The sequence below is a fragment of the Microbacterium sp. ZW T5_56 genome (assembly GCF_044987425.1).
Classification (GTDB): Bacteria; Actinomycetota; Actinomycetes; order Actinomycetales; family Microbacteriaceae; genus Microbacterium.
The window spans coordinates 1-54,987 of sequence record NZ_JBJDRI010000016.1 but is presented as its reverse complement, the minus strand read 5'-3'; the positions used below and the strand labels follow the sequence as shown (position 1 = coordinate 54,987).

The following is a 54,987-nucleotide window of genomic DNA, read 5'->3' as shown; positions in this document are numbered from 1 at the left end:
ATGGCGAAGGAGAAAGCTCGAGCATTGCGGCCACGGTAGCCGGCCGCCGCGCATGTGGGCCGCATGACCAACCCCGCCGCGCCTTCATCGCCATCTCTCAAGCAGACCGGCGCCCCTGGCAGTGCGTCGCTCGACAACGGGCACAAGAGAATCACCGAACATGGCCTGCACCTCCCACCGTCACCATGCGTCGTGCAGGACGAACGATCACCTTGATCGGAGTGATGCACGCCGGCCCGCAGCAGGCATGGACTCACCCGATGTCCAGCAGCTGCTGGACCGCCTGGAGGCCGGTGGGGCAGTCGTGCACTTCGAGGGAGTGAGTTCCGCCGCTTCAGCGCCATGGCGCACCCGTCGAAAGATGCGGCTCTTCGCCGCGATGTCACGCGGGATGAGTCTGACGTGCGATGCGATTGGGTTCGTGAATCAGCGAGATGCACTCAGCTACCCGCCCCGATGGAAGCACCATGACCTGGGAAGCGCGACGGTGTTTGCTTCGTTCCGATATCTTCAACTTCTGAAGTTTCGGCTCCTCAACGACGCCGTCGTGCTTGACGCACGTAACGTCTACGCGATTCAGGCTGCGCTGCAGGAGGACGGTGACGTTGCCCTACTCTGGGGCGCCGCCCATCTGCCAGGGATGATCCGGCTGCTCGGTGAGGCAGGTTTCGAGCAGAGCGCCCTGGAGAGCGCCGTGATCGCCGATTGGCCCATTCCGGCGCGGAACAAGGTCTTGGTTGGTGGCTTCCCCGGTGTGGGAGATCTCTATCCGGCGGTCGCGCACCCCGGCGTGATTCTGTCCGCGGAGATCGGTCGCCGCATCGCCGCCGTATCGCCGCCGCATACGCTCAGCGGCCTCGCAGGTGAGGTGTTTGGCGGACCACGCGCGCGCGAAGCAGGCATCGTGATGGAGGGGTATTGACGAGCCGCTTGCATTTTGCAAGTGTTCTCCCATGAGCCTTTTTATCACCTGCCCGGTCGAGAGCGTTGAGCGCGCGACGGCCTTCTACACCGCCCTCGGCTGGACTCTCAATACGGAGATGTCCGACCACAATGTGTCCTGCTTCGCGATCGCACCGGAGCAGTACGTCATGCTCGGCAGTCGAGAGATGTACGCCAGTGTCGGCGGCGTGGAGGAGCTTGTCGGCACCGCGGATACGCCCTCGAAGGTGACCGTCTCGTTCGATCTCGACAGTCGCGAGGCTGTCGATGAACTCGTCGAGCGTGCGGCCGCCGCTGGTGGTTGTGTCGGCGACATCGACGACTATCCGTTCATGTACCAGCGCCAGTTCGACGACCCGGACGGCTACCACTATTCGCCGTTCTGGATGAAGCCGGACACCGACGCGAGCGCGTGAGCGACCTCGCCGCAGCGCTCGAGGTCGTCGGCGCACGGTGGGCGCTCCTCATTGTCGAACAACTCCTGGACGGGCCGCAGCGGTACGGTGACTTGCAGCGTGAGCTGGGCGTTCCGACGAACATGCTCGCCACGCGCTTGCGGGAACTCGAGGCGACCGGCGTCCTCTCGCGACTCCCGCTTCGCCACAACACGCGCGCGTATGCGTTGACCGATCGTGGCCGCGAGCTGAGCGACGCCATCGCGGCGCTCGGCCGCTGGGGAGCGAAACGCGAGGCAGAGCCCTGGGTCCACGCCAAGCGCACGATCTGATGGATAGCGTCACGGCTGACCACGCCACCCCGCCTTGGCATTTCGCAGAGTGTTCCGTGGGTGTTCGCTAACGTGAATGGGGGAGGTGGCTGATGCTGCGCAAGAAGTCCGGCGGCAGGATCCGGCGAGCGGCAGGGGAGACGCGAGCGCAGGTTCGCGCGCTCGATCGTGCGGTGTATTCCGCCGTCGCGACGACTCCGAGTCCGGTGCTGGATCGCTGGATGCCCAAGCTCACCAACGCCGCCGATCACTCCGTCCTCTGGTTCGCGATCGCCGGTGGGCTCTACGTCGTCAATCGCGGCCGTACCCGTCGTGCCGCCCTCCGTGGTGTCGTGACTCTCGGCGCGACGAGCCTGATTGCGAACCAGCTCGCCAAGCGCCTGCATCATCGGGAACGGCCATTGCGCTCGCTGATTCCCCTCGGTCGGCTCTCCCGACGGGTGCCGACGTCGTCGTCGTTCCCGAGCGGACATTCCGCGAGTGCGGCGGCGTTCGCCGCGGGAGTGTCGACCGAGCTCCCCGCCCTGGGCCTCCCGCTGCAGGTGCTCGCGGGTCTGGTCGGCTTCTCTCGTACCGCGACCGGAGCGCACTATCCGTCGGATGTGGCTGCGGGGTTCCTCCTCGGCGGCACGGTCGCCGCGATCGGACGTCGACTGGTGCCGCCGGTGCCGTCGCCCACGCGCTCTCAGCCGCAGGAGTTGGACCAGGTCGAGCCCCGCCCCTCCGGCGCCGGCGTGACCCTTGTGGTCAACCCCGCCTCGCACAGCGGGCGCGGCGCCGCGCTGACCCAGAGCCTGCGGCAGCGGTTACCGGACATGCGCATCGTGGAGATCGGACCGGACGACGACGTATCCGCCGTGATGGATGCCGCGGCCTCGCACGCGGAGGTGCTCGCGGTTGCCGGTGGTGACGGAACCGTTCGCGCCGCAGCCCAGACGGCGATCGATCATGACGTCCCGCTCGCGGTGTTCCCGGCCGGCACCTTCAACCACTTCGCCCGGGCTGTGGGAACCCATTCCGCCGTTCGCACGGTGCAGGCGATCCAGCGCGGCACGGTCGGTAAGGTCGACGTGGCGTATGTGAACGACGAGATCTTCCTCAACACCGCCAGTGTCGGCGGGTACACCGACTTCGTACGGATCCGCGAGCGGCTGGAGAAACGAATCGGCAAGCCGCTGGCTGCGTTGGTGGCCGGATGGCGCGTCATGGCGAAGAACCGTTCGGTGGCCGTCACCGTCGATGGTCGGACGCGGGAGTCGAGCCTGCTGTTCCTCGGCAACGGCCAGTACCAGCCGCAGGGCTTCGCGCCGAGCACACGAGACGATCTGCAGGATGGGCTGCTGGACCTCCGGATCCTCGATGTGTCGACGCGTGGATCGCGGATCGTCGTGCTGCTCGCCACCCTCACCGGACAGCTCGGCCGGGTGAAGCAATATCACGAGGTGTCCGCGCCGGAGCTGGAGATCGCGCTCCCGAACGGACCGACTCGCGTCGCGCGTGACGGCGAAGTCGGGGAGCTCGCCGACGTGCTGCACGTGCGATCGGCTCGCCGGGCCCTGACCGTCTATCGCGCCCGCCACGGCCGCTGACCCTCAGCTGATTGACGGAGAAACGACCATGGAGAATCCTGAACCCGGTGGGGAGCTGGAGAGCCGGCTCACCGCGTTGGAGCGAGACCTGCGCCAGGGCGGTTTCGCTCAGGTGCTGTTCAACGCTCGGGGTGTGGGTCTTGCCGACATCGAGGACATGCTGATCGCCGTTCGCGCCCGTCGCGCCCAGGACTACTACGTTCGGGCGATACGACTCGCACTGGACGACAAGAGCGGATATCAGGCGTTTCTTGCGGATTGGCATGGCGCCGATGGTCTTGCTCTGCGCGACAAGCTCCAGCTTCTGAGCATCGAGTACCTCACTGGCGAGCCTTCTCTCATGGCGGAGATCCTCGCGAGGAGAGAAGCGCCGTGATCAGCGTCGCCGTGTGGTCCCGGGGTCGCGTCGCGCTCGGGGGTTGACTCACCACCGTCGAAGGATATGATGACCGTCATATTGCGAACTATGATGACCGTCATAGTTCATGAAGGAGACGCTCATGCCGATGATTGACCTGTATGCGACCGAGGGAACGTTTGCAGATCCGCGGGCGATCGCCCAGCGGCTCGCGGAGATCGTGATGACGGTCGAGGAGGTGCCGAACATCCCGATGTTCCGCAACAACACCGCGGCATTCGTCCACGAGCTGCCCGCGGGACGGATCCAGAACGTCGACGGTGCCAGTGACTACGTCCGAGTCCAGGTGCTGACCAACGCGGGTGCGCTGAGCCGCGAGAAGCAGCTGGCTGTCGCGGCGCAGCTCACCGCGGCTGTCGCCGACGCTGCGGGGGATCCGACACTTGCCGAGCGCACGTGGGTGATGCTGACCGAGGCCGCCGAGGGCGGTTGGGGGCTGTGGGGACATGCGCACACGAACGAGGAGCTCGTTCAGGCCGCGCGTGCGCAGATCGCCGCCATCCAGGGCGCGTAGCCGATGACTGCAACCGCCAAGGCTTCGATGGTCGACATGGCTGTGCGGCTTCTCGCCGAGGAGGGGTATCAGGCGACATCATTCAGTGCGGTGCTTGCGCGTTCTGGAGCACCTCGGGGCTCGATCTATCACCACTTCCCGGGGGGTAAGGACGAACTGATCGAGCTCGCCCTCAATGTTCACGCCGAACGCACCTTTGCACACCTCGCCGAGCTTCGGGGGAGTGATGCCGAGGAGATCGTCCGCGCGTTCACCGCCGCGTGGCGGCAGGGCCTGGTGTACACCGACTTCGCGGTGGGATGTTCGATCTTGGCTGTCACAGCTTCTGCGGGGCCGGGGCGGCTCCGCGACCGAGCGGGGCAACTGTTTCGCGATTGGCGCACGCTGCTGGCGGACCTGCTGGTGGCGGGCGGTGTGGATCAGTCCGAGGCGACGGCGTTCGCAGCCCAGCTTCTCGCGGCCGTCGAGGGGGCGGTAGCGATTTCTCGGGCCGAGCATTCGATCGAGGTGTTCGACGTGGTGACCGCCCAGCTCGTGAGAGGTGCAACGGGCCTGCCTCGTCGCGCTCCATCCTGATCGGTGTGCCGCGCGGTCCGGATCACTCACTCTGCGTGATGAGTTCCCGCAGCGCGTTCGCCGTATCCGCTCGCGCGCGCTCGATCGCGGCGAGAATGCGCTCGCGCCGTGGCGCGGGCAGTGCCGCCAACGCGGCCCCAAAGGCAGGAAGCATGTTCCTGCGACGCACGAACAGGGGATTGAGGAGGTCCGGGACTTCCCGCCAGCGCTGGCCGTGCTCGAGTTCGAGCAGCGCGAGCACGCGGGGGAAGTTGCTCTCGAAGTCGCCTTCGTCCAGCCAGGCACCTGTGACGCTTCCTGATGAGCGGAATGCCTCCGCGGCCGTGATCCAGTCCGCGGGCCAGTCGGCGGGAATGGGGTCTACCGCAGCGGGTTGCGCCGTACCGCCAAGCGCGCTGTGGATGCGCTCCCACGCGGCGTCCTCGCGGAACCAGCGGGAGAGCGCGGGCAGAACCGTGCTGCGCTGCGGGTCGCTCCACGACTGCGCGGTCCCGAGGAAATGGCGTGTCGCGTCCTCCGAGTACGCCACACGCGAGGCCGCGGAGGCGATGGCGTCGTGATCGCCGCGCTCCGCGATCCATCCGGGCAGCACGTGAGCCGTCGCCTTCCCGAGCACCTCCGGATCCACTTGCGACAGGACGCCGTAGGCCGTCTCGTAGATGCCGTAGTCATCGAGCGCGTGGAGCGACAACAGCACGGCCTCGACCTGCGGACCCGTGAGGTCGCCCGCATTCTCCTCCAGCTCATCGAGCATCTCGAGGTAGCGCTGGATGCCCGCCTGCTGATCCTCATCGGCCTCATCGTCCAGCGGCGGAGCCTCGTCCTGGTGGATGCTCCCGCCCAGTCGGATGAGTTGTTCCCGCCAGCTGTCGAAGTCGGCGTGCTCTGCGAGGCTCATGGATCGACGATATCGCCTCGAATCACTGGGACAGAGGAGCGCTCGTGGAGAGGAGTGCCGCGACCCGGATCCGCAGGTCATTCAGCACCTGCATATCGCCGCGCATGAACGCGATGAGCGCGTTGAGGAAGACGCCGTCGAACAGTGCGTACGCTGTTCCACGATCCACAGCCGGGGCTACGCTGCGCAGCTCGGCGTGGCGAAGCACGACCGCCCAGACCATGTCTGCGAGCAGGTCATCGATCGCCACGATGGTGTCTCGGAATCCGTCGTCGAAGAGCGCCTGGTTTCGCAGGTCGTACCAGAGCCGGTGCATGTCCGCCTCATCTTGCAGCGTGTGTGACATCTCCTCGCCGAACCGTTCGGAAAGCTCCTGCGCCGTGGCGGCGGTGGCGACGATGGAGTCGTACCGACGGGCGCACTCCGACTTGTACTGCCAGATGGCCTGCGCGATGAGGTCGTCTTTGTCGGTGAAGTAGTAATGCAGGATGCCGGTGGAGAGGTTCGTGCGTGCCGAGATGTCCCGAAGGCCGGTGCGCGCGAATCCCCGCTCGGCGATGGCGTCGAGGGCTGCTGCCGCCAGCTGCTGACGGCGCTGCTCGAACTTGTTCGTGCCCGCCTGTTCGGCGCGCTGTACCGCGGTGCTCATAACTCGCCCCTCCCGAATTCCTCGATGATACGCGCATTCTGCGGGTGAGATCGATCGATTTGAACGAGTGTCCAAGTTTTCCTTGTCACCTGTCCAATTGTGCGGTGTACTGATCGGACCACTTTCACCGTCGAAAGAACTGGAGCATCCATGACCTCTGATATGGCCGGCACTCGAACGCTCATCACGGGCGCAGCGAACGGCATCGGACTGAGAACGGCCCGCGAGATCGTCGCCCGCGGAGGAGCGGTCGCCATCGCGGACATCGATGAGTCGGCAGGAGTGGCGGCAGCCGCCGAGCTGTCGGAAGGCGGTGGCACCGCGGTCTTCGTGCCCCTGGACGTCACGGATGACGAATCCTGGGCCCGTGCGCTGCCCGCCGCGCTGGAGGGGCTCGGTGGTCTCACCGGGCTGGTCAACAATGCCGGCATCGAGATCTCCGACCTGTTCGTCGACCTGGACCCGGCGTCGATGCGGCGGATCCTCGACGTGAACGTGCTCGGCACCGCGCTGGGCATCAAGCACGCCTTCCGTGCGATGCGACCCGAGGGTGAGGCGGGTGGCGGTGGAGCGGTGGTCAACATCGCCTCGGTCGCGGCGACGATCGCCTTCCCCGGAATCGCGGCATACTCCGCGTCCAAGTCGGCGGTGGAGCGGCTGACCAAGGTCGCCGCCGCCGAATCGGGGCGTCTGGGCTACGGGGTGCGCGTGAACACCGTGTGCCCGGGTCTCGTGCCCAACGCCATGGGCGGCCAGCTGGCCGTGGACATGGAGAGGCTCGGTCTGTTCCCCTCCGTCGATGCTGCTGTCGGCGCCGTGGTGGCGCTGACGCCGTCGGGTCGGCTGGCGACGGAGGACGACATCGCTCGTGGTGTCGTCTTCCTCCTGTCTGAAGAATCGGCCTTCGTCAACGGCGTCACGCTGTCCGTCGACGGCGCTATGGGAATGTGAGGGACCAGCGATGAGCACAACCAAGCCCGTCGTCGTCTACGGCGTCAGTGGATACACCGGCCGCCTGATCTGCGAGTACCTGCGAGAGCTCGGCGTTCCGTTCGTCGCAGCAGGACGGGACGCGGAGCGCGTCCAGGCCGTGGTCGACAAGATTCCCGGGATCGAAACCGCCGACTACGAGGTGATCGGCGTAGAGAACGATGCCGAGGCGCTCGCGGCGGCCTTCGATGGCGCGAAAGTCATCTGCAACACCGCAGGGCCGTTCATCAAGTTCGGTCCCGAGGTCGTGGAAGCGGCGCTGAAGATCGGTGCCCATTACACGGATACGACGGGGGAGCAGGACTGGGTGCTCCACGCCCGCGAGACCTGGGGCTCCGCTTTCGCCGAAGCCGGGCTTCTCCTTTCGCCCGGCATTGCGCACATGTACACGGTGAGCGAGATCGCCGCGAACATCGCCCTCGAGGGCGGCGGCTACGACACGCTGGACATCCTCGTCCTCTGGAAGGGCCTGCCGACGTTCGCGTCGACGCAGACGATCTTCACGATCCTGAAGGCCAACTGGTACTACCTGGAGCAGAACGAGCTCGTCGAATGGGATCACACCTCGCGCTATGACGTGACCGTCCCCGGCTACCACGAGATGGCCATCGCGGTGCCGTGGGGCGGCATGTCCCACCCGATCTGGTTCGAGAACGACCCACGGGTCGGCAACGTCCGCGCGATCGGTGGCGTGCTGAATCGGGCCGTGATGGAAGGCGTCGGTCAGACGGTCCAGATGTTCGAGGATCAGATTCGTCCCCTTGAACCGGCGGCCCAGGAGAAGGCGCTCGGCGACATCGCCGCATCGCTGCAGGCCGATATGCCGCCGCGCGAGAACCCGCGCCTCAACCGGTCAGTGGACTCCGTTCACGCGTCGGGTCCGCTCCGTCGCTCGCACGTGGTGATCCATGGAAACAGCAACTACAAGCAGACCGGACTGCTGCAGGCCTTCGCGGCGTTCTCGCTGATCCAGGAGACACCGCGTCGCGTGGGCTTCGCGTCCGCGTGCCAGGCCTTCGGTCACGAGGAACTCCTCGGACAGCTGCGCGCGTTCGGGCTCGTGGCCGCTCCCGTCATCACCCGTTCCTGATCTCCGCGGTGCCGCCCCATCGGAGGCGGCACCGCGGTCTCCTCTCGGCGTCGAGCGCGCCCGCATCGCGAAGGTTCCTATGCATCTCTCCACTCTCCCCGACGAGCGCGCGGCGACCGCGCCGGAGGCCCCGGCCATCCGTGATGACGCGAGCGAACTCAGCAACCGTGTCCTCCTGGACCGTGTTCGTCGCGCCGCAGGGGCTCTCGCGGCACGCGGCGTCAGCCGCGGCGACGTGGTCGCCATCCTGCTCCCGAACCGGGTCGAACTGATCGTCGCTCTCTTCGCGGCATGGCGCGTCGGCGCCGCGGTGACGCCGATCAACCCTGTGCTGGGCGTCACGGAGGTCCGTCACCAGGTGGCGGATTCTGGCGCGCGAGTCATCGTGTCCGATACGGACCTGGGGCTGGACCTGGACCAGATCGGCCTCGATGACCTTGATGGCGACGCCGACGATGCCTCGGATCCGCGCGACCTCGGCGACGAGCAGCTCGCGCTCCTCATCTACACGAGCGGCACCACGGGCACGCCGAAGGGCGTCATGCTCTCGCATCGGAATCTCGACGCGATGACATCGTCGTTCATCTCCTGGTTCGAGCTTGGCGCCGATGACCACAGTCTTCTCGTACTCCCGCTGTTTCACGCCAACGGCATCGTGCTGGGCACGCTGTCACCCTTGCGCGCCGGAGGCCAGGTCTCGATCACCGGCCGCTTCGCCCGGGATCGCTTCTTCGCGGACGTGGAGCGGCTGCGCCCCACTTACTTCTCGGCTGTCCCCGCCATCTACGCGCTGCTGTCCTCGCTGGACGACTCCGTTCAGCCCGACACCTCCTCCCTCCGATTCGCGGTCTGCGGTGCGGCACCGATGCCTGCCGAGGCGATCACGAGGTTCGAGCAGCGTTTCGGCGTCACGATCGTCGAGGGCTACGGCCTGTCCGAGACGACAACCGCGTCCACGATCAACCCGCTGCGAGGTGTCCGTAAGCCCGGCACGGTGGGGCTGCCGCTGCCGGATCAGCGGGTTGCGATCATGGATGAGCAGGGTGAGCTGTTGCCGCCCGGCGGGGTCGGCGAGATCGTCATCGCCGGGCCGGTCGTCATGACCGGCTACCTCGGCAGGCCGGAGGAGACCGCGCGGACGATCGTCGATGGCTGGCTGCACACCGGCGACATCGGTCGATTTGACGCCGATGGCTACCTGCAGATCGTCGACCGCATCAAGGACATGATCATTCGCGGCGGGGAGAACATCTATCCCCAGGAGATCGAGAACGCGCTTTACGCGCACCCCGACGTCGTCGAGGCCGCCGTCATCGGTGCTCCCGACCCCGTGCTGGGCGAGGTGCCGGTGGCGTACGTCGCGGTTCGCGACGGCGCCGTGGTGTCGCCGGCAGATCTCGCCGAGCGCATGGCTGAGACCCTGGCGGCGTTCAAACGCCCGCAGCGCGTGCTGCTGCTGCCGGAGCTGCCCAAGAACCCGGTCGGCAAGATCGACAAGCCGGCGCTGCGTCGACGGCTGGCGGACGCATCGTGACGACCGTCGTCGCCGGAGTGGGGCTGGTTCCGTTTCGCACCCCGCGGCTGAGCGAGACGTACGACAAGCTGGGGGAGCAGGCGATTCGGGCGGCTCTGGGCGATGCCGGGCTCGACGTCACAGACCTGGATCAGGCGTACGCGGGCTATGTCTATGCGGACTCGGCGGCCGGGCAGACGGCCCTCTACGGTGTCGCGCCGACCGGTATCCCGGTGATCAACACCAACAACTACTGCGCCAGCGGGTCCACGGCGCTCTGGCTCGGGCGGCAGGCGATCGAATCCGGCTCCGCGCAGTGCGTGCTGGTGGTCGGCTTCGAGCAGATGGTGCCGGGCGCGATCGGCAGCGTCTATGCGGATCGCCCCGAGTCGCTGTGGCGGTTCGCGGCATCACGCGACGCGCACCGGCCGCTGTCGGACGCGCCACCCGCAGCGCGCTACTTCGGCGATGCCGGACAGGCGTACCTGGACCGCTACGACGTGGACGTACGGCTGTTCGCGGAGGTGGCTGTCAAAGCGCGGCGCCACGCCGGAGCCAACCCCTTCGCGGTGTTCCGCGACCCGCTCACCGTCGAGGAGGTGCTGGCGTCCCCTCACGTGTACGGGCCGTTGACACGTCTGCAGTGCTGCCCGCCCACCTGCGGTGCGGCGGCGGCGATCTTGTGTACGCCGGAGTTCGCGCGCTCACGCGGACTGGATGACTCCATCGTGATCCGGGCGCAGGCGATGACGAGCGACACGGCGGCCACGTTCTCCGGCGACGCCATCGAGCTGGTCGGCGGCGGCATCGCCCGGCGAGCCGCCGACGCGGTGTACGACGCCGCCGGAATCGATCCGCTCGACATCCCCGTCGTCGAACTCCACGACTGCTTCACCGCGAACGAGGTCATCAGCTACGAGGCGCTGCGGCTCACGGCGGAGGGGACGAGCGACCGATTCGTGTCTGACGGTCAGAACACCTACGGCGGGCGGGTCGTGACCAACCCGTCGGGCGGGCTGCTCTCCAAGGGGCACCCGCTGGGAGCGACGGGTCTCGCGCAGTGCGCGGAGCTGGTGTGGCAGTTGCGCGGCACGGCGGGAGCACGTCAGGTCGACGGTGCGAAACTGGCGCTGCAGCACAACCTCGGCCTGGGCAGTGCCTGTGTCGTCACCCTCTACGAGCGACTGACGCGCAGCTGACGAGGACCGTCGGGCACGCGGGCGGTGAGGGCGCCGAACCGCATCGGGCCTGAGCTGCGGCCCCAGGGTGCGAGGATGGGAAAGCATGTGCTGTTCTCGCATGCCGGAGGGATGAGCGTTGTTGAGCAAGATCGACCGGTACACCGTGGCCACTGACGGAGCCTGTAAGGGAAACCCCGGACCTGCCGGGTGGGCCTGGGTCGGCGAGGACGGGCACTGGTCTGCGGGATCGATCCCCTCCGGAACGAACAACATCGGTGAACTGCTCGCCGTGCTCTACGCGATTCGCGATCACCAGCACGTGCAGCACCTCGTGATCGAGGCTGATTCGATGTACGCCATCGACACCTACACGAAGTGGATGGACGGACACGAGCGGCGCGGCTGGAAGACCTCCTCCAAGCAGCCGACCAAGAACGTCGACATCCTCAAGGCGCTGATGCAGGCGCGTGCGGAGCGCAAAGCCGCGGGCCTCGATGACGTGGAGTTCCAGCACGTCCGCGGTCATGCCGGGCATCGGCTGAACGGCTGGGCAGACAACCGCGCCGTGCGCGCCTCGCACCATGCAGCCGAGGGTAAGGAGCTCGTCTGGACCTCCCATCGCGGGCTGGATCTGGTCGATGTTTCGCGGGATGCACCTGCCGGCGGCGAAGACAAGCCGCGTCGTCGCTGATGACGAAATCACACGCTTGTCATTTCGTGATCGAACTGAGATGATTTTGGAAAAGAACAGCTCGTAGCAGATCGCTCGGATCAGGTCGTAGGGGAAGACGCACCTGACGAAACGGAGAGAGATCGTGGCTACACCACAGGCGCGCGGAGTGATCTACATTCACTCGGCGCCACGCGCGTTGTGCCCACACCTGGAGTGGGCGGTCGGCCGTGCCCTTGGGCGCGCCGTCAACTTCGACTGGAGCGATCAGCCGGTGCTGACCGGTGCCCGTCGTGCCGAGTTTTACTGGGAGGGTCCCGCAGGCAGCGGTGCCGCTCTCGCCACCGCGATCCGCGGGTGGGAGCATCTCCGCTTCGAGGTGTCCGAAGACCCGACACCGCGCAGCGACGGCGGACGTTGGATGCACACGCCCGATCTCGGCATCCACTTCGCACAGACCGACACCGCGGGCAACGTGGTGCTTGGCGAAGACCGCATTCGCTACGCGATGGAGATCGCCGCGGGTGATGCCTTCGAGCTGCAACGAGAACTCGACGTCGCCCTCGGCAGTGCCTGGGATGGCGAACTGGAACCGTTCCGCACCGCGAGCGATGAGTCCCCGGTCATCTGGCTGCACAAGGTCGGATAGGCGCGGGTCGGAGAAGAACCCGGTGCCGGCCGCTCGCTGAGACGATCGGTGAACGGCCGACACCAACAGGATGTGCGAAGGAGGCGCGAGTAACGGGAACCGGTGATCCGCTCCCGGAGCCTGTGAAAACGAATCCTTCGCCCAGTACGACAGAAGCCCCGCCGGCTCGCCGGCGGGGCTTCGTCACATCGATCAGACGTTGCGGAACGCGACGACGGCGTTGTGACCGCCGAAGCCGAACGAGTTGCTGATCGCCAGCTGCGGACCATCACCCAGCGGCTGCGGCTCGCCGGACAGACGGAACGGCACGGCGGGGTCGGGCTCGGTCATGTTGATGGTCGGGGGTGCCACGCGATCGCGCAGCGCGAGGATCGTGAAGATCGCTTCCAGGGCACCCGTGCCACCGAGCAGGTGTCCGGTGGCTGCCTTCGTGGCCGAGACGGGGATCTCGTCAATGCGGTCGCCGAAGACGCGCTTCAGGGCGACGTATTCGTTCGGATCTCCCACCGGAGTGGAGGTGGCGTGCGCGTTGATGTGGGTGACCTCGTCGGCGCTGGCACCGGCCATCGCCAGCGCCTGCTCGACGGCGCGGGCCGCGCCCGCGCCCTCGGGGTCATTGCCGGTGATGTGGTACGAATCCGCGGTGACTCCGCCGCCGACGACGTAGCCGTAGATCTTCGCGCCGCGAGCCTTCGCGTGCTCCTCGGTCTCCATGATGAGAACCGCTGCGCCTTCGCCCATGACGAAGCCGTCACGGTCGATGGCGCCCGGACGCGAGGCGTGCGCGGGATCGTCGTTGCGGCGTGAGAGCGCCTGCGCCGACGAGAACGACGCGACCGTGATCGGGTGGATCGCGGACTCGGCGCCACCGGCGATGACCACGTCGGCCAAGCCTTCCTGCAGGTGCTCGAAGGCGTTGAAGACCGACTCGGTGCTGGAAGCACACGCGCTCACCACGGTGCGGGCGTAGGCGCGAGCCTGGAACTGCAGCGACAGGTTTCCGGCCGCGGCGTTCGGCATGAGCATCGGCACCGTCAGCGGCAGAACGCGGCGGGGTCCCTTCTCGCGCAGCGTGTCCCACGCGTCCAGCAGCGTCCAGAGGCCGCCGATGCCGGTGGCGAAGTCCACACCGAGACGCTCCGGAGCAACCTCGGGGGAGCCGGCGTCTGCCCAGGCCTCACGGGCTGCGATGAGGGCGTAGGCGGAGGACGGGTCCAAGCGCTTGGCCTCGTGACGTGGCAGCACGTCTTCGGGACGGATGACGGCCTCTGCCGCGAAAGTCACGGGAAGCTCGTACTTCTCCACCCACTCGTGCTCGAGTGTGCGGGCGCCGGACACTCCGGCGAGAAGGTTCTTCCAGTTCTCCTCGGCGGTCGCGCCGAGCGCGGAGATGGCACCGATTCCGGTGACGACGATGCGCTTGGACATGCACTCTCCTGGGTGTGTGCGAAAAGCATGGGCGGTCCTGGTGGGACCTGAGTCCGCGAGGGACGTATCAAGGGGCGGCGTGCCGCAGCTCGTTGCTGCGGCACGCCGAAGGAGTTACTCCTGGCCTGCGACGATGAAGTCCACGGCGTTGCCGACGGTCTTCAGGTTCTTGACCTCGTCGTCCGGGATCTTGACGCCGAACTTCTCCTCGGCGTTGACGACGATCGTCATCATGGAGATCGAGTCGATGTCGAGGTCATCGGTGAACGACTTGTCCAGCGCGACCTCGTCGGCCGAGATGCCGGTCTCGTCGGTGACGAGCTCGGCAAGGCCAGCGAGGACCTCGTCCTTCGTGAATGCCATGATTTCTCCTTGTTGTTGGATGGGCGGGAAACAGTTTATGGGGGAGGCGTCAGGGGAGGACGACGACCTGCGCGCCGTACACGAGTCCGGCCCCGAAGCCGATCTGCAGCGCGAGTCCGCCGCTGAGCTCCGGGTGCTCCTCGAGCAGGCGATGTGTGGCCAGCGGCACGGAGGCAGCCGAGGTATTGCCGGTCGTCTCGATGTCGCGGGCGATCGCGACGCTCTCCGGCAGGCCGAGCTGCTTGGCGAACTCGTCAATGATGCGCATGTTGGCCTGGTGGGGGACGAAAGCGGCGAGGTCGGACGCCTGCACGCCGGCGACCTCCAGGGCCTGCTTGGCGACCTTGGCCATGTCCCAGACGGCCCACCGGAAGACGCTGGGGCCTTCCTGACGCAGCGTCGGCCACTTCGCCTCACCGTCGCGGAACTCCACCAGAGTGTGGTCCATGCCGACGGTGTCGGCCCGGGAGCCGTCCGAACCCCACACGGTGGCGGAGATGCCGGGGGTGTCGCTCGGACCGATGACCACGGCACCCGCACCGTCGCCGAGCAGGAACGAGATGGTCCGGTCGGTGGGATCGATCACGTCGGACAGCTTCTCGGCGCCGATCACGACGGCGTACTTGGCTGCGCCGGCGCGAATCAGCGCGTCGGCCTGTGCGACGCCATAGGTGAATCCGGCGCAGGCGGCGTTGCTGTCGTACGCGGCGGCAGGATTCGCGCCGACACGGTCGGCCACGACAGCGGACATCGACGGGGTCTGCTGCACGTTGCTGATCGTGGCGCAGATGACGAGGTCGATCTCCGCCGGGTCGATGCCACTCTTCGCGATCGCCTCGGTAGCGGCCGCGGTGGCAAGGTCGGTGGCACTCGTCGTGGGAACCGCGCGCACGCGCGTGACGACACCGGTGCGCTGGCGGATCCACTCGTCCGAGGAGTTGATCGGCTCGATGATCTCGTCGTTGGTCACGGCGTTCTCGCCACGGGCCGCACCGTAGGAATAGATGCGGGTGAAGGCGGGGCCCTGCCCCTGGGTCAGCGTGACGCTCATGCGTTGTCTCCGTTCAGCATCGCGACGGCCGCTTCCAGGTCGTCCGGGGTTTTGACCGCCACCGTCGGCACGCCCCGCAGGCCGCGCTTGGCGAGGCCGACGAGTGCTCCGGCCGGAGCCAGTTCGATCATGCCGGTGATTCCGGCGTCAGCGAAGGATGTCATGCAGAGGTCCCAGCGCACGGGGGAGGTGACCTGGTGGACGATCAGCTCGAGGGCCCGCGCACCGTCGGAGACGGTGGTGCCGTCGCTGTTCGTCCACAGCGTGCGATCGGGAGCCTGTACGCCGTCTGCCGAGGCCGTCTCCACGGCGTTCTGCAGGGCGGTGCGAGCGGAGGCCATGTAGCGGGTGTGGAAGGCACCGGCCACCTGCAGTGGGATCACCCGGGCTCCGCGCGGGGCGTTCTCACCGAGCGCTGTGATGCCCTCGACGGCACCGGCGGCGACGATCTGCCCTCCGCCGTTGAAGTTGGCGGGCTCAAGACCCGCGCCGGTGATCGCATCGAGGACGTCGTCCTCGACGCCGCCGACCACGGCCGCCATTCCAGTGGCAGCCTCCGCGGCAGCTGTTGCCATCGCGCGGCCGCGCTCGCCGACGAGATGCATCGCGCGCGTGTCCGAGACGATGCCGGTGACAGCCAGCGCTGCGACCTCGCCCACGGAGTGCCCCGCCACACCGGCGGCCCGGCTTGCGGCCTCACCCAGTGCGTGGAACGCCAGAAGGCTGGCCGCCACGATCAGCGGCTGCGCGATGGCGGTGTCGCGGATGGTGTCGGCATCGGACTGCGTGCCGTGCTCGATCAGGTCGACCTGCGCCGCGTCGGAGTAGGCCTCCAGGCGCTCACGAGCACCCGCCAGCTCAAGCCAGGGGGTGAGGAATCCGGGAGTCTGTGAGCCCTGACCAGGGCATGCGAGGACGATCACTGATTCAGTTTGCCAAGGAATCGGGCCAGGCGCTGGCATACTCCTCACAAGAAATCGATCACTGTTTGTGCGAGGTCGACAGGATTTGGCCGTTGCGGCGTGTCGGACGCCGCCGGACGCCCTCCGCGGCACCGATCGAGCCGAGGATGAGCGCGGTCTGCAGGATCAGCGCTTCGCGGGGTCCGGTCGCATCCCACCCGATGATCTCGCTCACGCGCTTGAGTCGGTAGCGGACCGTGTTGGGGTGCACGAAGAGCTCGCGAGCGGTGGCCTCCAGCGAGCGACCGTTATCCAGGTAGCTCCAGAGCGTGGCGACGAGGTCGGCGGAGTGCGCGAGGAGGGGACGGTAGATGCGCTCGACCAGCGTGGTGCGTGCGAGAGGGTCTCCGGCCAGTGCTCGTTCGGGAAGAAGGTCGTCGGCCTCGACCGGGCGCGGTGCATGACGCCAACCGCTTGCGACGGCGAAGCCGGCGAGAGCTGCCCGTGCCGACAGGCTGGCGTCGACGAGTGCGGGCACCGTGGGTCCCAGGACGAGGTGACCGGCACCGAAACAGGGCTCCAAGACCAGAGCGATGTCGAGGAAGGGCTGCCCTTCGGCGGGCTCCGCGTCGGCGGCGGGATCCTGCGCACGACCGATCACCAGCACCAGTCGTGCACCCTGGACGCCCACCAGCACGTCGACGCCCAGCTTGCGGGCGGTCCGGCGCACCTGATCGATATCGAACATCGGGGGAGTCGTGCCCACGAGCACGCTCACCTCGCCATGTCCATGCCACCCCAGTGCGGCGATGCGGCTGGGCAGCTCGTCGTCGGTCTCTCCCGTGAGGATGGAGTCGACGACGAGGGCTTCCAGACGCGCATCCCACAGTCCGCGTGCCTCGGCGGCCCGCGCGTAGACGTCCGCCGCCGTGAAGGCGACATCGCGGGAGTACTCGAGGATCGCCTCATGGACGTGACCGCCGCGCCCGGCCACGCGCTCCTCGGTCACCTCGACGGTGACGCGGATGAGCTGCAGGGTCTGCTGCAGGCTGACGCTGCGCAGCAGCTCGCGCGGCGCAGCGGCGAAGATGTCGGCGGCGATCCAGGGGGTGGAGGTGGGGTCCTCGTACCACTGGATGAAGGAGGTGATGCCGGCCTGGGCGACCAGACCGACGGACGAGCGCCGCGCCGGGGGCATCTCGGCGTACCACGGAAGCCTCTCTTCGAGACGCTTCGTGGTCACCGTCGCCAGGTCACCCGAGATCTTCCGCAACCATGCGAGAGTCTCGGCCTTGTCCTGGGGGATGTCCCCGGCCGGCGCGTTCGCCACCGCTGTCAGCTCTCGCCGCCCGCGTTTCCGCTGGTCCCGGCGTTGACGTTGAACAGGTCGTACTTGTCGATGGCGGCCTTCACGACCGAGCGGTCGATCTTGCCGTCCTCAGCCAGCGACAGGAGCGTGCGCACCACGATCGACGGGCCGTCGATCTTGAAGAAGCGACGCGCTGCCGCGCGGGTGTCCGAGAACCCGAAGCCGTCGGCGCCGAGCGACGCGAAGCGCTGCGGAACCCACTGACGGATCTGGTCCTGCACCGCGTGCATGTAGTCGCTCACTGCGGTGACGGGGCCATCGACCTCGTTCAGACGACGCGTGACGTACGGCACCAGCGGCTCTTCCTCGGGGTGGAGGAAGTTGTGCTCGTCCGCCGCCAGGCCGTCCTTGCGCAGCTCGCCCCAGGAGGTGACCGACCAGACGTCTGCGGACACGCCCCAGTCGTCGGCCAGCAGCTGCTGTGCCTCCAGCGCCCACGGCACACCCACGCCGGAGGCGAGCACCTGCGCGCGGGGTCCGGAGCCGGTGGCCGCGGAGATGCGGTGCATACCGCGGAGGATGCCGTCCACGTCGACCCCCTCGGGCTCGGACGGCTGGACGATCGGCTCGTTGTAGACGGTGATGTAGTACATCACGTCGGGGTCCGGGTGGCTTCCGCCGTACATGCGGTCCAGGCCCGCCTGCACGATGTGCGCCAGCTCGTATCCGTAGGCCGGGTCGTAGGCGATGGTGGCCGGGTTGGTGGAGGCGAGCAGCGGCGAGTGTCCGTCGGCGTGCTGCAGTCCCTCACCGGTGAGCGTGGTGCGACCGGCGGTGGCGCCGATCACGAAACCGCGCGCCATCTGGTCGCCGGCTGCCCAGAAGGCGTCGCCGGTGCGCTGGTGGCCGAACATCGAGTAGAAGATGTAGACCGGGATCAGCGGTTCGCCGTGCGTGGCGTAGGACGTTCCCGTAGTGGTGAACGCGGCGGTGGCACCGGCCTCGTTGATGCCGACGTGCACGATCTGGCCCTGCGGGCTCTCCTTGTACGCCAGCAGCAGCTCGCGGTCGACCGAGACGTAGTTCTGGCCGTGCGGGTTGTAGATCTTGGCGGTGGGGAAGTACGCGTCCATACCGAACGTGCGCGCCTCGTCGGGGATGACGGGGACGATGCGGTGTCCGATGTTCTTGTCGCGCAGCAGGTCCTTCAGCAGTCGAGCGAACGCCATCGTGGTGGCGATCTCCTGCGTGCCGGAGCCCTTCTTGACGAGCTTGTAGGCGTCATCTCCCGGGAGTTCCAGACCAACGTGGGTGGTGCGACGCTCCGGGAGGAATCCGCCGAGGGAACGACGACGCTCCAGCATGTACTGCGTGGTCTCGTCCTGCTCGCCCGGGTTGTAATACGGGGGCAGGTACGGGTTGGCCTCGAGCTGTGCATCGGACACCGGAATGTGCATGGTGTCGCGGAACAGCTTCAGGTCGTCCAGCGTCATCTTCTTCATCTGGTGCGTGGCGTTGCGACCCTCGAAGTGCGGGCCCAGACCGTAGCCCTTGACCGTCTTCGCGATGATGACGGTGGGCTGACCCTTGTGCTCCATCGCGGCCTTGTAGGCGGCGTACACCTTGCGGTAGTCGTGACCACCGCGGCGCAGGCGCCAGATCTGGTCGTCGCTGTAGTCCTCGACCATCTTGAGCGTGCGCGGGTCGCGACCGAAGAAGTTCTCGCGGATGAACGCGCCGGACTCGGCCTTGTAGGTCTGGTAGTCACCGTCGGGGGTGACGTTCATCAGGTTGACGAGCGCGCCGTCCTTGTCGCGGGCGAGCAGATCGTCCCATTCGCGACCCCAGACCACCTTGATGACGTTCCAGCCGGCGCCGCGGAAGAAGCTCTCCAGCTCCTGCACGATCTTGCCGTTGCCGCGCACCGGGCCGTCGAGGCGCTGGAGGTTGGCGTTGATCACGAAGGTGAGGTTGTCCAGGCCCTCGTTGGCGGCAACCTGCAGCTGACCACGCGATTCGACCTCGTCCATCTCGCCGTCGCCCAGGAAGGCCCACACGTGCGAGTCGCTGGCGTCTTTGATGCCGCGGTTGGTGAGGTACTTGTTGGTCATCGCCTGGTAGATGGCGTTGATCGGGCCGAGGCCCATCGAGACCGTCGGGAACTGCCAGTACTCCGGCATGAGACGCGGGTGCGGGTACGAGGGCAGACCGTTGGCGCCCGCCGACTTCTCCTGGCGGAAGCCGTCGAGCTGCGCCTCGGAGAGGCGACCCTCGAGGAACGAGCGGGCGTAGATGCCGGGGGAAGCGTGGCCCTGGATGAAGATCTGGTCGCCACCGCCCGGGTGGCCGTGGCCGCGGAAGAAGTGGTTGAAGCCCACTTCGTAGAGCGTCGCCGCTCCCGCGTACGTGGAGATGTGGCCGCCGACGCCGATGCCGGGGCGCTGAGCGCGGTGCACCATGATGGCGGCGTTCCAGCGGATCCAGGAGCGGTAGCGGCGCTCCAGCTCCTCGTCGCCCGGGAACTCGGGCTCGTTGACGGGGGCGATCGTGTTGATGTAGTCCGTGGTCGGAACCATCGGCACGCCGAGGTGCAGCTCGCGCGAGGTGGAGAGCATGCTGAGCATGATCTCCCGGCCGCGCTGCGGACCCTTGGCATCAACGAGATCGGTGAGGGATTCCTGCCACTCCGCGGTCTCTTCGGGATCGCTGTCGAGAGGTTCTTGGCTGTAGGGATCCTGGTCGTGAACAGTCACCGGGCGACCTTTCGTCGTACTGGCAGATCATGCCAAAGGGGGCGGATCGGCGCACGGGGAGTGTTGTAGACATCACACGGCATGCGCATCACCAGCCTACCCACATTCGGCGAAGCGACGTGCGGCAGGGCGAGCAGGAGTTTGGCGGCGGTCAGCGAATGCGCCGGCAGCGGGTGAGGACGGCTCCTCGTGATCCGTGTCGGCAAGGCCTATGCGCCGGCGTCCTGGCTGGAGCCGTTCACGACATCGGCGCGCTCCTGGCCGGAGAGCGCGGCGATCGCGTCCATCATCCGTTCCGTCGCGATACGACGAGCGGCACCTTGGGGCAGGCCGGTGAGATCGCTGAGATCGAGCGGCCTTCCGAACCGCACCTCGGGCCGCGTGCGCCCGCGGAGCATGCCGAACGGGGTCATCTCGGCGGTGCCGATCACCCCGACAGGAACCACAGCGGCTCCGGTTTCGAGCGCCATCCATCCTGCGCCGCTGCGGCCCTTGTAGAGCCGGCCATCGCGGGACCGTGTGCCCTCAGGGAACACGGCGAAGGCGCTGCCGGCACGCAGAATCCGCGCCCCGGATTCCAGTGCCGCCTGCGCCGCCTGCCCCGCGGTGCGGAGCACAGGTACCCCGCCGATGGAGGTGAAGAACCAGCCGAGGAACCGACCGAGGACGCCCGGCCGTGTGAAGAGGCTCGATTTCGTCAGGAACTGGACGGGTCGTGAGGCCGCTGTCGGGATCAGCACGGTGTCCCAACCCGAGAGGTGATTGGAGACGAGGAGGACAGGTCCCGTTGCGGGTAGATTCTCTCGGCCGCTGGTGCGTGCGCCGTAGACCACCGCGAAGAGGGGGCGCAGCACCGCGCGCCCGAAGTAGTAGACGGCCCCCGGCTTCGGGATCTGGGTTTCGGCATCACTCACCATCCGATCCTAAAGACGCGGACAAAGCCCGGCGGTAGCGTGGTCGCATGCGGATGATTGGCGTGCTCGGCGGAATGAGCTGGGAGTCGTCGTTGGACTGGTATCGGCTGGCCAACGAGAAGGTTCGGCAGGAGCTGGGCGGATTCCACTCGGCGCCGATCCTGCTCGACTCGCTCGACTTCGCCGAGATCGAGGCGATGCAGGCTTCCGGCGACTGGGAAGCGGCGGGAGCGCTCCTCGCTGCCCATGCGCGAGGCCTGGAGGCTGCGGGCGCAGGGCTCATCGTGCTATGCACGAACACGATGCATCTGGTCGCCGACAGGATCACCGACGCGATCAGCGTCCCGTTCCTGCACATCGCAGACACCACCGCGGAGGCGATCCGTGCGGCGGGCCTGACGACGGTCGGTCTGCTCGGCACCGCCTTCACCATGGAGCAGGACTTCTATCGCGATCGCCTCGCGCGGCACGGGATCACCGCGGTCATTCCGAACGCCGAGGACCGCGCGACGGTGCACGGCATCATCTATGAGGAACTCGTGCAGGGCATCGTCACCGAGCAGTCGCGGCAGAAGTACCGCGACGTCATCGGGAACCTCGTTGCCGATGGAGCCGAGGGAATCATCCTCGGCTGCACGGAGATCGAGCTGCTCATCACCCAGGAGGACGCCCCGGTGCCGGTGTTCCCGACGACCGCGCTGCACGTCACGGCTGCTCTGAGAGCCGCCGGCCTCTGACCACATCGGTCCCCATGCGGTCATCCTCCGACGCGGAGACCTGCGCTCGCCGCGGTCAATCCCAGACGAGGAACACCACTCGGTGATGTCCGATCACGGGCGGAATGTCGGTGTAGTCCTCCATCGACGACTCGTCCGATTCGACGATGCCGTCGCTGTGCAGCCACTCGACGTCGAGCATCTCCTCCAGCTCGGCTGCGGGAAGTGTCGTGGACAGCAGCACCGATTCGGCGATGACGTCTCCGGTCGCCTCGTCCAGCTCCGTGTCGTCGTGAAGTCCGATGCGTATCCACGCGATGTCATCGCGTTCGCCGAGCGTCCGCAGCCGGTCAGCGATCTCCGCGAGCGTGGGTCGCCCGAAGCCCCAGCGATTGGGTGCGAGGGAGTCCTCGGCGACGTTGCCATCGAAGAACTCGTCGAGAGTGAGCAGCGGAAGCCGATCACCCGCAACGCGGGCGGCGATCTCGGCGGTCGTGAGCATGGCGGACTCCTGTCTGGATGTGTTCCATTCTGGGCCGCCTCGTACGATGGGCGCATGCAGACGGGGACACGGCCAGCTCTCATCCGTCGGCTGCCTTCTCTGCCGCGATGGGTGCGGGAGCTGGTCCTCGCGCTCCTGGTCGTGCTGGGGCTGTGGTTGACCGTGGCACCACATGACGGCGCAACGCGGGCGATTCAGCTGCTCCTGGCGGCCGCCGCACTCGCGGGCGTGGTGCTGAGCGCACGTGCTCCCGGCTGGGGAACGTTCCTCGCCGCGGCGGCGACTGTGAGCGCATGGGCCGCGGGCGTGACCGCTGATCCCTTCCTGCTCACCGGCTTCGCGCTGTTTCGCTGGGCCAACGTCCGCGGCACGCGTCGCTTCCCGTGGTGGATGCTCGCTGCGGCCACCGGGGTATTGATCGGTGCGGCCGTGCTCGGTGGTGACGCGGTGAGCGGCGGCATCCGCCTCGTGCTGTTGAGCGGGGGTGGTGCTGTCGGCTGCCTGGATGCTCGGGGTGCGCACGCGGGAGGGCGAGCTGGCGGTCGGGGCGCGCTCGCGCACTGAGGAGCGGCTCCGGCTCTCACGCGATGTTCACGATGTGCTGTCGCACTCGCTGGGGTCGATCGGCGTGCGTGCGGGCGTCGCTGCCCACGTCGAATCGCTAGGGGCGACTGAATTGCGCGCCACCCTACGGGACATCGAGAGTGACGCGCGCTCGTCGCTCGGCGATCTGCGCGATCTGCTGCATCGCGAAAGGGCCGGAGACACGGACGCCCCGGTGCCCGTGCTGTCTGTCGCGCTCGCAGACATCGCTCGGGACGCGGAACGCACGGGTGTGACCGTGGCGCTGGGCGTCGATCCTGCCGTGGATGCCCTCCCGGTCGCGGTACGGACCACGGCACAGCGGATCATTCGTGAGGCAGTGACCAACATCATCCGTCACGCTGCCCCCGCGTCGGCCGTCGTGACCGTGCACCTGAACTCCGACCGATTGCAGGTGCGTGTGGCGGACACCGGTAGTCGTGCGCCGGCGGGGATCCGAGCGGGTAATGGTCTGACCGGAATGCGAGAGCGGGCGGAACTGGTCGGCGGAACCGTGGACTGGGTGGCGACGGCGACGGGTGTCACCGTGGTGGCTGATCTCCCATGCGCACCATCTGCGGAGGAGCGATGAGCGAGATCCGAGTGGTCATCACCGACGACGAGCCGGCCGTTCGTGACGCGCTGCGGCTGCTCGTGGACAGCGATCCGGGCCTGGCGGTGGTGGGTGTGGCCGTGGACGGAGACACCGCGATCGAGCTGGTGCGACGCGAACGCCCGGACGTCGTGCTGATGGATGTTCAGATGCCGAGACGGGGCGGCATCGAAGCCACCCGGGTGCTGACGTCCGCTCAGCGAGCACCGCGGGTACTCGTTCTCACCACGTTCGATCTCGATGAGTATGTGTACGGCGCGCTCAGTGCTGGTGCCTCCGGTTTCCTGCTGAAGAACAGCACGCCGGCGGACATCCTCCGTGCGATCCGCGTGGTCCATGAGGGCAACGCCCTGCTCGCCCCGGAGGTCACCCGTCGACTGATCTCGAGGTTCGCTCCGCAGCGTGACGACTCCGTTCTCGCTGCGCTCACTGCGCGCGAACGCGAGACGCTCGTGCTCATCGGGCAGGGAAGCAGCAATGCGGAGATCGCGGCGGCCCTGTTCGTGACGGTCACCACGGTTCGCACCTATGTGAGTCGGATCCTGACGAAGCTGCAGGCCCGCGACCGTGCCGGCCTCGTCGTGATCGCCTACGAGACCGGATTGATCACGCCACCGCTGCGCTGACCGGCGAACTGTCGACTCTCGCAGACAGACACGGCGATCCGGTACCGGCGGTCTCGTCATGGCGACCTGGGCATTGCTGCTCTGCCTTGCCGCCTGGCTCGCTCTGCGCCTTCGCGATGCATGAGGCCCCGGCGCGTGCGTTCTGAGCTAGCTCTCCGACGAATCCAGCAGAGCGCGGAGGTGCTTCTTGTACACCCGGAAGGCGAGTCGGCCCTCGTCGGTGAGACTCACATACGTGACGGGGTTTCGTCCCTCGAGCACCTTCTCGACGATGGCGTAGCCCGAGTCCTCGAGCTTGCGGAGGTGCGTCGCAAGATTTCCCGACGTCGTGCTGAGGAGGGTCTGCAGCCGGGGGAAGGAGAGCGAGTCACCACTCCCGAGGGCATCGAGGATCGTCACGATGCGCAGTCGCGCCTGGACGTGGATGACAGGGTCGAGCTCATCCATGGCTGGCACTCGTGACGGACCCGGTCGTGAGCGCAGGCTTCGCCGTCTCGATGATCGCCAGGACCAGGAATCCCACGCCCCCGACGACGCCCGCCAGAAGGTTGTGCGGCGGCGACACGGCCAGCGAGCCGAGCCCGACGACGAGGATCCAGACGCCGAAGACGAGCTGAGACCGGTCGTTCCACAGCACGGCTCCGGCGACGGAGAGAGCTCCGATCACCAGGCAGGGGCCGGCCATCCAGTAGGAGAGCATGACGTCAACGGGGACTCCTGCGCTGGTCAACCGCCAGCCGAGCAGGCCGATCAGGGCGAAGGCAACGGGGTAGATGTTGCCGAAGATCGCGCCCTGCACCACAGACGGCCCACGCGTGCCGGTGCCGCGTCGGGCCGAGTGGACCGTCGAGATCACGATGGCCGCGGCGACGGCGACGGCCGCGACGGCGAGGCCTGCCGCAAGGGGGAGCGGCTGGCCGCTGTTCGGCGCGAAGGCAAGATAGAGCGCGGCGAAGCTCACGATCCACGCTGCGCCCCACGTGACATAGAGCAGGCGCGCGTTCGGCGCCAGTGCCAGTTTCGCCTTGTCACTGTCATCCGCAATCCCTCGCAAGATGGCTGCCGGATCGGCCGCTTGGTCTTCACCACTCATGACGCACCTCCGTGTTCATCTCCTGCTGCGATCTGCAACACAAGCTACTTTGTAATGACAGCAACTTTGTAGCACAAAGTCAACAGCCATGTGCAAGCGTGCTCTGATCGTCGGTCGCGGGATGTCTTCGGACAGGCCCGCGTTGGGTCCTAGATCCAGCCGCGTTCCCGCGCGATGCGGGCGGCGGTCTGGCGGTCGTCGGCGTGGAGTTTGATGATCGCCGACGAGGCGTGATTGCGGACCGTGCCCGAGGCGAGTCCCAGTTCGCGTGCGATGTGTTTGAGTGGCAGACCCTGGTCGGTGAGTCGGAGCACGTCTGTCTCGCGCGGAGTGAGCGGGCTCTCGTCTTCTGTGAGCGCGGCGGCGGCCAGGCTCGCGTCCACATAGCGTTCGCCCGCCGCGACCCGACGGATGATGTCGGCGAGCTCTCCGGCCGGCGTCGACTTCGGAACGAATCCGCGGACACCGGCGGACAGGGCTCGTCGCAGTGCGCCGGGCCGCGCGTGGCGGGTGACGATCACGACGACCGCATCGGTCTGCGCGATGATCTCCCGAGCCGCGTCGACGCCGTCCATGCCCGGCATCTCGAGATCGAGAAGGGCGATATCCGGTCGATGAGTGAGGGCGGTGCTGACGGCGCTCGCTCCATCCTGAGCTTCGCCCAGAACATCGATATCGGGTTCCAGGGCGAGCAGCGCAGCGAGCGCGCCGCGGATGAGCTGCTCGTCGTCTGCAATCACCAGGCGGATCATCGGTTGACCTCCGAAGGTGTGACATCGGGACGTGGAATGCTCACGATCACCTCGAACCACTCGCCGTCGCGATGCGCGGTGACGCTGCCGCCGAACGGTGCGACCCGATTGCGGAGGCCGCTGAGCCCGGTTCCGCCCGTCTTCGTCGCGCCAGCCCCGTCGTTGCCGACGGTGAGCTCCCATCCGGCGGCGGCGAACTGCAGCCGGATCTTCGCGCGGGTGGCGGAGCTGTGGCGGAGGATGTTCGTGGTCGCTTCGCGCAGGGCCACGGCGAACAAGGTCTCCAGCTGGGGATCGAGCCCCGTGCTCTCCAGCGCCACCTCGCAGTCGATGGCTGCGGAGCGGAGTACGGCCGCGGCGTTTCGAGCTTCAACGGTGAGGGTCACCGAGCGGTAGTCGTTCACCACAGCTCTGGTGTCTTCCAGCGCTTCGCGCGCGATCGCTCGGATCTGCGCGACCTCATCGGCGGCGCGTTCCGGATCCTGTTCGAGCAGGCGCTCAGCCAACTCGCTCTTCAGGGCGATGACCTGGAGGTGGTGACCCTGAATGTCGTGCAGGTCGGTGGCGAACCGCAGCCGCTCCTGAGCGATCGCGAGTTCGGTTGCGACCTGGCGGGCGGTCTCGAGCCTCAGCACCACGCGCAGCGCCCACATCGCGCTCGTGGGGAGCAGGACGAACATCCCCAGGGTCGCCAGCATGACGTAGGCCTCGGCGCCGGGCCCCGCCGGTGAGATGCCGCGGAACGCGGTGACGGCTCCGGTCGCGAGCAGTCCGATCGTCACTGCGATCACGCAGGCTGCCCACCGTGCTCGCAGGACGCTGGCGATGATGCCTCCAGCAACGGCGAGCATGAAGCCCCATCCCCAGCCCGCGAAGGGGGCGGCGATCGCTGCCGCCCAGGCGATGGTGGACAGGGCAGCGGCGAGCAGGAGTGCTGGATGCGTTGCGCTCCGAGGCTTCGGTCGGCGGACAACCGTCAGAACCGAAGCCGCCATCGCTCCCGCCGAGATCACGGTGAGCGCTGCGAGTGTCACGGATCGTGGGTCACCCGGCATGAGCTCCGCCATGATAGCCACTCCGGCGCCGACCGCGATGATGGCATACAGGCTCGCGGCCGTGGAACGGCGCACCCAAGTGGAGTCACGCGAGCTCCGCGCCGCGGTGTGCCCGGGCTGCGTCATGCGCTCAGCGTACCGGCAGAGCCGAGAGGAACTCGTCGGTGTCCTGCGCGATGGTCTCGGACTGCGTGTGGTGCAGGTAGTGGGTTCCATCGAGGGGGACGACGCTGCCGTTCTGCAACCGTGCGACCTGCCCGTCGTGCAGGTTCTTCCAGTTGTCGAAGTCGCCGTCCTGGGTGGCGATGAACAGCAGGACCGGCAGGTCTGCGGGGAAGGTCGCAGTGGCGGCCGCGCCGAAGTTCGCGGAGGCGTTCTCGAGTTCGTTCAGAACGGTGGGCTCCGACGCATTGCGCGTGGTGAAGTAGCCCATCTGCTGCTTCTCATCGTCTGAGTAGGGCAGGCCCGCGTACGGATCGCCGCTCAGCGCGGACAGTGCTCGCGTGATGCCGAGATTGCGCAGGTCGGTGATCCCGGCGGTCGATGTGGGGTCATCCCACCCCGGCTGGTTCGGCACGCTGGTGTCGATGCCCACGAAAGCACGCAGCTCGTCCCGATACTGCTCGGCGTAGGTGAGGGCGTACAGTCCCGCGATCGAGTGTCCCATCAGGGTGTAGCGGGTGATGTCCACCTCCTGCAGCGCGGTGTGGACTTCCTCGACGATGTTCTTCGTGGTGCGGGGGACGTCGGTCTGGTCGCTGAGGCCGTAGCCGAACGGCTCGACCACGACGACGCGGTGATCCTGCTCCAGCTTGGTGACGAGCGGCTGATAGTCCAGCCACGGCGATGCGGTGCCGAGTCCCGGCAGCAGCACGATCGTGTCGTCACCGGTACCGGTGATCACGACGTTCATCTCGTGCCCATCGACGTCCACACGCTGGCCGTAGTCTTTGATGCTCGCCAGTTCGTGCCGCGTCGCCACGGCATTGACGGCGAACGTGGTGCCCAGCAGGACGACCGGAATCGCCAGCACGGAGCCGAGGGTGATCAGGGTGACTTTCAGAGGCTTTCGCATACCTCCAGCCAACCGGTGCGGGGTGGTGGGGAGAAGTGTCGTGATGTCACGCCCGCCCGTGACATGCGTCATGGGTGAGGCGCGGCACGGATCGAACCGACGTGTTTCACCGTGGATGTCGTCGGTTCACGACGCGTGCGCTCGGCGCGAGCTGGCTGATGCGAGTCTCAACGAGTTCTGACACCGCGGGCGACTTACGGCCGGATGAGTGGAGAGCACGATCGTCCTGTGGTGGGCCCTGCCGGGATCGAACCGACGACATCCACGGTGTAAACGTGGCGCTCTACCAGCTGAGCTAAAGGCCCTCGTCGTCCATACTATCCGGCGTGCGGCGTCCGCCGAGCACGTGGCGGGTATATAAGTACAGGGCTGATATCTCGTCGATATCAGCCCTGTACTTATGGGATGTCACACCGCCACGAAGCCCAGAATGGCGCTCACGAGGGAGAGTGCGCCCAACACCACGGACGGCAGAACCGCCTTCGCCGGGTCCCGGTGACGGAGGTGAACCACCACCGCGCCGATCATGACGATCGCGAGGCATGTCGCGGCGATGGGGGAGAGGACGGGGACGATCCCCGTGGCGAGCGGCAGGATTAGGCCCAGCGCGCCCACCACCTCGGCGACGCCGATCGCCTTCAGTGCGGCGGGCGGGAATCCCTTCGCCCAAGCCATACCGGAGGCGACGAGAGCATCCTTCGACTTTGCGAGCTTGTTGGCGCCCGCGCCGAGGAAGCCGAGAGCGAGCAAGGAGTTGATGACCCAGAGGGCGATGATCATGTGGTTCCTTCTGTGAACAGAGTTACGATGAGTAACAGACATGATGATGCGTCAGTTCTGGGGCGCGTGCAAAAGGCACACGGAGGTAAGCAGGTGACATCGATCGTCGAGCCGAGCGCGTACGAGAAGGCGTGCGACGGGCGCGGGCCCGCCGATCACGGGCGCGTCGTCCGCGAAGTCCTGGATCGGGTCGGTGACAAGTGGTCTGTCCTGGTCATCGGCGCGCTGCGCGAGCAGCGACTCCGCTTCACCGAGCTCCTGCACGCCATTCCTGGAATCTCGCAGCGGATGCTCACGCTCACCGTCCGCCAGTTGGAGCGCGATGGACTGCTGACGCGCACCGTTTACGCCGAGGTGCCGCCGCGCGTCGAGTATGAACTCACCGATCGCGGGCGCGGCTTCGTGGAACTCGCCCTCGCACTCGCCGAGTGGGCCATCGAGAACCGCGAAGCCATCGAGGCTTCGCGCGAGGACTACGACGCTCGAAATTGAAGTATATAGCTTATAAAACAAGAATATAAGCTATATACTTCCATCATGACTGAGATCGTGGGGATCATCGTCGACATCGTCGGCTCCCGCCGCGCTGATGATCGCGCGGCCGTGCAGGCGAGCGTCCACGCCATGTTCCGCGAGGTGGACGAGATCGTCGCGCCGGTGCGCCCGCTGTGGTCCACCGCTGGTGACGAATTCCAAGCCATGTACTCCACGGTGGCCGAAGCCTGCGTCGTCACGACGCTGGTCCGGCTCGCCGCCGCGGACAGCGAGACCGATGTGCGCTTCGGAATCGGCCGTGGGCAGTCGCACGTGGTCTCCGGTGTGGCCGATGAGGTGTCCATCTACGATGGCAGTGCCTGGTGGGCGGCGCGCCGAGCGATCGACACCGTGCACCGGCTAGCCGGACGAACCGGACCCGCGCGGACATGGGCGGTGGACAACGATGACGAACCCGCCGACACCAATGCCGCGCTGCTCCTCCGCGATGAGATCATCGGCGCGATGAAGCCACGGGAGGCTCGAATCGCCCGGGCCATGATCGGCGGACAATCACAGGCCCAGATCGCCGAGGCAGAGGGGATCACCCAATCCGCCGTGTCGCAGAGCGCCCGCCGTTCGGGGGCCGCCACGCTGGTGACGGTGCAGTCGTTGTGGATGGGAGGACGCGCGTGAACATCATCGCCGGGCTGCTCGTGGTGGGAATCGCGGGTGCCGACATCATCGGATGGCTCATCACGCGTGCGCAGAGAGGGAATCGTTCGCTCGCCGTGCGGGTCCTCGCGATCGCGGTGTGGTCGGTCCTCGTCGCCGTCGCGGTGGTGCCGTTGCAGGCACCGGCGGCATACGCCCCGGTGCTCGCGGTTCTCACCTTCGTCTGGCCGGTGCTCGCGGGTCTGTGGGCAGTATCGGTGCTCGGATACATCGCCGTCATCGCGGGGATTCTGGTCGCCGGCGGAACGGGGGTTGCGTTGACCGGCACGTTCGGCACCTTCGGATACGTGGTGACCACTTCGATCCCGCTCGGCAAGCCGGTCGCGATGATCGGCGTCGCCCTCTTCCTCGGCCTGAGCGCGAACCTCGTCTGCCGCGGGGCCCTGCGCCGCGCCCGTGTCGCAGAGGAACCGTCACTCATCACCACCACCGGGCACACCCAGCAGGGCGCACCGACGATGCGCGCTCGCATCACGGACGCCCTGCGCACACGCTGGCTGACCGATCCGCTGCGCCCGGGCGAGATGCGCGGCGGCCGCCTGATCGGCCCGCTCGAGCGGTGGATCATCCTGGCCCTCGCCCTGGCCGGAGCGCAGGGAATCATCGCCGCGCTGATGGCTGCCAAGGGCATCGTCCGCTTCCCGGAGATCTCGAAGAACGCCGGTGAAGGATCCAAGGCGGAGGAGTTCCTCGTGGGCAGCCTGATCAGCTGGGGCCTGGCTGGCGCCGGTGCTGCACTGGTGGCGTTCGCATGAGCGGCGCACGTGAGCAGGACATCGTCCGCGTCGAGACAGCCGTGGGTGCTCGGTTCCCCGATTGGCTGCGGGATCGACTCCTCGCCGAGAACGGCTTCATCCTCGACGACTCCGCAGGAAGGACGGGTCGCACCTGGGGAATCCTGCCGGTGCGCGACGACGGCGACCGCAAGCGCATGATGCGCACGGCGGAGGACATCGCGCGCGCCACGGCCACCGCACGCGCGGTCGATGTCGTTTCATCCCCAGGGTTCGGTGAGCCGCAGCCGGGACAACCGTTCCCCGCCGATGGCGTGGTCATCGGTTTCGGCTGGAGCGAACTGGAACGCCTGACGCTGCTCCCGGATCCGGCAGACCCGGAACGTCTCGCAATGACGCTGTACCGCCAGATGCAATTCGCACCCATGGAGCCGCTCGAGCTGCGGCTGGACGAACTCGCCCTTGATCCCACTGCCTTTGACACCGGAGAGGAACTGCCCTCTTTCCGCTATCACCCGGATCCGATCGCGACGGGATCGATCCGCCGGTCACTGAACACCTGCTCACGGTGCGAACGCCCACGCGGATGGGAGTATGCCTCACGCCCCTACGGCCGTGCGGAGCTGGATCACATCTGCCCGTGGTGCATCGCCGACGGATCAGCCGCTCGCGCGGGTGCGCTGTTCGTCGACACCTGGGCGCTGGATGAAGCGGGCATTGCCGAGGACATTCAGGACGAGGTGGCGACCCGGACGCCAGGCTTCGCGACTTACCAACCTGAGGAATGGCAGTCCCACTGCGATGATGCTGCCGCGTTCGTCGGCGTACTCGATGCCGACGGCCTGCGCGTGCTCGCCCCCGAGCGTCGGGAGGAGCTGGGAATCACCGAGGACGCGATCGAGGCGGCGGCGCAGCAGCAGGCCGGTTTCGCCGTGTTCGGCTTCCGGTGCCTGCACTGCGGCGCCACCCTCGGATTCCTCGATATCGACTGAGCGGCGTCGCCTCAGGCCACCGCGAACGTCGCGCGCAGCAGCCGCGCCTCGTCGCTGGACGGGCCGACACGCAACTCGAACGCACCCGACTCGACGATGCGATGACCCTCGGCGTCGACGATCGTGCACTCGGCGACCGGCACCTCCACCAGAACCTCGCGCGTCTCACCCGGTGCGAGATCCACCTGAACGAACGCCTTCAGCTCCCTGTCAGCCCAGCTGACCGAGGTGATCGTGTCGCTCACGTAGGCCTGCACCGTCTCACGCGCGGGTCTCGCCCCGGCGTTCGTGATCGTCACCCGAGCGCGCACGATCTCGTCGCGCGCGTAGGAGTCGGCGTCGAGCACCACGCTGTCGTACGTGATCGTCGTGTAGGACAGGCCGTGGCCGAACGGCCACGCCGGCGCCTGCGTGAGATCGGCGTAGCGGTCGCCGTGCTGGCCGCGGATCTGGTTGTAATAGGTGGGCTGCTGACCCACGTGCCGCGCGAACGAGATCGGCAGTCGCCCACTGGGCTCGATGAGACCGAGGCACAGCTCCGCGATCGCGCGTCCGCCCTCCATGCCCGGAGATGCGGCCCAGATGATCGCCGCCGCATTGCGCGCGGACGGCGGCAGCACCAGCGGCTTGGAGGCCAGCAGCACGACGATCATCGGCGTTTCGGTCTTCGCCAGCGCATCGAGCAGGGCAATCTGTCCGCCGATCAGCTCCAGCGTGGCCGTCGAACGCCCCTCACCGACGAGGTCGATGACGTCACCCACCACGGCAACCACGAAATCGGCGGCCTCCGCCTGCGTCACGGCCTCGGCGATCAGCGCAGCATCGGGCTCGGCCGGGACCACCACCTGCGGGCGGGGCTGGCCGTCAGGGAAGAACTCACCGGCAGGATCGGTCTCCAGCGTGAGCACCTCGGCGCCGCGGCCGAACGGGACCTCCCAGCCCGAGGGTGCGAACCGGCGGAAGCCATCCAGCACGGTCGTGATCAGCTCGCGGGGCTGGCCGTCGGGCAGCCACCCGGCCTGGCCGGAGTTTCCGGCCCAGTCGCCCAGCTGGTTCTGCGCGTCATCCGCGAGCGGTCCCACGACGGCGACCCGGCGTGCGGCGGTCTCGGATGTCTGGTTCGCCAGGGGAAGCACCCCGTCGTTCTCCAGCAGCACGAGGGAACGCCGCGCGATCTCCAGGTTCAGGGCCCGGTGCTCGGGTGTGTTCAACACGGCGGCGATCCGATCCGCATCGGGGCGGCGCGGATCCTCGAACAGTCCGAGTTCGAACTTCAGGGTGAGGATTCGTCGCACCGCGCGGTCCAGGTCCGCCTCGGTCAGCAAACCGGCCTCGATGGCCTCCAGCGCACCCTCGAAGAACCCGGGAGTGGTCATGATCATGTCGTTGCCCGCGATGACCGCGGCCGCGGCGGCATGCGCATAATCCGGCTGCACTCGCTGCTCCCACACCATCCGACCGACGTTGTCCCAGTCGGTGATGAGCGTGCCGGTGTAGCCCCACTCGCCACGCAGCACGTCGGTGAGCAGCCAGTCGTTCACCGTGATCGGCACGCCATCCATGGACTGATAGCCGAGCATGAAGGTTCGCGCGCCCTCGCGCGCGACGCGCTCGAACGGGGGCAGGAACCAGGACCGTAGCTTCCGGCGAGAGATGTCCGCCTCGCTGGCGTCACGGCCGCCCTGTGTCTCCGAGTACCCGGCGAAGTGCTTCGCGGTGGCCAGGATTGCGGTGGGATCTGCGAGACCTTCACCCTGATATCCGCGCACCATCGCCGAGGCGAGTTCGCCGATCAGGTGCGGGTCCTCGCCGAACGTCTCGTTCACCCGACCCCAGCGGAGATCACGCGTGATGCACAGCACGGGGGAGAAGGTCCAGTGGATTCCCGTCGCCGCGACTTCGACGGCGGTGGTTCGTGCCGCCTGCTCGATGAGTTGCGCGTCCCACGACCCCGCCATGCCGAGCTGCGTCGGATAGATCGTGGCGCCGCCGAAGAAGGAATGGCCGTGGATGCAGTCCTCGCCGATGATGAGCGGGATCCGCAGACGTGTGCTGTCGGTCAGCTCGTGCGCCTGCTGCAGGCGTTCCGGGGAGGCGTGCAGGATCGAGCCGACGTGCTTGCGCAGCACCTGATCCGCGATGTCGTCGCGGGCGTCGAGCTGCATCATCTGCCCGACCTTCTCCTCCACGGTCATCCGTGAGACGAGGTCATCGACGCGATCGGAGATGGGGAGGGTCGCGTCCTGATAGGGCGTCGGGGTGGTCATGGTGGATCCTCTCGGTGCTCCCGTGCGACCGGGTATGTCTGCATCGAATGCTAGCGTTACTGACGAGTAAGTAAGAGCTCGTGTCGGAGGAGATCTCGATGGCGATAGGCAGCAGAGCAGTGAAACCGCGTCCCGCGACCCTGGAGAAAAGGCGTGACATTCTCCGCGCCGCCACCGACGTGTTCGGTGCGAAGGGATATGCCGGCGGAACGCTCGCCGACATCGCCGACCAGGTCGGGATGACACACGCGGGCATCCTCCATCACTTCGGTTCGAAGGATCAGCTGCTGCTCGATGTGCTCACGTTCCGTGACCGCACCGACGTGGAGCACCTGGCCGAGCAGCACATTCCTGGCGGGGTGGACCTGTTTCGCCACCTCATTCGAACCGCGTTCGCGAACGCCCGCCGGGCAGGTATCGTTCAAGCCTTCGTCGTGCTGTCGGGGGAGTCCGTCACTGACAGCCACCCCGCTCGGGAGTATTTCGCTGGTCGGTACGGCACATTGCGCGGCGAGATCGCGAACGCCTTCACCGAGATGTGCCGTGAACGCGGAGTCACGGATACCGCGCGACTCGCGGACGCCGCGGCCGCGATCCTCGGTGTGATGGACGGGCTTCAGGTGCAGTGGCTGCACGCGCCAGGCGACGTGGATCTGGGGCGCGCAACGGCATTCGCGATCAACGCGATCGTGCGCGCGGTGATCGACGGGGACGAGCCGATCCTCGGTGGCGTCGATGAGATCCTCGCCGACGAGTGAGAGGCGCGCCCGCACGGTAGGTTGGTGGAGTGAAAGCGAGCCAGGCAGACCAGCGCACCCTTCTCGACGTGGCGGACATCGACCGCCGCCTGAAGCACGCTGAGCACCAGCGCACGCATCCTGCGCATGGCGCGCGGATCTCCGAGCTCGCCTCGCAGCGCGCCACCCAGACTCAGGAGCTCATGCAGCGCATCGGCGTTCTAGACGACCTGAAGACGGAGATCGGTCGCATCGAATCCGACGTCACCACGGCCCGGGCCCGGCGGGAGCGCGACAAGGATCGCCTCTCGAGCGCGTCGGCCAAGGAAGCCGTCGCGCTCGAGAACGAGATCACGAGCCTGGCGAAGCGTCTCAACGATCTCGAGGACGCCGAGCTGGAGGCGATGGAGAAGCTCGAAACCGCCGAGGCGAGCGTCGCCGAGCAGGAGGCGATCATCGCCGAGACGAATGCTGAGGGATCCCGCCTGACCACCGAGGCGAAGGCGCAGGTTGCCGACGCGACCACCGCGGTCGAACAGCTGCGTCGCGATCGCGATGCTGTCACGCGGCCCTTGCCTGAGGCGCTGCTCGCGCAGTACGACCGGCTTGCTCGCACGGGCAACGGCGCGGGTCTGCTGCGCGCCCGCATGTGTGAAGCCTGCCGCATGGAGCTTTCGGGGAGCGACCTGGCGGAGGTGGCCGCGGCAGCTTCCGACGAGGTGCTGTTCTGCCCGCAGTGCAGTGCCATCCTGGTTCGTACCGACGAGTCGGGGCTGTGACCACGCGCCTTCGGCGATGAGCGCATCCGCCTCCACCGTGTGGGCCGTCGTCGGCTCCCGCGGTGACACGGTGGAGGTGTCCCTCCGCGACGAAGACGAGATCGAACGCGTCGTCCTGGCTCGCGCCGAGCTACCCCAGTGGGTCGCGGAGCGGGAGGAGTCGATCCGACCGCGGTGGGTGTGGAGCGACACCGCACACTGGTATCCCGAGATCCTTGCCGCAGGTATCCGCGTTCAGCGCTGCCTGGATCTGCGCCTGTGCCACGCGATTCTTCGGGGCTCCGCGCTGGTGCCGGACACGGATCCGCACGCTCAGCAACTGCGCACGCCGTCGGGGTGGGATGCGGCGGTGGATCCGGAGACGCCGCGAGTGGACGCCCTGTTCGACCTCGACGACACGGCACGCGGAATCTCCCACGGCATCGATGATGCCCTCGCTGAGTTCGCTCGGCAGCGCGCGGTGCTCGACGCGGTGGATGGCCGGTTGCGGCTGCTGACGGTAGCTGAGTCCGCGGGTGCGCTCATCGCCGCAGAACTGCGAGCCGCTGGACTGCCCTGGCATGTGCCGACCCATGAGGCGATTCTCGATGCCGAGCTCGGCCCTCGCGACGCGACCGGCACTCCGCGCCGGATCACCGAGCTGGGTGCGCAGGTGCGTGAGCTGCTGGGCGATCCCGCACTGAGCCTGGACAGCCAGCCGAAGCTCCTGCGGGGATTGCATCGAGCGGGGATTCTGGTGGAGTCCACGAGCAAGTGGGAGCTGGCCGAGGTCGATCATCCCGCGATCGCTCCGCTGCTGGAGTACCGCCGCATCACTCGCCTGCAGAGCGCGAACGGTCGGGCTTGGCTGGCGGAATGGGTGCACGAGAGCCGATTCCGCCCGATCTACATCCCCGGCGGGGTGGTGACGGGGCGCTGGGCCTCAGCGGGTGGCGGGGCGCTGCAGCTGCCGCGCCAGCTGCGTCCCGTGGTCCGGCCTGATCCTGGCTGGGTGCTGGTGCTCGCTGATGTGTCGCAGCTAGAACCGCGCGTGCTGGCCGCACTGTCGGGAGACCGGGCGATGGCTGATGCGGCACGCGGTCGAGACCTCTACACCGGCTTGGTGGAGGCGGGGATCGTCGCGACACGTCAGGAGGCGAAGATCGCCGTGCTGGGTGCCATGTACGGGTCAACCACGGGGGAGGCGGGCCGGCTGGTCCCGCGCCTCCGCCGGGCTTTTCCGCGGGCGATGGCTCTCGTTGACGACGCAGCGCGCACCGGTGAGGACGGGGGTCGGGTGTCCACCCTTCTCGGTCGAACATCGCCCGAGCCCGGTGACGAATGGGTCGGCGTGCAGCGCCGAGCCTCGGACGCTGATGCTCGCAGCAGCGATGAGGAGCGCGCACGGCGGTGGGCGAAGGATCGGGGCAGATTCACGCGCAACTTCGTGGTGCAGGGCACGGCGGCTGAGTGGGCGCTGGTGTGGTTGGCGGAGATCCGGACCCGGCTGGAGACGCTGCCGGACAGTCAGCCCGATGAGGTCGCTCCGGCTTCGGGCCCCATCTTCGCTCGTCGCGCTCATCTGGCGTTCTTCCTGCACGACGAGGTGATGCTGCACGTGCCGGCGTCGTTGGCCGACGCGGCGGCACAAATCGTCAGCGATGCGGCGGACGCTGCCGCGCGCCTGCTGTTCGGTGACTTCCCGCTCGACTTCCGCCTCGACCTTCGCATCGGCGAGGACGCATCGAAGTAGCGCGGCACCCGCGTAGACTAGGGGCGAATGGGTCGGCCAGACGGTCGCGTGGCGGGAAACCGCACCGAGGAACGTCCGGGCTCCACAGAGCAGGGTGGTGGGTAACGCCCACCCGGAGTAATCCGCGAGACAGTGCCACAGAGAGAAGACCGCCGGGATTCGTCCCGGTAAGGGTGAAAGGGTGGAGTAAGAGACCACCAGGGATCGTGGTGACACGATCTGCTCGGTAAACCTCGCCCGGAGCAAGACCAGACAGAGGATGTTGACGCGGCTCGCCGAGTCCTCGGGTAGGTCGCTGGAGCGGCACGGCAACGTGTCGCCGAGAGAGATGGCCGTCACGGTGATTCATCACCGGACAGAACCCGGCGTATCGGCCGGCCCGTTCACCCCCGGTATCGGCGAGACCGGTACTCCCAGGGACTCCCACACTGCGTGGGTGCGTGCTTTCGTTGAAGACGCACACCGAATTCTGCAAGGAGCCGCCATGCGAGCCGTCATTCTGCACGCCCCGGGGGACGTGCGTGTCGAGAACATCGACCGTCCCCGCATCATCGAACCCACCGACGCGGTGATCCGCGTCACTGCAGCCTGTATCTGCGGTTCGGACCTGTGGCCCTACCGGGGCATCCAGCCGGTGAAGCGTCCCACCCGTATGGGACACGAGTACATCGGCGTCGTCGAGGAGATCGGCGAGGCGGTCGAGCGCATCCACGTGGGCGACTTCGTGGTGGGCTCGTTCGTCGCATCAGACAACACGTGCGAGATCTGCCAGGCCGGCTTCCAGTCGCGCTGCATCCACCAGGTGATGATGGGTGCTGAGGGCACACAGGCCGAGTACTCGCGTATTCCGTGGGCTGATGGCACGCTCGTGCCCGTTCATGGTAAGCCCACGCCGGAGCAGACGCGAAGCCTTCTCGCCGCCTCGGATGTGCTCGGCACGGGCTGGTTCGCCGCGGTCGCGGCTGAGGCCGGTCCTGGCAAGACGGTCGCCGTGGTCGGTGACGGTGCCGTGGGGCTGCTCGGCGTCCTCGCCGCCCGTCACCTCGGCGCTGAGCGGGTCATCGCGATGTCGCGTCATGCCGACCGGCAGGCGCTGGCGCGCACGTTCGGTGCCACCGACATCGTCGAAGAACGTGGCGAGGCCGGCGTCGCGCGGATCAAGGAGCTGACCGGCGGCTACGGAGCCCACTCCACGATCGAGGCGGTGGGCACCCAGGAGTCGATGATGCAGGCCATCGATGCGACGCGCGCCGGCGGACATGTCGGCTATGTCGGCGTTAGCCATGACGTGTCACTGGACGGTGCGTCCCTGTTCTTCAAGACCGTGAGCCTGCTCGGCGGACCGGCACCTGTCCGGCGCTTCCTCCCGGAGCTCATCGACCTGATCATGACCGACACGATCGATCCCGGCATCGTGTTCGACCTCACACTGCCGATCGAGCAGGCGGCGGACGGGTACCGTGCGATGGACGAGCGTCGTGCCACGAAGGTGCTGCTGACGCTCTGAGCGGATACAGGTGGGGCCCCCGTCCGTGGACGGGGCCCACCTGTATCCGGGTCGGCTCAGTGGCCGTCGCCGGCCAGGCTTGCGGCGCCGATGATCCCCGCGGCGTTGCGGTGCACGGCCGGGATGATCGGGGTCTTCAGATCTAGCAGCGGCAGGAACTCGTCCGGGTGCTTGGAGACACCACCGCCGACTACGAACAGGTCGGGGGAGAAGATGAACTCGACGTGGGCGTAGAACTCCTGCAGGCGCTTGGCCCACTGCTTCCACGACAGCTCTTCGCGTTCTTTCGCGGAGTACGCCATCCACTTCTCGATGGACTTGTCTTTGCGCTTCAGGTGGCCCAGCTCGGTGTTGGGGATGAGCACACCTTCGTAGAGGAAGGCCGAGCCGACACCGGTGCCGAGCGTGGTGAGGATCGTGAGACCCTGCTGGCCACGTGCTGCGCCGTGGCGTACCTCCGCGACTCCTGCCGCGTCCGCGTCGTTCACGAAGGTGATGTCGCGCCCCAGTCCGCTCTCGAAGAACTTCTCGGCCTCGAAGTTCACCCATAGCGGCGAGATGTTGGCCGCGGACAGGGTCATGCCGCGCTTCACGATGGCCGGGAACGCCACACCGAGCGGGAGATCGGAGTCGGCGACCTCGAGAGTCTCGAGCACCTGCTGGACGGCCGCGAGCACGTCTTTCGGCTCGGCGCCCTCGGGCGTCGACACGCGAACGCGGGACGAGATCAGCTCACCCTTGTCCAGATCGACGATGCCGGCCTTGATGCCGGTGCCGCCGATATCGACACCGATCGCACGCGAAGTAGTCATGCGTTCAGCCTACTGGCGTGACGCGCCGCCTGATGCTGGTCGCGAGCGGGTCTCAACCGTAGGCTGATCACGACGAAGGAGAATCCATGTCCGAGACGAATCTGCCCGATCCCGCCGAAGCCGGCACGTTCTGGTTCAACCCGAAGACGGGTGTCGTCGAGGAGGGTATGGAATCGCCCGGGTACGACCGCATCGGTCCGTTCCACTCCGCCGCTGAGGCGGCGAACGCGCCAGAGGTGCTGCAGGCTCGCTCGCGCGCCTGGGCGGAGGAAGAAGCGCAGGAGGACTCCTGGGGTTCATGAACTCCAGCGTCGCGAACGGCGGGAGCGGGGCGGCGGCCCAGTAGTCTGGCACCAGGCCAGGAGAGGATCTAATGGACAAGCAGCGCGACTTCGTTCTTCGCACCATCGAGGAGCGCGGGGTCAAATTCGTCCGCCTGTGGTTCACCGATGTCACCGGGACGTTGAAGTCCGTCGCGCTGGCACCGGCCGAGGTGGAGGGTGCCTTCGCAGAAGGGCTCGGGTTCGATGGTTCGGCCATCGAAGGCCTGACGCGCACGTACGAGTCCGATCTGCTGGCGCAGCCGGACCCGGCGACGTTCCAGATCCTGCCGTGGCGCGGCGAGACCGATCCGACCGCGCGGATGTTCTGCGACCTCACCACACCGGACGGTCGTCCTGCGGTGTCCGACCCGCGGCACGTGCTGAAGCGCGCGCTGGCGAAGGCCGCCGACGCGGGCTTCACCTTCTACACCCACCCCGAGATCGAGTTCTATCTGCTGAAGTCCTCGCAGCTCGGTCCTGACGGGATTCCAGTTCCGGTCGACTCGGCTGGCTACTTCGACAACGTGCCCGGCGGTACGGCGCACGATTTCCGTCGTCGCTCGGTGCGCATGCTCGAGGACATCGGCATCTCTGTGGAGTACAGCCACCACGAGGGCGGGCCCGGTCAGAACGAGATCGACCTCCGTTACGCGGACGCGCTGGCGACCGCCGACAACATCATGACGTTCCGCACCGTGATCAAGGAGGTGGCCATCGAGCAGGGGGTGTACGCGACCTTCATGCCGAAGCCGCTGTCTGGTCACCCCGGTTCGGGCATGCACACGCACATGTCGCTGTTCGAGGGCGACACCAACGCCTTCTACGAGGAAGGCGCGCAGTACCAGCTCTCTCGTGTCGGGCGGCAGTTCATCGCGGGACTTCTGCGTCACGCCAATGAGATCACCGCCGTCACCAATCAGTTCGTGAACTCCTACAAGCGGCTCTGGGGCGGCGACGAGGCGCCGAGCTTCGTGTGCTGGGGCCACAACAACCGCTCCGCCCTGATCCGTGTGCCCATGTACAAGCCGAACAAGACGCAGTCCACTCGCGTCGAGTATCGCGCGCTCGACTCCGCGGCCAACCCGTATCTCGCCTACGCGCTGATGCTGGCCGCCGGACTCAAGGGCATCGAGGAGGGCTACGAGCTTCCTCCGGAGGCCGAGGACAACGTCTGGTCCCTCACCGACGCGGAGCGGCGCGCCCTGGGGTACTCGCCGCTGCCGGCGAGCCTCGATCATGCGCTGGAGTACATGGAGGAGTCGGAGCTGGTTGCCGAGACTCTCGGCGAGCAGGTCTTCCAGTACGTGTTGAACAACAAGCGCAAGGAGTGGGCTGACTACCGCGCCCAGGTCACGCCGTTCGAATTGAAGACCAACCTCGAGATGCTCTGAGGTTGCGGTGGAGCGGGAACGCGCCCTGTCGCTGACGGAACTGGCACGACGCGGCTTCACCGAACTGAGTGAAGCGCGCGATGCACTGGCCGAGCTGTCCGAGCTCACCGGCATCGACACGGCGGACTTGACGGCATCGGCAGGTGTCGCGGCCGACGCGGATGCGGCGTTGCGCGGGTTCCTGCGCGTCGCACGCCGTGATCCGGACGCCGCGCGTCGCGCCCCGCGCACGCCCGAGGGCATCGAGGCGATGTGGCGAATCCTGGGCGCTTCCGAAGGACTGAGCGACTTCGTCTTCCGTCGGCCTGCCGAGTTTGCGGGCCTCGCGGAGGTGCCGGATCAGCTGCCCTCCGCCACTGAGCTGCGTGACGAATTGCTCGATGCCGTCGGTGCGGTCGACGGATTCGCCGCTGGCGGCGACGAGTCGGCCTGGATCGATCTGCGGGTTCGGTACCGGCGGATGCTGGCACGTATCGCGGCCTTTGATCTCGCGGCACCGGATGCCGTCCATGTGCTCGACGATGTCGCTGCGGCCCTGGCCGATGCGGCAGCGGCTGCGCTGGAGGCGTCGCTCGCCGTTGCGCGTACCCGCGTGAGCACCGGATCTTTCGCGGCCTTCAGCCGGGAGCAGATCGCCGCCACGCGCCTGGCGATCGTCGGGATGGGAAAGACCGGCGCGCGCGAGCTCAACTACGTGAGCGATGTCGACGTCATCTTCGTCGGCGGAACGATCGATGAAGAGGTGATCTCGGAGTCTCGCGCCATCGATGCGGCGACGCGACTGGCCGTGGAGACCATGCGCGGACTGTCCGGCACCGAGGCGGAGCCTGCGCTCTGGGAAGTCGATGCCAATCTGCGTCCCGAGGGCAAGCAGGGCGCGCTCGTGCGCAGCCTCGACTCCCACCTCACCTACTACGAACGCTGGGCGAAGAGCTGGGAGTTTCAGGCGCTGCTGAAGGCGCGCGCGATCGCCGGCGATCTGGATCTGGGCGAGCAGTATGTTGCCGCTCTCGCCCCGAAGGTGTGGAGCAGCGCGGCGCGGGAGAACTTCGTCGAAAGTGTGCAGCGCATGCGCGAGCGTGTGATGGAGCACATCCCCGCGGAGGATCAGGGGTATCAGCTGAAACTCGGCGCCGGCGGACTGCGCGACATCGAGTTCACCGTGCAGCTTCTGCAACTCGTGCACGGCCTGAGCGATGAGGCGGTGCGCCAGCGAGGGACCGTCGCCGCCCTGAACGCGCTCGTGGCGGAGGGCTACATCGGTCGCGACGACGCCGCGGCGTTCGCTCACGATTACCGCGTGCTGCGCGTGTGGGAGCACCGACTGCAGCTGCACCGCCTTCGTCGTACGCACCTGATGCCGCGCACGCCCGACGGCCTGCGATTCCTCGCCCGAGCCTCGCGACTTGCCGAGAGCGGCGAGGAGATCCAGGCCATGTGGGAGCAGCTGGGGCGCCAGGTGCGGGAGATCCACGTGCGGCTGTTCTATCGACCGCTGCTCAGCGCGGTCGCCGGACTCAGCGAGGACGAACGAGCACTGACCGCCGACGAGGCGCACAGCCGTCTCGCCGCGATCGGCTTCCGCGACCCCGCGGGCGCGCTGCGGACGATCGGCGCGCTGACATCAGGACTCAGTCGCAAGGCGACGATTCAGCGGCACCTGATGCCCGTGATGCTCCGCTGGTTCAGCGAGGGGATCGATCCCGACTATGGACTGCTGGTGTTCCGGCGCATCTCGGAGCGCCTGGGGAACACGCCCTGGTTCCTGCGCATGCTGCGCGATTCCTCGCAGGCTGCCGAGCACCTGACGCGCGTGCTGACGTCCTCGCGATACGCCGGCGAGTTGATGGAGTGGATTCCCGAGTCGGTCGCCTGGCTCGACAACCCGGACATGCTCCGTCCGCGCACGGTTCCCGCCCTGCTCGACGAGGCGCGCGCGATTCAGGATCGCCACAGCACCAGCGAAGAGGCGATGAAGTCGGTGCGCGCACTGCGTCGGCGTGAGCTGCTGCGCACCGCGATCGCCGCACTGCTCGACGTCACCACGATCACGGAGCTGGCCGAATCCCTCACCTCGATCGCCGAAGCGACGATCCAGGCGACGCTTCGTGCGGCACGCCGCGAGGTGGTGCCCGCGGAGGATTCGGCGCTGGACTTCTCGGTGATCGCGATGGGGCGCTTCGGCGGACGCGAACTGGGCTTCGGGTCCGACGCGGACATCATGTTCGTTTTCGATGCGCAGGGCGTTCCGGGTGAGCGGGCCACGCAGCTCTCCCTCAAACTGGTGTCCGAACTGCGCCGGCTGAGCGAAGATCCACGTGTGCCGCTCGATCTGGACGCCGACCTGCGGCCGGAAGGGCGCAACGGTCCGATGGCCCGGTCTCTCGACGCGTATAGCGAGTATTACGGGCGCTGGTCGCACCCGTGGGAGGCCCAGGCGCTGCTGCGAGCTCGCGGGGCCGCGGGCAGCAACAACCTGATCGGGGCATTCTTCGCTCTCGCCGACGAGGTGCGGTATCCCGTGACAGCGGATCCTGCGGCGGTACGCGAGATCAAGCGGATCAAGGCGCGTGTGGAGAATGAACGACTGCCACAGGGCGTCGACCGCAAGCGTCATCTGAAGCTGGGCCCGGGTTCTCTCAGCGACGTCGAGTGGCTGGTGCAGCTTTGGCAGCTTCAGCACGGGCATCGTGTGCCGGGGCTGCGCACCACATCGACCCTCGACGCGCTCGAGGTGGCGCGCGAGGAAGGCATCGTCAACGACGCGAACGCCGAGCGGCTGCGCGCCGCATGGCTTCTGTCGAGCCGGCTCCGTTCGGCCAACACGCTGCTCACCGGGCGCACCAGCGATGTGCTCCCGACCGATCGTCACCAGCTCGACGGCATCGCGCGCCTGCTCGGGTACCCGCCCCGTTCCGCCTCGCAGCTGGAAGAGGACTACCTCGCGGCGACACGTAGATCGCGCCGGGTGTTCGAGAAGTTGTTCTACGGGTGAGCTGCGCCGACGCACGTATCGAGGAGAGACGATGACCACGCTGACCGCCCGAGGCTTCCTGTTCGACATGGACGGAACGCTCGTGGATTCCACGGCCGTCGTGGAGGCGGTCTGGGCAGAACTGGCCGCCCAGTACGGTCTGGACCTCGCGGAGTTGCACGCGTTCGGTCACGGTCGCCAGTCCCGCACCACGATCCACCATTTCCTCGGCGATCGCGGGGGCGATGTGGCTGCGCAGGCGCTCCGGTATGTCGACACGGAGGAGCAGACGCGGCTCGACGGCGTCGTGGAGATTCCCGGAGCTGCCGCGCTGTTGCGGTCCCTGCACGAACTGGGAGCGCCGGTCGCCCTGGTGACGAGCGCGAGTTTTCCGCTCGCGCTCGCTCGCATGGGCGCCGCGGGCGTTCCGATGCCGGACGCGATCGTCACCGCGGAACGCGTAGAGCACAGCAAGCCGCATCCTGACGGCTACCTTCTCGGCGCGTCACTCCTCGGCCTCGCGGCTGAGGACTGCATCGGGTTCGAGGACGCCGACGCCGGTGTCGCCGCCGTACAGTCCTCGGGTGCGCAGCTGGTGGTGGTGGGGGAGACGAACCTCCGGGCGACGGTGGATGCTCCGCGCGTCGCGGACCTCACGTCCGCCCGCGTCGCCGCGGGGGAGACGCTGGGTACATTCGTGCTCACGGTGTGACTCCGACTCACGCGCTGGGAAGTTCCTCGATGGGATAGCCGTCCTCGCCAGCGAAGTGCCGGATGAGCTTCTTTTGCAGTGGTGCGATGCCGCCACCCGGAAATCCGAGATCCCAGGCTGTACGGTATTCCACACCCTCCAGCGTCATCACGCCTTGAGATCCATAGTCCTCACGCCAGCGACGACTGCTGGTCGCGGCTCGATCCGACTGCGAGGCGGGGAAGAGCTCGACGAGCACGTTGTCTTTGACGAAGGCTCTGGTCTTCACGTCGTCGGCCAGTATTTGCTCCACAACGGCACCGAATTGAGTACGGAACTGGTCGGCCGTTGTGATGTGATTGAGCCTCGCAAAGCGCGCACCAATGAAGTAGAGGATGCTGCCTTTTCCGTGCTTCTCCCGACCGCCCTCCCACGAGTACTTCGTGAAGTCCCGCGCGAGCGTCTCCGCGCTACTCGGGACCTCCGGTCCGCGCACCGACGTCCGGATGACCTCAAGTCGGTCGGAAATCATAGTAAGGAATGGCTCGAGTTCGGAGCCATCATCAGTTGACTGACCTTCACGCTCGGTCTTCTTCTGAAGGAGCGCGGCACGCGTGAGGAGGCGCCGATGTGTCTCTTCGAGGAACTGGCGATTGGTTCCAACATCAACGTTCTGCAGCGCATCCAGGACCTGCCGCGAGGTGACTTCCTTGTGGACGGAGTGTGCTTCAGCGATGTCTCGTTGGAGATACCGGCGGGCGTCTTGCTTATCGCGCTGCCTCTGTCTCTCATCCTTGCGACTTCCGGCTTCCTCGTCGGCACGACGCTGAGCGCGCCACGTAGTGAAGGTCCATGCGCCGGCGATTGCTGCGACGCCAACGGTGGCGATGTCGAGTCCGAGGTCCATGTGCTTCCCCTGAAGAAGTTGCAAAACCTTGATGCTAGCGAAGGTCAGCCGCATCCGTTCGGCGCTATTCACAGGCACTGATACAGCTGCGGCGGCAACTCGACAAGCCCCGAATACATAGCGACAGAGTCACAACCTCCGCTTCGCCGTCATGACTATCGCGCGTGTTGAGAATGCGAAAGAGCCCGTCGCAGCAAATGCTGCGACGGGCTCTTCGAAGCGGTCTGCTCAGACGCCGTAGTAGAGCTCGAACTCGTACGGGTGCGGGCGAGCGGCGATCGGCTTGATCTCGTTCTCGATCTTGTAGTTGATCCAGGTGTCGATCAGCTCCTGCGTGAACACACCGCCCTCCAGAAGGAAGTCGTGGTCCTGGCGCAGTGCCTCCAGCGAGTCCAGCAGCGAGTTCGGAACCTGCGGGATGTTGGCGGCCTCCTCGGGGGGAAGCTCGTACAGATCCTTGTCGATCGGCTCGAGCGGCTCGATGCGGTTCTTGATGCCGTCGATGCCCGCCATGAGCTGCGCGGCGAAGGCGAGGTACGGGTTGCCCGATGCGTCCGGGACGCGGAACTCGATGCGCTTCGCCTTCGGGTTGGAACCCGTCAGCGGGATGCGGATGGCGGCGGAGCGGTTACCGGCGGAGTAGGCAAGGTTGACCGGAGCCTCGTAGCCCTTCACCAGACGGTGGTAGGAGTTCAGCGACGGGTTCGTGAACGCGAGCACCGAGTTGGCGTGCTTCAGCAGGCCGCCGATGTACCAGCGTGCGATGTCGCTGAGCTGCCCGTAGCCCTTCTCATCGAAGAAGAGGGGCTTGCCGTCGAGCCACAGGGACTGGTGGGTGTGCATACCCGAACCGTTGTCACCGAACAGGGGCTTCGGCATGAACGTGACCGTCTTGCCCCATTCCTGCGCGGTGTTCTTGACGATGTACTTGAACTTCAGGATGTCGTCCGCGGCGGACACCATGGTGTCGAAGCGGTAGTTGATCTCCTGCTGTCCGGCGGTGCCGACCTCGTGGTGCGAACGCTCCAGGTGGAAGCCGGCGTCGATGAGGCGCAGGGTCATGTCGTCGCGGAGGTCAGCGGTCTTGTCGACCGGTGCGACGGGGAAGTAGCCGCCCTTGAACGGGGTCTTGTTGCCGAGGTTTCCGCCCTCTTCCTCGCGACCGCTGTTCCATGCGGCCTCTTCTGAATCGACCTTGTAGAAGCTCTCGCCGGCCGTCACGGAGTAGCGCACGTCGTCGAAGATGTAGAACTCCGCCTCGGGGGCGAAGAACGCCGTGTCCGCGATGCCGGTGGAGGAGAGGTACTTCTCCGCCTTCTTGGCGACCTGACGCGGGTCCTTGCTGTAGATCTCACCCGTGCGCGGGTTGTAGATGTCGAACACCATGACGAGCGTGCTGGCCTCGCGGAACGGGTCGATGTACGCGGTCGTCACATCGGGGATCAGCTGCATGTCCGACTCGTGGATCGACGCGAAACCGCGGATCGAGGAGCCGTCGAACAGCTGACCGTTGACGAAGAAGTCCTCGTCGACGGTGGCTGCCGGGATGTTGAAGTGCTGCTGCACACCCGGGAGATCGGTGAAGCGGATATCAAGGAACTTGATGTCGTTCTCCGTGATGTAAGCCAGTACCTCGGATGGTTCGCGGAACATGCGCACTCCAGATTCGTTATTCGAGCGGCCCTGAGAGGGGAGCTGAGGACGAAGCTATCGGTCCGGGATTGCTCACTCGTATCCCGGATGTTTCCGGCTTGTTACAGAGCGCTTCATAGACTGGTGGGGTGAGTGCATCCCCCCAGACCTATCCCGGCGAACGTCTGGGAATGCCGCAGCAGGGACCGGGGAGCGTCGCTCGTGCCGGTCGTCGGCTCGTGGCGCTGCTGATCGACTACCTCTGTGCGGTGATGATCACCATCGCGTTCTTCCCGCCGATCGATCGCGGCCCCGGTATCGAGCCGATTCCGTTCCTGGACTTCAACCCGTCGATCGTGATGGCCATCTTCGCCGTTGTGCAGATCCTCTTCATCCCGACTCTCGGTGGCAGCCCGGGGCACCGGGTGATGGGCATGCGTCTGATTCGCGCCGACGGCGCGTGGACGGGGCTCTGGCGTCCGATCGTCCGCACGATTCTGCTGGCGCTCGTGATCCCCGCAGTGATCTGGGATGCGGATCAGCGCGGCCTGCACGACAAGGCGGCCGGAACAATCCTCATCTGCACGCGTTGAGATGCAACGAGGCCCGCACCGAATTGGTGCGGGCCTCGTTGGATGTCTGTGGATCAGCGGGGACGCGGTGCGCGGACCTTGGTGGGGTCGATGCCCTTCGGAATCGGCATCGACGCCAGACCCGTCTGCATGGAGGCGAGCCGCTGGATCACGGCAACGCGTGTGGCCTTGTCCGTGGCTTTGGGCAGCGCCTTGATCGCCTTGGCGAGATCCTTCAGAGCCAGACCCTCTTCGTCGTGACCGACGTAGAGCACGTGCACCGGCACATTGTGCGCAACGCGGTCCGCCTTCTTGCGCTCCTCGTTGATGAGTCGCGTCAGGCGTGAGCGGCTGCCCTCGCCGACGAGAACGATGCCGCCCTTGCCAACCGTGCGGTAGACCGCCTCCTGCGTCTTCGCGTTGACCTGGACCGGCTCGTCGCTGGCAGTCCACGAGCGGCCGAGGCCCGTGCTGAGGACGTGGCCCGTGGCACCGGGGACACCTTCGAGCTTGCGGTACATCGCCTGCGTTGCGAAGCGAGTCAGCGTGATCATCGCGCCGAGTACGCCGAGCATGAGTCCGGTGATACCCCAGAGGATGATGCTCCAGATCGCCACCGGCGGAATGAGGAAGCCCACCACGACGCCGATCGCGGCGCCGAGCACCAGGATGCCGATGAGCACCCACGGCAGCCAGGGGAAGACGTCCTTGGTGAAGGTGAAGAGCGTCTTGATCTGGGAGAAGAAGCCCTGACGTTTCTCAGGAGCAGTGCTGCGTGCGGCCATGTTCCCAGAATACCGGGCGACGGCACCGGTTCCTCCCCACTCCTGCATCAGAGACTGTTCATCCACGGCGCGCGGGGTGCGCGCCATCCCGTTTCGCAGAGGCGCGCACAGTGTGGGAATGACTCAGAACCCTCTGGAGAGTACGTATCGGCCGATCCGTCGCGTCGCGCCACCGGACGTGCCGATTGCCGGAGTGCTTGCCGCGGAAGGCGATCGCACGGTGCTTCTGGCAGACGTCGATGCGATCCCGTCGCAGTGGTGGCGTGATGATCCCGCGGCACATCTGCTCGCGCCGGTCGATGTCGCGCGACGAGCAGACGGCCACGACGCGGTGCTGCCCTGGTGTGTGGTGACCGTGGGCTCCTACCTTCGTGCGCGGTCGGACGAGCCGTTGTCCGGGGGAGAAGGGGTCACTCTCGCTGTCAGTCTGATGCGCGGCTGTGTGGAGGCGGCTCTGCCCGCTCGTTTCGGCGACGACCCGGTCCCCGTTCCGCATGGTCGCTGGTGGCTCACCGATCAGGGACAACCGCTCTTCGCCGTCGGCGAGGGTGTGCCTGCGCGCGAGGAGACCGCGCAGCTGCTGAGCCTGTTGGCTGGCGCATGCTCGGACCGTGTGGTGGCGCGACTGGCCACGGAGGCCGCCGACTCCGTCCGAGTCCGATCTCCGGCAACGGTCCTCGTGCGGCTTGAGGAGGCGATGTTCGAGGCCTGCGCTCCGCGCCCGCTGCTGGTGCGGGTCGCCGATCCGGTGTCGTTGCGCCCCCTGGAGGCTCGAGAGCTGAGATCCCCGGGCGAGACCCGGTCGGTGGGTACCGAGACGCAGTTCATCGGAGCGGGACGGCACGACGAGCCTCGCCGTGGTTCGTCCGAGGGCTGGACGGAGCGGGTGCGCGCCGCGATGCGGAATCTCCTCCCCGCGGTTCGCGGGCGAGCGGATTCCCCACGGACGCACTCGCGGCGGACGCCCGTCCTGCTCGGGGCCTCGCTCGCCGCCGTGATCCTCACCGTCGGGCTGCTGTGGCCGCAGCCCGACGGTGACGGCTCCGCGGCGGGTGCCACCTCGTCACCCACAGCATCCGGCAACGCCGATCCCGGCGACTCCGCCGCTGGTGGCTCCCCGGCTCCGCCTACAGTGCCGGGAGATATCGCGGCTTCGGAGCCGTCGGCAACTGACCACACGTCGACGGAGCCGCAACCGGTGGACACTCCGGCCACTCCCGAGCAGGCCGATACCGCGACGCTCGCGCCTGAGGAAGGAGCTGGGGCGCCTTCGTCTCGTGAGGCGGAGGTCATCGCGACCGCGGCGGCGCTCCTCGGGGCGGTCGCGGCCTGCGCTGAGGAGGATACCTGCGGGCCGCTGGTCGCGGAGGGCGTCGATCTTGCTCAGGTCCCCGCGGGCGGGGCCATCGAACTCATCGAGGACTTCGGCGGCGTCGTGGTGCTTCGGGTGATCGGGGACGGCGGGGAGACCAGCCTCCTCAGCATCGAGCGGGTGGATGGCGCGTGGCGGGTGAGGGAGGTGACGCCTATGTCCGGGTAAGAGGTGGACGCCGGCCATGAGCTGGCGGTAGCGATCCTGGCCAGTGTCGGACACACCCCGCCGGGGCGGACACCCTGTGGGGGATAACCCCCGCAAGTGTTCGGGATTCCCTGGCTGTCCCGAACCTATGCGCCGCCTAGCGTGGAGGTATGAAGAAACGACTCGCGCAAGACGCCCTGACCGCGGGCCATCTGGCCGCCGTGGGCTTCATCGGACCGTTCGTGCTCGCTCTGCTTGGTACGTTCGCGGGCGTCGGCATCGGGTTGCTGCTGTTTCTGGGTGTGGGGCTGCTGTTCCTCGCCCTGTTCGCCGTGAGCCTTGCCGGTGTCGCGCGGTTCGAAGAGCTTCGCGTGAGCGGGTTGTACAGGTTCGACCTTCCCTCCCGGGCGTTGCGGCGGTCCCCACGCGCCGACTGGCTGCGGGTGCCGCACACGCTGTGGCTGCAGGTCACGGATGGGCGCAACTGGCTCGGTCTTCTGCACTTCCTGATCATCACCTGCCTCGGGGGCGTGGCACTCTGGCTGCTCGGATCGGTGGCGTCATATCTCGTCTACGCGATCCGCGGGTCCTTCGCTGCGGAACCCCTGCTGCTGCCGAACAGCACGCTGTATCCGCCCAACGGGGCTGCCGCCCTGATCGCGATTCTGGCGATCCTGGCGTGCATTGCCGGCGTGTGGGGTCTTACCCGCGCCCACCGGGCGATCTCGACGGCGATGCTGGCACCGTCGCGGATCCGCGAACTGGAGCGCACGGTCGCCACCGAGACCCGTCGCCGCGACGACGCGGTGAGCGCAGCCACCATCGAGCGCTCGCGCATCGAACGCGACCTTCACGACGGCGTCCAACCGCGCCTTGTCTCCATCGGCATGACGCTCGGGCTGGCGCGCACCAAGGTGGAATCGGATCCGCAGGCCGCCATCGGACTGATCGACGAGGCGCACACCTCAACCAAGGCCGCGATGACCGAGCTGCGCCAGCTGGCGCGCGGGTTCCACCCCGCGGTGCTGGAAGATCGCGGGCTCGACGCCGCGCTGTCGGCACTGGCTGCACGCAGCCCGATCCCTGTCACGCTCGATGTTCGCGCCCCTCGTCGCTACTCGGCGCAGATCGAATCCGCAATGTACTTCGCGGTCGCCGAGAGCATCACCAACATCGCCAAGCACTCCGGCGCCACCCAGTGCCGCGTCATCGTGCTGGAGCGGCCCGGCGGGATGCTCTGGGCTCGGATCGAAGATGACGGTCGCGGCGGCGCTCGTCGCGTGCCCGGTGGGGGCATAGACGGCATCAGCGGCCGGATCGCGGCAGCCGGCGGGGTGCTCACCCTCAGCAGCCCGGTGGGCGGACCCACCACCATCGATGTGAGCCTTCCGTGCCAGTCCTGACCCTTCACCTTCCCGCAACCGGAGACCAGTCATGCGCATTCTGATCTGTGAGGACTCAGGCCTCATCCGCGACGGCCTGATCCGCATCCTCGAAGACTCTCAGCACACCGTGGTGGCCGCTCTGGCGGACACTCGCGGCCTGGAGGACGCGGTGGTTGAGGGTGCACCGGACCTCGTCATCCTGGACGTCCGGCTTCCGCCGACGTTCACTGATGAGGGGATCCGCGCCGCGATCACCCTGCGGGCTCGTGATCCTCGGCTGCCGATTCTGGTGCTCAGCCAGTATGTCGAAGAGCGCTACGCGACCGACCTCATCGCCTCCAGTTCCGGCGGGCTCGGCTATCTGCTGAAAGATCGCGTCACCGATGTGGCCGACTTCCTGGAGTCGGCCGACACGGTTGCTGCCGGAGGAACCGTCCTCGACCCCGAGGTGGTCTCACAGCTGCTCACTCGTCGTCGCCAGGACAGCCGATTCGACCGCCTGACCGACCGGGAGCGCGAGACTCTTGCCCTCATGGCTCAGGGACGTAGCAACCAGGCCATCGCCCGCGCCCTCCACATCTCGGAGGGCTCCGTCGAGAAGCACATCTCGGCGGTCTTCACCAAGCTCGACCTCGACCCGGACGCCGCAGGCAATCGCCGAGTCCTGGCCGTTCTCGCCCATCTCGACGCCACCTCTTGAGGAGAGATCATGACTGACTTCCAGAAAATTCCCACTCCGCCCGCCCCTGGTACGCAGCCGGCACAGCCTTCCCGTCGGGGACGCGGGCTTGCGATCGGCGTCGGCGTCGTCGGCGCCGTGATCGTCGCCGGAGCCATCGGCGGCAGCGCCGTAGCGGCTGTTGCCGCGCCCGCGGGCGCCGGGACGTACGCCACGAGTTCGTCCGTTGACGGCGTCGATGAGGTGGACATCGAGATGAGCGCGGGGACGGTGACCGTGCGCTTCGATGACGTTCGCGAGGCGACGCTCGATGTTTCCTCCAACGGCTCCCGTTCAGCCGACGGCTGGCGGATGGACGTTCGCGATGGCGAGCTTGTGATCTCGCAGGATCACGGCTGGCGGGGCTGGCGCTGGTTCGGGTTCCGCAATGACGGAGAGGTGCACGCCGAGATCGTGCTTCCACGATCCCTCGAGAGCAAGATCGACGGATCGGTCACGCTCAACGCAGGAAGGGCCACCGTCACCGGCGGTTTCCTCGATCTGGATCTCACCGTCAATGCGGGTGAGCTCAGCTACGAGGGTTCTTCTCACGACCTGTCGACGACCGTGAACGCGGGTCAGGCGAACGTCGCGGTGACCGACGCGGACAGCCTGGAGCTGTCGATCAGCGCGGGACGCCTCATCGCCGACGTTGTGGGAACGGCGCCGAGCGAGACGAGCGTCAGCGTCACGGCTGGAAACGCCGAGGTTCGTCTCCCGCGGGGAACCTACGAAGTGGAGCGCGACGCCACGTTCGGCGACCTGACCGTGGACGTCGATACCGCCGACTCTTCGCCGAACTCGCTCGAGCTCACGGTCGCGGCCGGGGATCTCACCGTCGGGTACGCCCGCTGAGACGCGCAAGATCGGCCCGCTCTCCAGAGAGCGGGCCGATCTTCTGCTTTCGGGCGAAGACGAGTGAGGGCCCCGTGGCGAATCGCCACGGGGCCCTCACTCGTCGATCAGATACCGAGGTCTGCTGCGAAGTTCGCGTCTTCGAGGCGAACCTTCACCGCGCCGAGGAAGCGGGCGGCGTCAGCACCATCGATGGTGCGGTGATCGTACGACAGCGCGAGGTAGACGTACGAACGGACCGAGAACGCATCCTTGCCGTCGACCGTGACAACGCCGGGGCGCTTGATCACGATGCCGGTGCCGAGGATGGCGGACTGGGGCAGGAACACCACCGGGGTGTCGAACAGCGCGCCACGCGAACCCGTGTTGGTCAGTGTGAACGTGCCACCGGAGAGCTCGTCCGGCTTCAGCTTGTTCTCACGGGTGCGACCGGCGAGATCAGCGATCTCGTGCGCGATCTGAGCGATGTTCTTGTCGCCGGCGTCACGCAGCACCGGGGTGAGCAGGCCGCGCTCGGTGTCGACCGCGATGGAGAGGTTCTCCGTGGCGGGATAGACGATCTCGTTGTCCTCGTTCACCGTGGAGTTGATGATCGGGAACGCCCTCAGCGCCTCGGCGGCAGCCAGAGCGAAGAATGGCAGGAACGAGAGCTTGTCACCGGTCTTGGCGACGAAGTCACCCTTCACCTGGTCGCGGTAGTTCGCGAGCTTGGTGACGTCAACCTCGACGACCGTCGTCAGCTGTGCGGTCTGCTGCATCGATGCCACGGCGCGCTGGGCGAGAACCTTGCGCAGGCGGGTCATCGGGACAGTGGTGCCGCGCAACGGCGAGGTCTCCAGCTTCGCAGCGGCCGCAGGAGCAGCTGGGGCTGCAGCAGCCGGAGCGGCGGCGGGAGCCGCGGCCGCGGCAAGCACGTCCTCCTTGCGGATGCGTCCGCCGACACCGGTGCCCGTGATGGACGCCAGGTCAACGCCCTGCTGTGCGGCCAGACGGCGCACCAGCGGAGTGACATAGACCTTGTCGTCGCCCGACGTTGCCGGGGCGGCGGGTGCCGGAGCAGCAACAGGTGCCGGAGCAGCAGCAGGTGCCGGAGCAGCAGCGGGTGCCGGAGCAGGAGCGGGAGCGGGCGCCGGGGCAGCAGCGGGAGCGGTCGGAGCCGCAACGGGAGCCTCAGCAGCAGGTGCCGGAGCAGCAGGTGCCTCCGCGGCAGGTGCCGGGGCAGCGGGTGCCGCAGCCGGTGCGCCGCTGCCCACCAGCGCGAGCACGGCGCCCACCTCGACGGTCTCGTCCTCGTTCACGAGGATCTGCTGCAGCGTGCCGGCAACCGGCGACGGGATCTCGGTGTCGACCTTGTCGGTCGAGATCTCCAGCAGCGGCTCGTCCACGGCAACGTCGTCGCCGACCTGCTTCAGCCACCGCGTGACGGTGCCCTCGGTCACGCTCTCGCCCAGCTCAGGGAGCTTGACGGGGGTGGCGTCGCCTGCAGGCGCTGCGGCAGGTGCCTCAGCAGCCGGCGCGGGAGCTTCAGCGACGGCTGGAGCCGGAG

The 54,987-nt window shown here is 67.2% G+C and carries 57 protein-coding genes, 1 tRNA gene and 1 other RNA gene (1 of these 59 only partly in view); 36 read left to right on the top strand and 23 right to left on the bottom strand.

All coding sequences use genetic code 11. The annotated features are described in order from the left end of the window. The 8 genes from ACI3KU_RS09660 to ACI3KU_RS09625 all read left to right on the top strand — a co-directional run. Positions 1 to 39: the final stretch of a ribonuclease HI gene (locus ACI3KU_RS09660; protein ID WP_404922102.1), read on the top strand. It extends 345 nt beyond the left edge of the window; 39 of the gene's 384 nt are visible here — the last part of the coding sequence; the start codon falls outside the window, past its left edge; the stop codon is at positions 37 to 39. Between the two features lie 322 nt (positions 40 to 361). Further along, positions 362 to 922 (top strand): hypothetical protein, encoded by a 561-nt coding sequence (locus ACI3KU_RS09655; RefSeq protein ID WP_404922101.1) that lies wholly within the window; start codon positions 362 to 364, stop codon positions 920 to 922. 31 nt (positions 923 to 953) lie between these two features. Further along, positions 954 to 1,358 (top strand): VOC family protein, encoded by a 405-nt coding sequence (locus ACI3KU_RS09650; RefSeq protein ID WP_404922100.1) that lies wholly within the window; start codon positions 954 to 956, stop codon positions 1,356 to 1,358. Then, positions 1,355 to 1,669, top strand: coding sequence for a winged helix-turn-helix transcriptional regulator (locus ACI3KU_RS09645; RefSeq protein WP_404922099.1), 315 nt, complete (start codon positions 1,355 to 1,357; stop codon positions 1,667 to 1,669). The genes ACI3KU_RS09650 and ACI3KU_RS09645 overlap by 4 nt, the downstream gene beginning before the upstream one ends. 92 nt (positions 1,670 to 1,761) lie before the next feature. Next, positions 1,762 to 3,258: a diacylglycerol kinase family protein gene (locus ACI3KU_RS09640; protein WP_404922098.1), complete on the top strand. Its 1,497-nt coding sequence runs from the start codon at positions 1,762 to 1,764 to the stop codon at positions 3,256 to 3,258. A gap of 28 nt (positions 3,259 to 3,286) precedes the next feature. Beyond that, positions 3,287 to 3,634 carry a hypothetical protein gene (locus ACI3KU_RS09635; RefSeq protein ID WP_404922097.1) on the top strand — a complete coding sequence of 116 codons (348 nt, stop codon included), beginning with the start codon at positions 3,287 to 3,289 and terminating at the stop codon, positions 3,632 to 3,634. 124 nt (positions 3,635 to 3,758) lie between these two features. Continuing rightward, positions 3,759 to 4,190 carry a 4-oxalocrotonate tautomerase family protein gene (locus tag ACI3KU_RS09630; RefSeq protein ID WP_404922096.1) on the top strand — a complete coding sequence of 144 codons (432 nt, stop codon included), beginning with the start codon at positions 3,759 to 3,761 and terminating at the stop codon, positions 4,188 to 4,190. A gap of 3 nt (positions 4,191 to 4,193) precedes the next feature. Further along, positions 4,194 to 4,766, top strand: coding sequence for a TetR/AcrR family transcriptional regulator (locus ACI3KU_RS09625; protein WP_404922095.1), 573 nt, complete (start codon positions 4,194 to 4,196; stop codon positions 4,764 to 4,766). Between the two features lie 22 nt (positions 4,767 to 4,788). Here ACI3KU_RS09625 and ACI3KU_RS09620 read toward each other — a convergent pair whose 3' ends face one another. Both ACI3KU_RS09620 and ACI3KU_RS09615 read right to left on the bottom strand, forming a co-directional pair. After that, complete coding sequence (locus ACI3KU_RS09620; protein WP_404922094.1) at positions 4,789 to 5,664, bottom strand: hypothetical protein; 876 nt, start codon at positions 5,662 to 5,664, stop codon at positions 4,789 to 4,791. Positions 5,665 to 5,686: 22 nt separating this feature from the next. After that, positions 5,687 to 6,313, bottom strand: a complete 627-nt coding sequence (locus tag ACI3KU_RS09615; RefSeq protein WP_404922093.1) for a TetR/AcrR family transcriptional regulator — start codon at positions 6,311 to 6,313, stop codon at positions 5,687 to 5,689. A gap of 150 nt (positions 6,314 to 6,463) precedes the next feature. Between ACI3KU_RS09615 and ACI3KU_RS09610 the strand changes: the two genes are divergently transcribed. The 6 genes from ACI3KU_RS09610 (at position 6,464) to ACI3KU_RS09585 (ending at position 12,406) form a co-directional block, all read left to right on the top strand. Next, positions 6,464 to 7,264, top strand: coding sequence for an SDR family NAD(P)-dependent oxidoreductase (locus ACI3KU_RS09610; RefSeq protein WP_404922092.1), 801 nt, complete (start codon positions 6,464 to 6,466; stop codon positions 7,262 to 7,264). Positions 7,265 to 7,274: 10 nt separating this feature from the next. Then, entirely contained in the window at positions 7,275 to 8,393 is a 1,119-nt protein-coding gene (locus ACI3KU_RS09605; protein WP_404922091.1) for a DUF5938 domain-containing protein, read from the top strand. A gap of 79 nt (positions 8,394 to 8,472) precedes the next feature. Continuing rightward, a complete protein-coding gene (locus ACI3KU_RS09600; RefSeq protein WP_404922090.1) occupies positions 8,473 to 9,927 on the top strand; it encodes a class I adenylate-forming enzyme family protein in 1,455 nt (484 codons plus the stop codon). Then, on the top strand, positions 9,924 to 11,105 hold the full coding sequence (locus ACI3KU_RS09595; protein ID WP_404922089.1) for a thiolase C-terminal domain-containing protein: 1,182 nt from the start codon (positions 9,924 to 9,926) through the stop codon (positions 11,103 to 11,105). Before ACI3KU_RS09600 ends, ACI3KU_RS09595 begins: the two co-directional genes overlap by 4 nt. 121 nt (positions 11,106 to 11,226) lie before the next feature. Then, positions 11,227 to 11,778 (top strand): ribonuclease H, encoded by a 552-nt coding sequence (locus ACI3KU_RS09590; protein ID WP_404922088.1) that lies wholly within the window; start codon positions 11,227 to 11,229, stop codon positions 11,776 to 11,778. 124 nt (positions 11,779 to 11,902) lie between these two features. Next, a complete protein-coding gene (locus ACI3KU_RS09585) occupies positions 11,903 to 12,406 on the top strand; it encodes a DUF3145 domain-containing protein (RefSeq protein ID WP_404922087.1) in 504 nt (167 codons plus the stop codon). A 192-nt stretch (positions 12,407 to 12,598) separates the two neighbouring features. On the opposite strand, the gene ACI3KU_RS09580 is transcribed toward ACI3KU_RS09585, so the two are convergent. The 7 genes from ACI3KU_RS09580 to ACI3KU_RS09550 form a co-directional block, all read right to left on the bottom strand. Continuing rightward, positions 12,599 to 13,834, bottom strand: coding sequence for a beta-ketoacyl-[acyl-carrier-protein] synthase family protein (locus ACI3KU_RS09580; RefSeq protein ID WP_404922086.1), 1,236 nt, complete (start codon positions 13,832 to 13,834; stop codon positions 12,599 to 12,601). 114 nt (positions 13,835 to 13,948) lie between these two features. After that, complete coding sequence (locus ACI3KU_RS09575; protein ID WP_404922085.1) at positions 13,949 to 14,197, bottom strand: acyl carrier protein; 249 nt, start codon at positions 14,195 to 14,197, stop codon at positions 13,949 to 13,951. Between the two features lie 49 nt (positions 14,198 to 14,246). Beyond that, positions 14,247 to 15,248 carry a beta-ketoacyl-ACP synthase III gene (locus tag ACI3KU_RS09570; RefSeq protein ID WP_404922084.1) on the bottom strand — a complete coding sequence of 334 codons (1,002 nt, stop codon included), beginning with the start codon at positions 15,246 to 15,248 and terminating at the stop codon, positions 14,247 to 14,249. Further along, a complete protein-coding gene (locus ACI3KU_RS09565; protein WP_404922083.1) occupies positions 15,245 to 16,171 on the bottom strand; it encodes an ACP S-malonyltransferase in 927 nt (308 codons plus the stop codon). The genes ACI3KU_RS09570 and ACI3KU_RS09565 overlap by 4 nt, the downstream gene beginning before the upstream one ends. A 58-nt stretch (positions 16,172 to 16,229) precedes the next feature. Continuing rightward, a complete protein-coding gene (locus ACI3KU_RS09560; RefSeq protein WP_404922082.1) occupies positions 16,230 to 17,480 on the bottom strand; it encodes a PucR family transcriptional regulator in 1,251 nt (416 codons plus the stop codon). A 5-nt stretch (positions 17,481 to 17,485) separates the two neighbouring features. Then, positions 17,486 to 20,212: a pyruvate dehydrogenase (acetyl-transferring), homodimeric type gene (gene aceE, locus ACI3KU_RS09555; RefSeq protein WP_404922081.1), complete on the bottom strand. Its 2,727-nt coding sequence runs from the start codon at positions 20,210 to 20,212 to the stop codon at positions 17,486 to 17,488. Between the two features lie 209 nt (positions 20,213 to 20,421). Further along, on the bottom strand, positions 20,422 to 21,126 hold the full coding sequence (locus tag ACI3KU_RS09550; protein ID WP_404922080.1) for a lysophospholipid acyltransferase family protein: 705 nt from the start codon (positions 21,124 to 21,126) through the stop codon (positions 20,422 to 20,424). Positions 21,127 to 21,173: 47 nt separating this feature from the next. Here ACI3KU_RS09550 and ACI3KU_RS09545 point away from each other — a divergent pair, with 47 nt between their 5' ends. Further along, positions 21,174 to 21,863, top strand: coding sequence for an aspartate/glutamate racemase family protein (locus ACI3KU_RS09545; protein WP_404922079.1), 690 nt, complete (start codon positions 21,174 to 21,176; stop codon positions 21,861 to 21,863). A gap of 55 nt (positions 21,864 to 21,918) precedes the next feature. Here ACI3KU_RS09545 and ACI3KU_RS09540 read toward each other — a convergent pair whose 3' ends face one another. Continuing rightward, the gene (locus ACI3KU_RS09540; protein WP_404922078.1) at positions 21,919 to 22,344 is read right to left on the bottom strand and encodes a hypothetical protein; all 426 of its coding nucleotides are present in this window, start codon (positions 22,342 to 22,344) and stop codon (positions 21,919 to 21,921) included. 54 nt (positions 22,345 to 22,398) lie between these two features. On the opposite strand from ACI3KU_RS09540, the gene ACI3KU_RS09535 reads away from it, so the two are divergent. From ACI3KU_RS09535 to ACI3KU_RS09525, 3 genes are read left to right on the top strand one after another with little or no spacing between them, the layout of a single operon-like run. After that, the gene (locus tag ACI3KU_RS09535) at positions 22,399 to 22,908 is read left to right on the top strand and encodes a hypothetical protein (RefSeq protein ID WP_404922077.1); all 510 of its coding nucleotides are present in this window, start codon (positions 22,399 to 22,401) and stop codon (positions 22,906 to 22,908) included. Beyond that, positions 22,850 to 23,518, top strand: coding sequence for a sensor histidine kinase (locus ACI3KU_RS09530; RefSeq protein ID WP_404922076.1), 669 nt, complete (start codon positions 22,850 to 22,852; stop codon positions 23,516 to 23,518). Before ACI3KU_RS09535 ends, ACI3KU_RS09530 begins: the two co-directional genes overlap by 59 nt. Beyond that, entirely contained in the window at positions 23,515 to 24,165 is a 651-nt protein-coding gene (locus ACI3KU_RS09525; RefSeq protein ID WP_404922075.1) for a response regulator, read from the top strand. The genes ACI3KU_RS09530 and ACI3KU_RS09525 overlap by 4 nt, the downstream gene beginning before the upstream one ends. Positions 24,166 to 24,312: 147 nt before the next feature. On the opposite strand, the gene ACI3KU_RS09520 is transcribed toward ACI3KU_RS09525, so the two are convergent. The 7 genes from ACI3KU_RS09520 to ACI3KU_RS09490 form a co-directional block, all read right to left on the bottom strand. Continuing rightward, positions 24,313 to 24,612 (bottom strand): transcriptional regulator, encoded by a 300-nt coding sequence (locus ACI3KU_RS09520; protein ID WP_404922074.1) that lies wholly within the window; start codon positions 24,610 to 24,612, stop codon positions 24,313 to 24,315. Then, a complete protein-coding gene (locus ACI3KU_RS09515) occupies positions 24,605 to 25,258 on the bottom strand; it encodes a hypothetical protein (protein ID WP_404922073.1) in 654 nt (217 codons plus the stop codon). The genes ACI3KU_RS09520 and ACI3KU_RS09515 overlap by 8 nt, the downstream gene beginning before the upstream one ends. A gap of 149 nt (positions 25,259 to 25,407) precedes the next feature. Then, complete coding sequence (locus tag ACI3KU_RS09510; protein ID WP_404922072.1) at positions 25,408 to 26,010, bottom strand: response regulator; 603 nt, start codon at positions 26,008 to 26,010, stop codon at positions 25,408 to 25,410. Beyond that, positions 26,007 to 27,191 carry a sensor histidine kinase gene (locus ACI3KU_RS09505; protein ID WP_404922071.1) on the bottom strand — a complete coding sequence of 395 codons (1,185 nt, stop codon included), beginning with the start codon at positions 27,189 to 27,191 and terminating at the stop codon, positions 26,007 to 26,009. Before ACI3KU_RS09505 ends, ACI3KU_RS09510 begins: the two co-directional genes overlap by 4 nt. A 4-nt stretch (positions 27,192 to 27,195) precedes the next feature. After that, positions 27,196 to 28,140 carry an alpha/beta fold hydrolase gene (locus tag ACI3KU_RS09500; protein WP_404922070.1) on the bottom strand — a complete coding sequence of 315 codons (945 nt, stop codon included), beginning with the start codon at positions 28,138 to 28,140 and terminating at the stop codon, positions 27,196 to 27,198. A gap of 229 nt (positions 28,141 to 28,369) precedes the next feature. Beyond that, a tRNA-Val gene (locus ACI3KU_RS09495) sits at positions 28,370 to 28,445 on the bottom strand. A 103-nt stretch (positions 28,446 to 28,548) separates the two neighbouring features. Next, entirely contained in the window at positions 28,549 to 28,920 is a 372-nt protein-coding gene (locus ACI3KU_RS09490) for a DoxX family protein (protein ID WP_404922069.1), read from the bottom strand. Between the two features lie 93 nt (positions 28,921 to 29,013). Here ACI3KU_RS09490 and ACI3KU_RS09485 point away from each other — a divergent pair, with 93 nt between their 5' ends. Genes ACI3KU_RS09485 through ACI3KU_RS09470 form a run of 4 tightly spaced genes read left to right on the top strand, consistent with a single transcriptional unit; the run spans position 29,014 to position 31,855 of the window. Then, on the top strand, positions 29,014 to 29,412 hold the full coding sequence (locus ACI3KU_RS09485) for a winged helix-turn-helix transcriptional regulator (RefSeq protein WP_404922068.1): 399 nt from the start codon (positions 29,014 to 29,016) through the stop codon (positions 29,410 to 29,412). Between the two features lie 45 nt (positions 29,413 to 29,457). Next, entirely contained in the window at positions 29,458 to 30,090 is a 633-nt protein-coding gene (locus ACI3KU_RS09480) for a SatD family protein (RefSeq protein WP_404922067.1), read from the top strand. Then, positions 30,087 to 30,884: a hypothetical protein gene (locus ACI3KU_RS09475; protein ID WP_404922066.1), complete on the top strand. Its 798-nt coding sequence runs from the start codon at positions 30,087 to 30,089 to the stop codon at positions 30,882 to 30,884. Before ACI3KU_RS09480 ends, ACI3KU_RS09475 begins: the two co-directional genes overlap by 4 nt. Continuing rightward, positions 30,881 to 31,855 (top strand): CbrC family protein, encoded by a 975-nt coding sequence (locus ACI3KU_RS09470; protein WP_404922065.1) that lies wholly within the window; start codon positions 30,881 to 30,883, stop codon positions 31,853 to 31,855. Before ACI3KU_RS09475 ends, ACI3KU_RS09470 begins: the two co-directional genes overlap by 4 nt. Positions 31,856 to 31,866: 11 nt before the next feature. Here the strand turns inward: ACI3KU_RS09470 and ACI3KU_RS09465 are convergent, their stop codons facing one another. Beyond that, complete coding sequence (locus ACI3KU_RS09465; RefSeq protein WP_404922064.1) at positions 31,867 to 34,122, bottom strand: glycoside hydrolase family 3 N-terminal domain-containing protein; 2,256 nt, start codon at positions 34,120 to 34,122, stop codon at positions 31,867 to 31,869. A 98-nt stretch (positions 34,123 to 34,220) separates the two neighbouring features. On the opposite strand from ACI3KU_RS09465, the gene ACI3KU_RS09460 reads away from it, so the two are divergent. The 5 genes from ACI3KU_RS09460 to ACI3KU_RS09440 all read left to right on the top strand — a co-directional run bounded on the left by ACI3KU_RS09460 (position 34,221) and on the right by ACI3KU_RS09440 (position 38,877). Then, the gene (locus tag ACI3KU_RS09460; protein ID WP_404922063.1) at positions 34,221 to 34,880 is read left to right on the top strand and encodes a TetR/AcrR family transcriptional regulator; all 660 of its coding nucleotides are present in this window, start codon (positions 34,221 to 34,223) and stop codon (positions 34,878 to 34,880) included. A 29-nt stretch (positions 34,881 to 34,909) separates the two neighbouring features. After that, positions 34,910 to 35,638 carry a zinc ribbon domain-containing protein gene (locus ACI3KU_RS09455; protein WP_404922062.1) on the top strand — a complete coding sequence of 243 codons (729 nt, stop codon included), beginning with the start codon at positions 34,910 to 34,912 and terminating at the stop codon, positions 35,636 to 35,638. Between the two features lie 16 nt (positions 35,639 to 35,654). Beyond that, complete coding sequence (locus tag ACI3KU_RS09450; RefSeq protein WP_404922061.1) at positions 35,655 to 37,370, top strand: bifunctional 3'-5' exonuclease/DNA polymerase; 1,716 nt, start codon at positions 35,655 to 35,657, stop codon at positions 37,368 to 37,370. A gap of 28 nt (positions 37,371 to 37,398) precedes the next feature. Next, positions 37,399 to 37,756, top strand: an RNA gene (gene rnpB / locus ACI3KU_RS09445) — RNase P RNA component class A. Positions 37,757 to 37,854: 98 nt separating this feature from the next. Beyond that, entirely contained in the window at positions 37,855 to 38,877 is a 1,023-nt protein-coding gene (locus ACI3KU_RS09440; RefSeq protein ID WP_404922060.1) for a zinc-dependent alcohol dehydrogenase family protein, read from the top strand. 56 nt (positions 38,878 to 38,933) lie between these two features. On the opposite strand, the gene ppgK is transcribed toward ACI3KU_RS09440, so the two are convergent. After that, the gene (gene ppgK / locus ACI3KU_RS09435) at positions 38,934 to 39,689 is read right to left on the bottom strand and encodes a polyphosphate--glucose phosphotransferase (RefSeq protein WP_404922059.1); all 756 of its coding nucleotides are present in this window, start codon (positions 39,687 to 39,689) and stop codon (positions 38,934 to 38,936) included. An 86-nt stretch (positions 39,690 to 39,775) separates the two neighbouring features. Here ppgK and ACI3KU_RS09430 point away from each other — a divergent pair, with 86 nt between their 5' ends. The 4 genes from ACI3KU_RS09430 (at position 39,776) to ACI3KU_RS09415 (ending at position 45,089) form a co-directional block, all read left to right on the top strand. Then, the gene (locus ACI3KU_RS09430; protein ID WP_404922058.1) at positions 39,776 to 39,991 is read left to right on the top strand and encodes an SPOR domain-containing protein; all 216 of its coding nucleotides are present in this window, start codon (positions 39,776 to 39,778) and stop codon (positions 39,989 to 39,991) included. 71 nt (positions 39,992 to 40,062) lie between these two features. Beyond that, complete coding sequence (gene glnA, locus ACI3KU_RS09425; protein WP_404922057.1) at positions 40,063 to 41,403, top strand: type I glutamate--ammonia ligase; 1,341 nt, start codon at positions 40,063 to 40,065, stop codon at positions 41,401 to 41,403. Between the two features lie 7 nt (positions 41,404 to 41,410). Beyond that, complete coding sequence (locus ACI3KU_RS09420) at positions 41,411 to 44,398, top strand: bifunctional [glutamine synthetase] adenylyltransferase/[glutamine synthetase]-adenylyl-L-tyrosine phosphorylase (protein WP_404922056.1); 2,988 nt, start codon at positions 41,411 to 41,413, stop codon at positions 44,396 to 44,398. A 31-nt stretch (positions 44,399 to 44,429) separates the two neighbouring features. Next, positions 44,430 to 45,089 (top strand): HAD-IA family hydrolase, encoded by a 660-nt coding sequence (locus ACI3KU_RS09415; protein ID WP_404922055.1) that lies wholly within the window; start codon positions 44,430 to 44,432, stop codon positions 45,087 to 45,089. Positions 45,090 to 45,096: 7 nt separating this feature from the next. Here the strand turns inward: ACI3KU_RS09415 and ACI3KU_RS09410 are convergent, their stop codons facing one another. Together ACI3KU_RS09410 and glnA (ACI3KU_RS09405) are read right to left on the bottom strand one after the other, a co-directional pair. Continuing rightward, positions 45,097 to 45,975 carry a hypothetical protein gene (locus ACI3KU_RS09410; RefSeq protein ID WP_404922054.1) on the bottom strand — a complete coding sequence of 293 codons (879 nt, stop codon included), beginning with the start codon at positions 45,973 to 45,975 and terminating at the stop codon, positions 45,097 to 45,099. A 228-nt stretch (positions 45,976 to 46,203) separates the two neighbouring features. After that, positions 46,204 to 47,628 (bottom strand): type I glutamate--ammonia ligase, encoded by a 1,425-nt coding sequence (glnA, locus tag ACI3KU_RS09405; RefSeq protein ID WP_404922053.1) that lies wholly within the window; start codon positions 47,626 to 47,628, stop codon positions 46,204 to 46,206. 170 nt (positions 47,629 to 47,798) lie between these two features. On the opposite strand from glnA (ACI3KU_RS09405), the gene ACI3KU_RS09400 reads away from it, so the two are divergent. Continuing rightward, positions 47,799 to 48,200, top strand: coding sequence for an RDD family protein (locus ACI3KU_RS09400; protein WP_404922138.1), 402 nt, complete (start codon positions 47,799 to 47,801; stop codon positions 48,198 to 48,200). A gap of 53 nt (positions 48,201 to 48,253) precedes the next feature. Here the strand turns inward: ACI3KU_RS09400 and ACI3KU_RS09395 are convergent, their stop codons facing one another. Then, the gene (locus ACI3KU_RS09395) at positions 48,254 to 48,964 is read right to left on the bottom strand and encodes a DUF4191 domain-containing protein (RefSeq protein ID WP_404922052.1); all 711 of its coding nucleotides are present in this window, start codon (positions 48,962 to 48,964) and stop codon (positions 48,254 to 48,256) included. Positions 48,965 to 49,082: 118 nt separating this feature from the next. Between ACI3KU_RS09395 and ACI3KU_RS09390 the strand changes: the two genes are divergently transcribed. The 4 genes from ACI3KU_RS09390 (at position 49,083) to ACI3KU_RS09375 (ending at position 53,441) form a co-directional block, all read left to right on the top strand. Next, entirely contained in the window at positions 49,083 to 50,504 is a 1,422-nt protein-coding gene (locus tag ACI3KU_RS09390; RefSeq protein ID WP_404922051.1) for a hypothetical protein, read from the top strand. Between the two features lie 149 nt (positions 50,505 to 50,653). Then, positions 50,654 to 51,886: a sensor histidine kinase gene (locus ACI3KU_RS09385; protein WP_404922050.1), complete on the top strand. Its 1,233-nt coding sequence runs from the start codon at positions 50,654 to 50,656 to the stop codon at positions 51,884 to 51,886. Between the two features lie 31 nt (positions 51,887 to 51,917). Beyond that, complete coding sequence (locus ACI3KU_RS09380; protein ID WP_404922049.1) at positions 51,918 to 52,568, top strand: response regulator; 651 nt, start codon at positions 51,918 to 51,920, stop codon at positions 52,566 to 52,568. Positions 52,569 to 52,577: 9 nt separating this feature from the next. Continuing rightward, entirely contained in the window at positions 52,578 to 53,441 is an 864-nt protein-coding gene (locus ACI3KU_RS09375) for a DUF4097 family beta strand repeat-containing protein (protein WP_404922048.1), read from the top strand. Between the two features lie 107 nt (positions 53,442 to 53,548). Here ACI3KU_RS09375 and sucB read toward each other — a convergent pair. After that, the coding region (sucB, locus tag ACI3KU_RS09370; RefSeq protein ID WP_404922047.1) for a 2-oxoglutarate dehydrogenase, E2 component, dihydrolipoamide succinyltransferase at positions 53,549 to 54,987 on the bottom strand (1,439 nt) is incomplete at its 5' end.

Excerpts from the sequence above, each read along its gene's own strand:
- ACI3KU_RS09515 (WP_404922073.1), bottom strand. The coding sequence starts at position 25,258 with ATGAGTGGTGAAGACCAAGCGGCCGATCCGGCAGCCATCTTGCGAGGG.
- glnA (WP_404922057.1), top strand. The coding sequence starts at position 40,063 with ATGGACAAGCAGCGCGACTTCGTTCTTCGCACCATCGAGGAGCGCGGG.
- ACI3KU_RS09635 (WP_404922097.1), top strand. The coding sequence starts at position 3,287 with ATGGAGAATCCTGAACCCGGTGGGGAGCTGGAGAGCCGGCTCACCGCG.
- ACI3KU_RS09570 (WP_404922084.1), bottom strand. The coding sequence starts at position 15,248 with ATGAGCGTCACGCTGACCCAGGGGCAGGGCCCCGCCTTCACCCGCATC.
- ACI3KU_RS09505 (WP_404922071.1), bottom strand. The coding sequence starts at position 27,191 with ATGACGCAGCCCGGGCACACCGCGGCGCGGAGCTCGCGTGACTCCACT.
- ACI3KU_RS09380 (WP_404922049.1), top strand. The coding sequence starts at position 51,918 with ATGCGCATTCTGATCTGTGAGGACTCAGGCCTCATCCGCGACGGCCTG.
- ACI3KU_RS09465 (WP_404922064.1), bottom strand. The coding sequence starts at position 34,122 with ATGACCACCCCGACGCCCTATCAGGACGCGACCCTCCCCATCTCCGAT.
- ACI3KU_RS09655 (WP_404922101.1), top strand. The coding sequence starts at position 362 with ATGCGGCTCTTCGCCGCGATGTCACGCGGGATGAGTCTGACGTGCGAT.
- ACI3KU_RS09625 (WP_404922095.1), top strand. The coding sequence starts at position 4,194 with ATGACTGCAACCGCCAAGGCTTCGATGGTCGACATGGCTGTGCGGCTT.
- ACI3KU_RS09650 (WP_404922100.1), top strand. The coding sequence starts at position 954 with ATGAGCCTTTTTATCACCTGCCCGGTCGAGAGCGTTGAGCGCGCGACG.
- ACI3KU_RS09525 (WP_404922075.1), top strand. The coding sequence starts at position 23,515 with ATGAGCGAGATCCGAGTGGTCATCACCGACGACGAGCCGGCCGTTCGT.
- ACI3KU_RS09390 (WP_404922051.1), top strand. The coding sequence starts at position 49,083 with ATGACTCAGAACCCTCTGGAGAGTACGTATCGGCCGATCCGTCGCGTC.
- ACI3KU_RS09545 (WP_404922079.1), top strand. The coding sequence starts at position 21,174 with ATGCGGATGATTGGCGTGCTCGGCGGAATGAGCTGGGAGTCGTCGTTG.
- ppgK (WP_404922059.1), bottom strand. The coding sequence starts at position 39,689 with ATGACTACTTCGCGTGCGATCGGTGTCGATATCGGCGGCACCGGCATC.
- ACI3KU_RS09400 (WP_404922138.1), top strand. The coding sequence starts at position 47,799 with ATGCCGCAGCAGGGACCGGGGAGCGTCGCTCGTGCCGGTCGTCGGCTC.
- ACI3KU_RS09430 (WP_404922058.1), top strand. The coding sequence starts at position 39,776 with ATGTCCGAGACGAATCTGCCCGATCCCGCCGAAGCCGGCACGTTCTGG.
- ACI3KU_RS09460 (WP_404922063.1), top strand. The coding sequence starts at position 34,221 with ATGGCGATAGGCAGCAGAGCAGTGAAACCGCGTCCCGCGACCCTGGAG.
- ACI3KU_RS09440 (WP_404922060.1), top strand. The coding sequence starts at position 37,855 with ATGCGAGCCGTCATTCTGCACGCCCCGGGGGACGTGCGTGTCGAGAAC.
- ACI3KU_RS09385 (WP_404922050.1), top strand. The coding sequence starts at position 50,654 with ATGAAGAAACGACTCGCGCAAGACGCCCTGACCGCGGGCCATCTGGCC.
- ACI3KU_RS09640 (WP_404922098.1), top strand. The coding sequence starts at position 1,762 with ATGCTGCGCAAGAAGTCCGGCGGCAGGATCCGGCGAGCGGCAGGGGAG.
- ACI3KU_RS09620 (WP_404922094.1), bottom strand. The coding sequence starts at position 5,664 with ATGAGCCTCGCAGAGCACGCCGACTTCGACAGCTGGCGGGAACAACTC.
- ACI3KU_RS09490 (WP_404922069.1), bottom strand. The coding sequence starts at position 28,920 with ATGATCATCGCCCTCTGGGTCATCAACTCCTTGCTCGCTCTCGGCTTC.
- ACI3KU_RS09600 (WP_404922090.1), top strand. The coding sequence starts at position 8,473 with ATGCATCTCTCCACTCTCCCCGACGAGCGCGCGGCGACCGCGCCGGAG.
- ACI3KU_RS09510 (WP_404922072.1), bottom strand. The coding sequence starts at position 26,010 with ATGATCCGCCTGGTGATTGCAGACGACGAGCAGCTCATCCGCGGCGCG.
- glnA (WP_404922053.1), bottom strand. The coding sequence starts at position 47,628 with ATGTTCCGCGAACCATCCGAGGTACTGGCTTACATCACGGAGAACGAC.
- ACI3KU_RS09530 (WP_404922076.1), top strand. The coding sequence starts at position 22,850 with ATGCTCGGGGTGCGCACGCGGGAGGGCGAGCTGGCGGTCGGGGCGCGC.
- ACI3KU_RS09450 (WP_404922061.1), top strand. The coding sequence starts at position 35,655 with ATGAGCGCATCCGCCTCCACCGTGTGGGCCGTCGTCGGCTCCCGCGGT.
- ACI3KU_RS09395 (WP_404922052.1), bottom strand. The coding sequence starts at position 48,964 with ATGGCCGCACGCAGCACTGCTCCTGAGAAACGTCAGGGCTTCTTCTCC.
- ACI3KU_RS09415 (WP_404922055.1), top strand. The coding sequence starts at position 44,430 with ATGACCACGCTGACCGCCCGAGGCTTCCTGTTCGACATGGACGGAACG.
- ACI3KU_RS09615 (WP_404922093.1), bottom strand. The coding sequence starts at position 6,313 with ATGAGCACCGCGGTACAGCGCGCCGAACAGGCGGGCACGAACAAGTTC.
- ACI3KU_RS09580 (WP_404922086.1), bottom strand. The coding sequence starts at position 13,834 with ATGTCCAAGCGCATCGTCGTCACCGGAATCGGTGCCATCTCCGCGCTC.
- ACI3KU_RS09605 (WP_404922091.1), top strand. The coding sequence starts at position 7,275 with ATGAGCACAACCAAGCCCGTCGTCGTCTACGGCGTCAGTGGATACACC.
- ACI3KU_RS09480 (WP_404922067.1), top strand. The coding sequence starts at position 29,458 with ATGACTGAGATCGTGGGGATCATCGTCGACATCGTCGGCTCCCGCCGC.
- ACI3KU_RS09540 (WP_404922078.1), bottom strand. The coding sequence starts at position 22,344 with ATGCTCACGACCGCCGAGATCGCCGCCCGCGTTGCGGGTGATCGGCTT.
- ACI3KU_RS09500 (WP_404922070.1), bottom strand. The coding sequence starts at position 28,140 with ATGCGAAAGCCTCTGAAAGTCACCCTGATCACCCTCGGCTCCGTGCTG.
- ACI3KU_RS09375 (WP_404922048.1), top strand. The coding sequence starts at position 52,578 with ATGACTGACTTCCAGAAAATTCCCACTCCGCCCGCCCCTGGTACGCAG.
- ACI3KU_RS09630 (WP_404922096.1), top strand. The coding sequence starts at position 3,759 with ATGCCGATGATTGACCTGTATGCGACCGAGGGAACGTTTGCAGATCCG.
- ACI3KU_RS09535 (WP_404922077.1), top strand. The coding sequence starts at position 22,399 with ATGCAGACGGGGACACGGCCAGCTCTCATCCGTCGGCTGCCTTCTCTG.
- ACI3KU_RS09610 (WP_404922092.1), top strand. The coding sequence starts at position 6,464 with ATGACCTCTGATATGGCCGGCACTCGAACGCTCATCACGGGCGCAGCG.
- ACI3KU_RS09575 (WP_404922085.1), bottom strand. The coding sequence starts at position 14,197 with ATGGCATTCACGAAGGACGAGGTCCTCGCTGGCCTTGCCGAGCTCGTC.
- ACI3KU_RS09470 (WP_404922065.1), top strand. The coding sequence starts at position 30,881 with ATGAGCGGCGCACGTGAGCAGGACATCGTCCGCGTCGAGACAGCCGTG.
- ACI3KU_RS09410 (WP_404922054.1), bottom strand. The coding sequence starts at position 45,975 with ATGGACCTCGGACTCGACATCGCCACCGTTGGCGTCGCAGCAATCGCC.
- ACI3KU_RS09520 (WP_404922074.1), bottom strand. The coding sequence starts at position 24,612 with ATGGATGAGCTCGACCCTGTCATCCACGTCCAGGCGCGACTGCGCATC.